This is a genomic window from Xanthomonas sp. WCS2018Noco2-27 (genome assembly GCF_031843525.1).
Lineage (GTDB): Bacteria > Pseudomonadota > Gammaproteobacteria > Xanthomonadales > Xanthomonadaceae > Xanthomonas.
Window position 1 is genome coordinate 1 of the sequence record NZ_JAVTIK010000015.1, and the last position, 57,671, is coordinate 57,671.

Annotated in this window: 41 protein-coding genes, 1 other RNA gene and 1 pseudogene (1 of these 43 running past the window's edge); 24 read left to right on the forward strand and 19 right to left on the reverse strand. The window is 64.2% G+C overall.

Features of this window, described 5'->3' with window-relative positions:
* Positions 1-359 precede the first annotated feature (359 nt).
* The 3 genes from mutM (at position 360) to RQH86_RS19070 (ending at position 4,146) form a co-directional block, all read left to right on the forward strand.
* Entirely contained in the window at positions 360-1,175 is an 816-nt protein-coding gene (gene mutM, locus RQH86_RS19060; RefSeq protein WP_055854745.1) for a bifunctional DNA-formamidopyrimidine glycosylase/DNA-(apurinic or apyrimidinic site) lyase, read from the forward strand.
* Positions 1,176-1,371: 196 nt separating this feature from the next.
* Positions 1,372-2,475: a DUF4380 domain-containing protein gene (locus tag RQH86_RS19065; RefSeq protein ID WP_311239819.1), complete on the forward strand. Its 1,104-nt coding sequence runs from the start codon at positions 1,372-1,374 to the stop codon at positions 2,473-2,475.
* A gap of 69 nt (positions 2,476-2,544) precedes the next feature.
* Positions 2,545-4,146, forward strand: a complete 1,602-nt coding sequence (locus RQH86_RS19070) for a glucan biosynthesis protein D (protein ID WP_055854750.1) — start codon at positions 2,545-2,547, stop codon at positions 4,144-4,146.
* A 662-nt stretch (positions 4,147-4,808) separates the two neighbouring features.
* Here the strand turns inward: RQH86_RS19070 and RQH86_RS19075 are convergent.
* Both RQH86_RS19075 and RQH86_RS19080 read right to left on the reverse strand, forming a co-directional pair.
* Positions 4,809-6,053: a GAF domain-containing protein gene (locus tag RQH86_RS19075; protein ID WP_115514365.1), complete on the reverse strand. Its 1,245-nt coding sequence runs from the start codon at positions 6,051-6,053 to the stop codon at positions 4,809-4,811.
* A gap of 418 nt (positions 6,054-6,471) precedes the next feature.
* Positions 6,472-7,107 carry a thymidine kinase gene (locus tag RQH86_RS19080; RefSeq protein ID WP_055854611.1) on the reverse strand — a complete coding sequence of 212 codons (636 nt, stop codon included), beginning with the start codon at positions 7,105-7,107 and terminating at the stop codon, positions 6,472-6,474.
* A 207-nt stretch (positions 7,108-7,314) separates the two neighbouring features.
* Here RQH86_RS19080 and RQH86_RS19085 point away from each other — a divergent pair, with 207 nt between their 5' ends.
* From RQH86_RS19085 to RQH86_RS19095, 3 genes are all read left to right on the forward strand, one after another.
* Positions 7,315-9,291 carry a UvrD-helicase domain-containing protein gene (locus RQH86_RS19085; protein ID WP_311239820.1) on the forward strand — a complete coding sequence of 659 codons (1,977 nt, stop codon included), beginning with the start codon at positions 7,315-7,317 and terminating at the stop codon, positions 9,289-9,291.
* A gap of 394 nt (positions 9,292-9,685) precedes the next feature.
* Positions 9,686-10,282 (forward strand): GNAT family N-acetyltransferase, encoded by a 597-nt coding sequence (locus tag RQH86_RS19090; RefSeq protein WP_311239849.1) that lies wholly within the window; start codon positions 9,686-9,688, stop codon positions 10,280-10,282.
* 10 nt (positions 10,283-10,292) lie between these two features.
* Positions 10,293-11,327, forward strand: a complete 1,035-nt coding sequence (locus RQH86_RS19095) for a DUF4272 domain-containing protein (protein WP_311239821.1) — start codon at positions 10,293-10,295, stop codon at positions 11,325-11,327.
* A gap of 35 nt (positions 11,328-11,362) precedes the next feature.
* Here RQH86_RS19095 and RQH86_RS19100 read toward each other — a convergent pair.
* The 5 genes from RQH86_RS19100 to RQH86_RS19120 all read right to left on the reverse strand — a co-directional run bounded on the left by RQH86_RS19100 (position 11,363) and on the right by RQH86_RS19120 (position 17,811).
* A non-coding RNA gene (locus tag RQH86_RS19100) (sX9 sRNA) lies at positions 11,363-11,438 on the reverse strand.
* Positions 11,439-11,728: 290 nt separating this feature from the next.
* Positions 11,729-14,446, reverse strand: a complete 2,718-nt coding sequence (locus RQH86_RS19105; RefSeq protein ID WP_311239822.1) for a bpX6 domain-containing protein — start codon at positions 14,444-14,446, stop codon at positions 11,729-11,731.
* On the reverse strand, positions 14,439-16,286 hold the full coding sequence (locus RQH86_RS19110) for a hypothetical protein (protein ID WP_311239823.1): 1,848 nt from the start codon (positions 16,284-16,286) through the stop codon (positions 14,439-14,441). The genes RQH86_RS19105 and RQH86_RS19110 overlap by 8 nt, the downstream gene beginning before the upstream one ends.
* Positions 16,283-16,696 carry a hypothetical protein gene (locus RQH86_RS19115; protein WP_311239824.1) on the reverse strand — a complete coding sequence of 138 codons (414 nt, stop codon included), beginning with the start codon at positions 16,694-16,696 and terminating at the stop codon, positions 16,283-16,285. The genes RQH86_RS19110 and RQH86_RS19115 overlap by 4 nt, the downstream gene beginning before the upstream one ends.
* Positions 16,693-17,811, reverse strand: coding sequence for an AAA family ATPase (locus tag RQH86_RS19120; protein ID WP_311239825.1), 1,119 nt, complete (start codon positions 17,809-17,811; stop codon positions 16,693-16,695). Before RQH86_RS19120 ends, RQH86_RS19115 begins: the two co-directional genes overlap by 4 nt.
* 151 nt (positions 17,812-17,962) lie before the next feature.
* Here RQH86_RS19120 and RQH86_RS19125 point away from each other — a divergent pair, with 151 nt between their 5' ends.
* From RQH86_RS19125 to RQH86_RS19145, 5 genes are read left to right on the forward strand one after another with little or no spacing between them, the layout of a single operon-like run.
* A complete protein-coding gene (locus tag RQH86_RS19125) occupies positions 17,963-18,874 on the forward strand; it encodes an STM4015 family protein (protein ID WP_311239826.1) in 912 nt (303 codons plus the stop codon).
* Between the two features lie 19 nt (positions 18,875-18,893).
* Positions 18,894-20,024, forward strand: coding sequence for an STM4014 family protein (locus RQH86_RS19130; protein WP_311239850.1), 1,131 nt, complete (start codon positions 18,894-18,896; stop codon positions 20,022-20,024).
* A complete protein-coding gene (locus RQH86_RS19135) occupies positions 20,017-20,835 on the forward strand; it encodes an STM4013/SEN3800 family hydrolase (protein ID WP_311239827.1) in 819 nt (272 codons plus the stop codon). Before RQH86_RS19130 ends, RQH86_RS19135 begins: the two co-directional genes overlap by 8 nt.
* Positions 20,832-22,193 carry an STM4012 family radical SAM protein gene (locus RQH86_RS19140; RefSeq protein ID WP_311239828.1) on the forward strand — a complete coding sequence of 454 codons (1,362 nt, stop codon included), beginning with the start codon at positions 20,832-20,834 and terminating at the stop codon, positions 22,191-22,193. The genes RQH86_RS19135 and RQH86_RS19140 overlap by 4 nt, the downstream gene beginning before the upstream one ends.
* A 7-nt stretch (positions 22,194-22,200) precedes the next feature.
* A complete protein-coding gene (locus RQH86_RS19145; protein WP_311239829.1) occupies positions 22,201-23,052 on the forward strand; it encodes an STM4011 family radical SAM protein in 852 nt (283 codons plus the stop codon).
* On the opposite strand, the pseudogene RQH86_RS19150 reads toward RQH86_RS19145, so the two are convergent.
* Both RQH86_RS19150 and RQH86_RS19155 read right to left on the reverse strand, forming a co-directional pair.
* Positions 23,010-23,363 (reverse strand): annotated as a pseudogene (locus tag RQH86_RS19150) (hypothetical protein); the annotation flags it as partial. The gene RQH86_RS19145 and the pseudogene RQH86_RS19150 overlap by 43 nt on opposite strands.
* A 25-nt stretch (positions 23,364-23,388) precedes the next feature.
* Entirely contained in the window at positions 23,389-24,045 is a 657-nt protein-coding gene (locus tag RQH86_RS19155) for a YceH family protein (protein WP_311239831.1), read from the reverse strand.
* Positions 24,046-24,353: 308 nt separating this feature from the next.
* On the opposite strand from RQH86_RS19155, the gene RQH86_RS19160 reads away from it, so the two are divergent.
* The 3 genes from RQH86_RS19160 (at position 24,354) to RQH86_RS19170 (ending at position 27,057) form a co-directional block, all read left to right on the forward strand.
* Complete coding sequence (locus RQH86_RS19160) at positions 24,354-25,319, forward strand: 5'-nucleotidase, lipoprotein e(P4) family (protein ID WP_311239832.1); 966 nt, start codon at positions 24,354-24,356, stop codon at positions 25,317-25,319.
* Positions 25,316-26,047, forward strand: a complete 732-nt coding sequence (gene pyrF, locus RQH86_RS19165) for an orotidine-5'-phosphate decarboxylase (protein WP_311239833.1) — start codon at positions 25,316-25,318, stop codon at positions 26,045-26,047. The genes RQH86_RS19160 and pyrF overlap by 4 nt, the downstream gene beginning before the upstream one ends.
* A gap of 608 nt (positions 26,048-26,655) precedes the next feature.
* Positions 26,656-27,057, forward strand: coding sequence for a hypothetical protein (locus tag RQH86_RS19170; protein WP_311239834.1), 402 nt, complete (start codon positions 26,656-26,658; stop codon positions 27,055-27,057).
* A gap of 289 nt (positions 27,058-27,346) precedes the next feature.
* Here RQH86_RS19170 and RQH86_RS19175 read toward each other — a convergent pair whose 3' ends face one another.
* The 4 genes from RQH86_RS19175 to RQH86_RS19190 all read right to left on the reverse strand — a co-directional run bounded on the left by RQH86_RS19175 (position 27,347) and on the right by RQH86_RS19190 (position 36,573).
* Positions 27,347-28,861, reverse strand: coding sequence for a tryptophan halogenase family protein (locus RQH86_RS19175; protein WP_311239835.1), 1,515 nt, complete (start codon positions 28,859-28,861; stop codon positions 27,347-27,349).
* A 110-nt stretch (positions 28,862-28,971) separates the two neighbouring features.
* Positions 28,972-32,001, reverse strand: coding sequence for a TonB-dependent receptor (locus RQH86_RS19180; protein ID WP_311239836.1), 3,030 nt, complete (start codon positions 31,999-32,001; stop codon positions 28,972-28,974).
* 314 nt (positions 32,002-32,315) lie between these two features.
* Positions 32,316-35,354 carry a TonB-dependent receptor gene (locus tag RQH86_RS19185; RefSeq protein ID WP_311239837.1) on the reverse strand — a complete coding sequence of 1,013 codons (3,039 nt, stop codon included), beginning with the start codon at positions 35,352-35,354 and terminating at the stop codon, positions 32,316-32,318.
* A gap of 166 nt (positions 35,355-35,520) precedes the next feature.
* Positions 35,521-36,573: a LacI family DNA-binding transcriptional regulator gene (locus tag RQH86_RS19190; RefSeq protein ID WP_115529324.1), complete on the reverse strand. Its 1,053-nt coding sequence runs from the start codon at positions 36,571-36,573 to the stop codon at positions 35,521-35,523.
* Between the two features lie 406 nt (positions 36,574-36,979).
* Between RQH86_RS19190 and RQH86_RS19195 the strand changes: the two genes are divergently transcribed.
* The 3 genes from RQH86_RS19195 (at position 36,980) to RQH86_RS19205 (ending at position 42,221) form a co-directional block, all read left to right on the forward strand.
* On the forward strand, positions 36,980-37,954 hold the full coding sequence (locus RQH86_RS19195; protein WP_311239838.1) for a hypothetical protein: 975 nt from the start codon (positions 36,980-36,982) through the stop codon (positions 37,952-37,954).
* The gene (gene plsB, locus RQH86_RS19200; protein ID WP_115554999.1) at positions 37,954-40,626 is read left to right on the forward strand and encodes a glycerol-3-phosphate 1-O-acyltransferase PlsB; all 2,673 of its coding nucleotides are present in this window, start codon (positions 37,954-37,956) and stop codon (positions 40,624-40,626) included. Before RQH86_RS19195 ends, plsB begins: the two co-directional genes overlap by 1 nt.
* Positions 40,627-41,240: 614 nt before the next feature.
* A complete protein-coding gene (locus RQH86_RS19205; protein ID WP_311239839.1) occupies positions 41,241-42,221 on the forward strand; it encodes a zinc-binding dehydrogenase in 981 nt (326 codons plus the stop codon).
* Between the two features lie 600 nt (positions 42,222-42,821).
* Here the strand turns inward: RQH86_RS19205 and RQH86_RS19210 are convergent.
* The gene (locus RQH86_RS19210) at positions 42,822-43,025 is read right to left on the reverse strand and encodes a YdcH family protein (RefSeq protein ID WP_055854679.1); all 204 of its coding nucleotides are present in this window, start codon (positions 43,023-43,025) and stop codon (positions 42,822-42,824) included.
* 155 nt (positions 43,026-43,180) lie between these two features.
* On the opposite strand from RQH86_RS19210, the gene RQH86_RS19215 reads away from it, so the two are divergent.
* From RQH86_RS19215 to RQH86_RS19235, 5 genes are all read left to right on the forward strand, one after another.
* Positions 43,181-43,753: a hypothetical protein gene (locus RQH86_RS19215; RefSeq protein ID WP_311239840.1), complete on the forward strand. Its 573-nt coding sequence runs from the start codon at positions 43,181-43,183 to the stop codon at positions 43,751-43,753.
* Between the two features lie 199 nt (positions 43,754-43,952).
* Positions 43,953-44,318, forward strand: coding sequence for a hypothetical protein (locus tag RQH86_RS19220; RefSeq protein ID WP_311239841.1), 366 nt, complete (start codon positions 43,953-43,955; stop codon positions 44,316-44,318).
* A gap of 513 nt (positions 44,319-44,831) precedes the next feature.
* Positions 44,832-45,215, forward strand: coding sequence for a YbjQ family protein (locus RQH86_RS19225; RefSeq protein WP_311239842.1), 384 nt, complete (start codon positions 44,832-44,834; stop codon positions 45,213-45,215).
* Between the two features lie 43 nt (positions 45,216-45,258).
* Positions 45,259-46,611 carry a hypothetical protein gene (locus RQH86_RS19230; protein WP_311239843.1) on the forward strand — a complete coding sequence of 451 codons (1,353 nt, stop codon included), beginning with the start codon at positions 45,259-45,261 and terminating at the stop codon, positions 46,609-46,611.
* Positions 46,612-46,950: 339 nt separating this feature from the next.
* Positions 46,951-47,304 carry a ribonuclease E inhibitor RraB gene (locus tag RQH86_RS19235; protein ID WP_311239844.1) on the forward strand — a complete coding sequence of 118 codons (354 nt, stop codon included), beginning with the start codon at positions 46,951-46,953 and terminating at the stop codon, positions 47,302-47,304.
* 60 nt (positions 47,305-47,364) lie between these two features.
* Here the strand turns inward: RQH86_RS19235 and RQH86_RS19240 are convergent, their stop codons facing one another.
* The 5 genes from RQH86_RS19240 to RQH86_RS19260 all read right to left on the reverse strand — a co-directional run bounded on the left by RQH86_RS19240 (position 47,365) and on the right by RQH86_RS19260 (position 55,800).
* Complete coding sequence (locus RQH86_RS19240) at positions 47,365-47,898, reverse strand: lipocalin family protein (protein WP_311239845.1); 534 nt, start codon at positions 47,896-47,898, stop codon at positions 47,365-47,367.
* Between the two features lie 452 nt (positions 47,899-48,350).
* Complete coding sequence (locus RQH86_RS19245) at positions 48,351-49,628, reverse strand: ricin-type beta-trefoil lectin domain protein (RefSeq protein WP_311239846.1); 1,278 nt, start codon at positions 49,626-49,628, stop codon at positions 48,351-48,353.
* A gap of 441 nt (positions 49,629-50,069) precedes the next feature.
* Positions 50,070-51,104, reverse strand: a complete 1,035-nt coding sequence (locus RQH86_RS19250) for a glycoside hydrolase family 43 protein (protein WP_311239847.1) — start codon at positions 51,102-51,104, stop codon at positions 50,070-50,072.
* 33 nt (positions 51,105-51,137) lie between these two features.
* Positions 51,138-52,625, reverse strand: a complete 1,488-nt coding sequence (locus RQH86_RS19255; protein WP_311239848.1) for an MFS transporter — start codon at positions 52,623-52,625, stop codon at positions 51,138-51,140.
* Between the two features lie 241 nt (positions 52,626-52,866).
* Positions 52,867-55,800 (reverse strand): TonB-dependent receptor, encoded by a 2,934-nt coding sequence (locus tag RQH86_RS19260; RefSeq protein WP_311240317.1) that lies wholly within the window; start codon positions 55,798-55,800, stop codon positions 52,867-52,869.
* A gap of 457 nt (positions 55,801-56,257) precedes the next feature.
* On the opposite strand from RQH86_RS19260, the gene RQH86_RS19265 reads away from it, so the two are divergent.
* Both RQH86_RS19265 and RQH86_RS19270 read left to right on the forward strand, forming a co-directional pair.
* The gene (locus RQH86_RS19265; protein ID WP_311240318.1) at positions 56,258-57,574 is read left to right on the forward strand and encodes an MFS transporter; all 1,317 of its coding nucleotides are present in this window, start codon (positions 56,258-56,260) and stop codon (positions 57,572-57,574) included.
* Positions 57,575-57,583: 9 nt separating this feature from the next.
* Positions 57,584-57,671 carry the beginning of an endo-1,4-beta-xylanase gene (locus tag RQH86_RS19270; RefSeq protein WP_115514334.1) on the forward strand. 905 nt of this gene lie beyond the right edge of the window, so only the first 88 of its 993 coding nucleotides appear in the window; it begins with the start codon at positions 57,584-57,586; the stop codon falls past the right edge of the window.

Below are 57,671 nucleotides of genomic sequence, written 5' to 3' on the forward strand. Positions count from 1 at the left end.
TAGGACTGAGGGTTTCTTTTTGCCTGGTCGTTAGGAAAAACCCCGCAACCCAGTCAAACCAACGCCGGGCCGCGTGCCTCGTCACAAACGACAGGCGTACGACACGCGTACGCCTGCCCGGCGCGGCGAACCGCTGGAGCCAGCGCGCTACAAGCGCGGTTGATGTAACGGCAGTATTGGTCGCGAAACTGCCGCAGCCAGGCGACGACGCACATCATATGCGTCGCTCACAAACCCTCGCCTGCGCTTCTGGACACCTCTATCTGGTGGCTGGCTGACCGCCGCTTGATTGCTTTTCTGCATGCCGACCTCCATATCGTGCCGTGCCGGTGCGTGACCGGCTGTTGCTGGATGCGCTGATGCCGGAATTGCCTGAAGTCGAAACTACGGTGCGCGGCCTAGCGCCGCATCTGGTCGGGCAGCGCATCCATGGGGTGATCCTGCGTCGGCCAGATCTGCGTTGGCCCATTGCCGAGCAGATCGAGCGCTTGCTCCCTGGAGCTACCATCACGCAAGTCCGTCGACGTGCCAAGTATCTATTGATGGATACCGATGCCGGTGGGAGTGCGTTGCTGCATCTGGGCATGTCCGGGAGCTTGCGTGTATTGCCTGGCGATACGCTGCCGCGCGCACATGATCATGTGGATATCAGCCTGCAGAACGGGCGTGTGCTGCGCTTCAACGACCCGCGTCGGTTTGGTTGCCTGCTGTGGCAATCCGACACGCAGGTGCATGAGCTGCTTGCTGCGCTAGGTCCGGAGCCATTATCGGAGGCATTTACTGGCGATTATCTCTATGCGCTATCGCGCGGTCGTCGCGCTGCAGTCAAAACTTTTCTGATGGATCAAGCGGTGGTTGTCGGCGTGGGAAACATCTATGCCGCTGAGAGCCTGCATCGTGCGGGAATCAGCCCATTGCGCGAGGCTGGAAAGGTGTCGCTTGATCGATACCGGCATCTGGCTACTGCGGTGAAGGATATTCTGGGATACGCCATCCAGCGCGGCGGCACGACGTTGCGCGACTTCATCAGCCCGGACGGGGCGCCTGGCTATTTCGAGCAGGAACTGACGGTCTACGGCCGCGAGGGTGAGCCCTGCAAACAGTGCGGTCGGGCCTTGAAACACGCAACGATTGGACAACGCGCGACGGTGTGGTGCAGCAGTTGCCAGCGTTGAGGTATGGCAGCACCTTTTAAGCAGTTCCTGCTGCCTCCCGGATCAGATCGATCTTCGCGATCGATGTGCAGCCTCAACGCATAACCAGCCGGCCGGGCGATCAATGGCTCCACCTTCGCAGTAACAAGATGCAAACGGCTAGTTTCCACACGTGCACCACGCCACAATCGATACGTCCTGCATTTGGAACTGCGTTATGCCCATGTCACCGCCTCTTTTCATTCCCTTGTTGGCCGGCGGGGCACTGGCGCTATTGCTTCCTGGCAAGGCGCATGCGGATGAGCCCGCGAAAGCTGGCCTCGCGCCAGTAGAACGTATCCAGTTGCACAACGATGCAGTGGAGCTGAGCGTCACGCCGGCATTCGGTGGCCGTGTGCTGTCCTTCAGCCTGCGCGGGCACCCTAGTGTGTTGAAGATCGGAGCAGCAGTGGATCGCCAGCCTGCGCCTACGGTGTCTGCCGGCGCAGGCGATGTTGCGTATCTCGGTCACGATGTGTGGGTGGGGCCGCAGAGTCATTGGTGGTTGCATCAGCAGGTCAACCTTGAGCGCAAGGCCGCCGCCGCGGTGTGGCCGCCGGATCCGTATCTCTCGTTGGCCAGTACGCGGGCCGTGGTACGTGGACCGACCGAGGTGAGCCTGCAGGGCGAGCCCAGCCCGGTGACGGGCGTGCAACTGAGCAAGCGCATTGCCCTGTCTACAGCGCGCGCCGACACGGTTGAGGTGCAAGCCACGGCGCGCAATATCCGCAAGGATGCGATCGCCTGGGATCTGTGGTTCAACACCCGCGTTGCGGCGAATACGCGGGTCTTCGTACCGGTGGCCGATGCTGGCGATATTCGGGTGCAACCGCCGAGCGAGCCAGGGACGGTGCCGCCCGTGTTCGGTCACCATGCGGGAGTTCTGGCGTTGCGTGCCGACGTACGCGATGACGGCATGGTCCAGCGCGGCAAGGTGTTGCTGCAGCCATCGGCGGGCTGGATGGCCGGCTTTGCCGGTGCGCAGGTGCTGGTGATCCGCTTTGTACATCAGCCGTTGGCCGCGATCCATCCGGAACAAGGACAGGTGGAACTGTACCTGGAAGCCCCGCCCCTGCATCCCGACCAGGGCTTGCTGGAAATGGAGGTGCATGCACCGTATCGCCAGCTCGCGCCAGGTGCGCAGATGCAGGCGCAGGAGCAGTGGACGTTGCTGCAGTACAGCGGGCCGGACGATGTGCAGGCGCAGCGGCGCTTCCTGTGCAGCAAGGCGACAGAGCTGGCTTTGGACAATGCGTGCGACGCCGCAGCTGCGGCGCCTTGACGCACGCACGCGCGTCCACGCCGGGCTTGTGGCTATGATGTCGCCCAATTCCCGATCAGATCGATGCGCATGCAACGACGCCACTTCCTGAAGAATGCCGCTGCCGCCTTGGCCGCGCTCGGTTTACCGGCATTGCCGCAGTGGGCGTTGGCTGCCAAGGCCGTGGGGCTGCGTCGGCTCGGGCAGCCGCAACCATTCGACTATGCGTGGCTCAAGGGGCAGGCGCGTGCGCTGGCCAAGGCGCCGTACAAAAGCCACAAGCAGGTGCTGCCGGGGCCGCTGGAAGCGTTGAACTGGGATCAGTATCAGTCGATCCGCTATCGGCAGGACCACGCGTTGTGGGCCGACGGCAATGGCAAGTTTCAGGCGAAGTTCTTCCACCTGGGGCTGTACTTCCACACCCCCGTGCACATCTACGACATCGTCGATGGCAAGGCCCAGCAGCTGGCCTACGACCCGGCTGCGTTCGATTACGGCAGCAGCGGGCTAGGCGGCAAGCAGTTGCCGAAGGATCTGGGCTTTGCCGGCTTCCGGCTCAACACGCGCAAGGACACCGATCGCGACTTCTCGGCGTTTCTGGGCGCGAGCTATTTCCGTGCGGTGGGCAAGGAAGGCCAGTACGGGCAGTCGGCGCGCGGGCTGGCGATCGATACCGGCACCGGTGGACCGGAAGAGTTTCCGGACTTCATCGCCTACTACCTGGAGCAACCGGCCGACGACTCCGACACCGTAGTGGTCTACGGCCTGCTGGATTCGCCCAGTGTCGCCGGCGCCTACCGCTTTGCCATCACCAATGGCGACGTGCTGGTGATGGATATCGACAGCGCGCTATACCCGCGCAAGGCCATCGAACGGCTCGGCATCGGCCCGTGCACCAGCATGTACCAGGTCGGCGAAAACGACAGCCGGATGGATTGGGACTGGCGCCCGGAGATCCACGATACCGATGGTCTGGCGATGTGGACCGGCGGTGGCGAATGGATCTGGCGGCCGCTGTGCAACCCGCCGCATCTGCGCTTCAACATGTTTGTCGATGAAAACCCGCGTGGGTTCGGGCTGCTGCAGCGCGACCGCAATTTCGACCATTACCAGGACGACGGCGTGTTCTACGAGAAGCGCCCGTGCCTGTGGGTGGAGCCCAAGAGCGGCTGGGGCAAGGGTTCGGTGCAGTTGGTCGAGATCCCGACCGTGGACGAGACCTTCGACAACATCGTGGCGTTCTGGAACCCGCAGGCCAAGCCGCAGCCAGGACAGGAGCTGTTGATGGGCTACCGGTTGTATTGGGGCGCCCAACCGCCGGCCAGTTCGCACTTGGCGCATTGCGTGGCCACCCGCACCGGATTGGGCGGCATCGTCGGACAGAAGCGCAGCCATTTTTCATGGCGCTTTGCGGTGGACTTTGCCGGCGGTGACTTGCCTGGGTTGGTGAAGGATGCCAAGACCAAGGTCGAAGCGGTGATCCAGGTGTCGCGCGGCACCACCGAGATTGTCTCGGCGCGGCCGTTGCATGAGCTCAAGGGCTATCGGGCCATGTTCGACCTGGTGCCGCCGGATGACAGCATGCAGCAGATCGATATCCGCCTGTACCTGCGCGCCAACGGCAAGCCGCTGACCGAAACCTGGCTCTATCAATGGACGCCGCCGCCGGTGAGCGAGCGCAAGATCTATTGAGAGTGTGGCGGTGCGCACGCGAGTGCGTATCGCGCGGTTTCGTCTGCAGCGCGACGTCTTTGTAGAGCGATCCCGGGCGATCGAAGCTAGAAGCAAGGATGCTGCAGTGATCTCGGCGCGGTGAGTGGATCGCCGACATGCGTGCGTCTGCCGCGACGGCGACGGACCGTCGCTCTCCCAGCCATGCGTACGTGTTGTGCGGCGCAGGCGAACAATGTCTGCGCCTGCCGCACATCTCGCCGATCAGGCCTGTGCTGACACCAGCGACCGAAATGCGATTTCGGGCATGCCGTGTCTGCCAATGCGCCCATGCACGCCGCGTCCTTACGTGTTGTGCGGCGGAGGCGAACAATGCCTGCGCCTGCCGTACATCTCGCTGATCAGGCCTGGCTGACACCAGCGACCGACATGCGATCTCGGCATCCGGCGGTGCACCGTTGCACAGCGCGCCGATCAGGCTGGGATGACGCCAATGACCGACATGCGATTTCGGACATGCTGCGTCCGCCAACGCACCCATGCACGCCGCGTCCTGGAGTGATCGCCGCACGAGAACGTGCGTGTCGCCAAAAGTGCCTATGCGTGGACGCGCTTCTGGAGCGCAACCGCACTGCTGCAGGACGCGATCGCCGCGGTGGGGCGGTATCGCCGGGTTTAAGCACTCAGGCCGAGGTGGTGCCGCTGACCAGGTGCATGCGCGCACGTGGTCGTGCGCAGGCCAGCTCCACGCGGAAGCAGGTGCCGTTCTTGCCGCTGGTGATGCGCAGCTCGCCCTGATGCGCCTGTGCGATCTGCGCGGCCATGTGCAGGCCCAGATCCACTTCCGGCACGGGGCGGCCGGCGGTGTGTACGTGGGTGGAGGCGTGCAACACATCAAGCCGGCGTGGATCGATGCCATCCAGATTGCAGACCTCGATGCGCAGGCGGCCCTGTTCGGTGACCGCGACCGCCTTGATCAGTGAACTCTGCTGTCCCTGCACCACCGCGTTGATCATCATGCTGCCGAACATCTGCGCCAGACGCACCGCATCGCCATGCACGGGTTCGTCGATGGCCACGTGCGTGGACAGCACCTGGTTGGGATAGGCGGCGCGGGTTTCGTCGACCACCTGCGACAGCGCATCGAGCAGGTCGCTGCCGCTGCCGTAATCCAGCTGCAGCCAGTCGCGCTCGATGCCGCGCGCGAAATCGGAGGCGAAATCGATCAGTTCTTCCATGCGCTGCAGGCTGCGTTGCAGGCAGCGGATGGCGCCGCCCTGGCGCTGGTTGAGCGGGTCGATGGCGAGCATGTCCACCACCGCATGCATGGACTGCAGCGGGTTGCGCAGGTCGTGCCCGAGGATGCCGATGAACTCTTCGCGCAACCGCGCCGAGGCGCCGGCGCGGCCCAGTTCGCTGCGTGCGCGCCGCGATTCCTGCGCGCTCTCTTCGGCGCGCTGTTCGGCCTGGATCTGCGCGGCCAGCAACTGCGCGAGCAGCTCGACCTTCTCCACCAGCTGCTGGTCCATGACCCGCGGTAACGGATCCAGCGCGCACAAGGTGCCGAACACGCTGCCATCGTCGAAACGGATCGGCACCGAGACGTAGCTTTCGAAGCCATACAACCGCGGCGATGGGTGGTCGCGATAGACCGGGTCGTCGGAGGCATGCCCGAACCACACCGCGTTGCCCTTCACCCGCACGCTGTCGCAGAAGGTGGTGGCCAGCGGCAGCTCGTCGCCCGGCATCAGACCGAAGGACAACTCGTCGCGCACCTGGCAGGTGATCCAGCGCGCCTCGGTCACCCGCGCGACGGCGGCAAAGCCCATGCCGGTGAGGCGGGTGAGGATGTTCAGCACATCGGGAACCGACGATAGCCGGCCAACACGCGCGATATCGGCGCGTAACTCGGGAGGAAGCGTACCCATGTGTGCCTCCCGACAAGTGGATGATCGCCAGTTTACAGGACTGCAGTTGGGCCTGGTGACGTGCCAAGCCACTGCAATCGATGCCAACGATACGCCTTGTCGGCCGGTGCCGGCGATGCCGCTGCGAATGCATGCCTGCGTAGGTTTAGCGATGCGTTCGTAGCGTATAGCTGGACGCCAATGCGCGCTGGCGATCAGGGATGCGGCCACGGATGGTGGCGGCGCTACCGCAGCTGCCCAACGGCGCTGTGACTCCGCTGCGCTGACCAAGGCGACGGGTGATTCGTGTGTTCGTGCCCCCCGCCATCTACCGCTTACGGCGACGCCACGCGACGTGTGGCGGAATGAGCGGGCACTACCCGGCGCAGGCCGGACGGACCGACGCTGCGGTGTCGCCAGTCGGCAGGATGCCGGTTACTCAGGCGTCGGCAGACGGCAGCGGCAAGGCGATCTGCAGTGGGTCGATGCGACCTTCGCCGCGCATGATCTTCTTGAACTCGGGGCGGCTGACCGACACGTAGCGCTCGTTGCCGCCGATCTCCACTTGCGGGCCGTCCTGCACCGCATGCCCCTGTGCGTCCACGCGCACGGTCATGGTGGCCTTGCTGCCGCTGTGGCAGATGGTCTTGATCTCCTCCAGCTCGTCGGCCCAGGCCAGCAGGAACTGGCTGCCTTCGAACAGCTCGCCGCGAAAATCCGTCCGCAGGCCATAGCACAGCACCGGGATGCGCAGCCGGTCGACCACCTCGCTCAACTGCCAGACCTGTGCACGGCTGAGGAACTGCGCCTCATCGACCAGCACGCAATGCAGGGCGCCCTGGGTGGCGATGTCGCGTTCGACCAGTTGCTGCAGTTCGGTGTCGCGATCAAACGCGCGCCCGTCTGCGCGCAAGCCAATCCGCGATGCGACCACGCCGCTGCCGGCGCGGTGGTCGAGTTTGGGCGTCAGGATCAGCGTTCGCATGCCGCGTTCGCGGTAGTTGTGCGCCGACTGCAGCAAGGTGGTGGTCTTGCCGGCATTCATCGCCGAATAATAGAAATAGAGCTTGGCCATCGGGCGATTTTACCGGGCCGGGCGGCTGCATGCAGCGCGCGTTATTGGTGAGTACTGCCGCGCGGGCCAGCGCGGGCGGGCGCTGATGCCGTGCCGCCGTACCTGCAGACCTGGTGCGACGGGACCATTCCCCTGCCGACCTGAATCCATCGCGCCGGCCAGCCCGGGGCCGCCCCGGTACAATGGCGCGCTCTGTCGGAAGCCTCTATGCACGGTCTCAATCCCCCGCAAAGCGCCGCGGTGCTGCACTGCGAAGGTCCCTTGTTGGTGCTGGCCGGTGCCGGCAGCGGCAAGACGCGCGTGATCGTGGAAAAGATCGCGCATCTGATCGCGATCGGCCGCTATCCGGCCAAGCGCATCGCCGCGATCACCTTCACCAACAAGTCGGCCAAGGAAATGCGCGAGCGTGTGGCCAAGCGCATCCGCGGCGATGGCGCCGATGGCCTGACCATCTGCACCTTCCATGCGCTAGGGCTTAAATTCCTGCAGATCGAACATGCCGCTGCCGGCTTGAAGCGCGGTTTTTCGATCTTCGATTCCGACGATGCCGCCGCGCAGATCAAGGACCTGATGCATGGCGCCAAGCCCGATGCGATCGAAGATGCCAAGAACCTGATCTCGCGCGCCAAGAATGCCGGCCTGTCGCCGGAACAGGCGATGGCCGCGGCGCGCAGCAACCGCGAGAAGGAAGCCGCCAGCCTGTACGAGCGCTACCAGGCGCGACTGACCACCTTCAATGCGGTGGACTTCGACGATCTGATCCGCCTGCCGGTGCAGATCCTGGAAGCCAACGAAGAGATCGTGATGGGCTGGCGCGAGCGCATCGGCTACCTGCTGGTGGACGAGTGCCAGGACACCAACGATGCGCAATATCGCCTGCTGAAAATGCTGGCCGGGCCGCGCGGCAACTTCACCTGCGTGGGCGACGACGACCAGAGCATCTACGCCTGGCGTGGTGCCAACCCGGAAAACCTGCAGCAGATGGCGCGCGATTACCCGGCGCTGGAAATCATCAAGCTGGAGCAGAATTATCGCTGCTCCAATCGCGTGTTGCGCGCGGCCAATGCGCTGATCGCGCACAACCCGCACGAGCATTTGAAGACGCTGTGGAGCGACCAGGCCGACGGCGAACGTATCCGCGTGTGGGAATGCCGCGACAGCGAGCACGAGGCCGAAAAGGTCGCGGCCGAGATCTCGTTTCTGGGCACCGCCAAGCAGGTGCCGTGGAGCGATTTCTGCATTCTGTTTCGCGGTAATTTCCAGTCGCGTCCGCTGGAAAAAGCCATGCAGCTGCTGCGGGTGCCGTATCACCTCACCGGCGGCACCGCGTTTCTGGAGCGGCAGGAGGTCAAGGACGTGCTGTCGTGGCTGCGCCTGATCGTCAACCCCGAGGATGACGCGGCGTTTTTGCGCGCGGTGCAATCGCCCAAGCGCGAAGTGGGGGCGACCTCGCTGGCGCGGTTGGCCGAGCTGGCCAGTGCGAAGTCGGTGCCGATGTCGCGCGCAGCCGAATCGATGGGCGCATTGCAGCACCTGCCGCCGCGCGCGGCCAATGGCCTGAGTGCCTTTACCGATATTCTGCGCGACATGCGCGAGCACTCGGCGAGCATGCCGGCCGGCGAATTGGTGCGGACGCTGGCCGACAAATCTGGCCTGCTTAACGACCTGCGCAATCAATCCAAGGACGAAACCGGCTTCCAACGCCGCAAGCGCAACCTGGACGAGTTGGCCGAGTGGTTCGAAGGCGGCCCACGTGGCGCGAGCGCCAGCGATCTGGCCGCGCAGCTGGCGCTGTTGTCGCGCAACGACAAGGACGACGGCGGCAACCAGGTGCGCATGATGACCATGCATGCGTCCAAGGGTCTGGAGTTCCGCTATGTGTTCATCGTCGGCTGCGAAGACGGTGTGCTGCCACACGAAGTGAGCCTGGAGGAAGGCAATCTGCAGGAAGAGCGCCGGCTGCTGTATGTGGGCATCACCCGCGCCAAGGAGCAGCTGTGGATGAGTCACAGCAAGCTGACGCGCAAGTTTGGCGAGCATGTGCGGCTCAAGCCGAGCCGGTTCTTCGATGAGATTCCTGCCGAAGAACTGCAGCGCGATGGTGCCGACCCGGTGGCCGATGCCGAGCGCAAAAAAGAGCGCGCCAGTGCCGGGCTGGCAGCGATCCAGGCGTTGTTCGATTAGCCGCGGCTGATCAAGCCACCACGCTTGTCGTCGGGTGGGCGCGGCTGGTGCGTGGTTAGCGTTTGGCACCGCGGTCTGGCACGCGCCAGCGTATTGGCGGTGGTATGCCGACCGTTCCAGGCGTGTCATGCGCTTCAATACGCGTGAGAGTAGCTGCTGTACGGATCCGCACACTGCCGCATTGCTAAGGGCGGCACGGCAGTAACCAGTTGTCGAAAGCCTGGCGTTTGCTGCGCGCGGAATGGATTGTGACCGTCGACATCTACTTCGATGTGCCAGGTTGGCGGCGCGTGCATGCACGGCGCGGATCGTCTGCTGGATGATTGCCGTTCCCACCTGGCTGTAGCGCGCCGAGGCTTGCCAGCGCCACACCCGCACGGCAGTCTGGTTTTCCCTGCTGCAGGAGTGCGCCGTGACTGTCGTGATCGAAACCCCGCGCTTGCGCTTGCGCACGCTCGATCCCGAGCGCGATGCCGATGCGATATTGACGCTGGTCAACGACCCCGGCTTTATCGCCGGCATCAACGACCGCGGCATCCGTACCCGCGAGCAGGCGAGCGCGCATTTGCGCGAGTGGGCGCAGGCGCATCACGACGCGTATGGATTTGCGCATTGGGCGCTGGAGACGCGCGACGGGTCCACCTTCATGGGGACGTTGGGTTTGTTGTGCCGCGACACCTTGCCGGTGCCGCATCTCGGCTTTGCGCTGTTGCCGGCCTATCGCGGCAAGGGCTATGTGCGCGAAGCCGGGCGCGCGGTGCTGGATTACGCGCGCGATGGGCTGGGGCTGACCCAGCTGTGCGCGATCGTGTCGCCGGACAACGCCGCTTCCATTCGCGCGCTGGAAGCGCTGGGGCTGCACCGCGAGGGCCTGCGGGTGTTGAGTCCCGGCACCGACGCGCTGGCGTATTACATGATCGATCTCGCCTCCACCGACATGGACAGCACCCCAGGTGTGCGGCACCCTGCCGGCCTGCCTCCGACTGCATAAGGACACCCGCATGCCGCTGCTGGTCAATGCCTATTCCACGTTGCGCGAACCGCGCTGGCCGGACTTTCTGCCGCACGACGCTGTGCAGCATCGCGACCATGCCGACCCGGAGCTGGCCAACCATCTGCATGGCTTTGTCGGCTACGTGAATCAGGCGGGCGACGGGCAAATGACCCAGTCGCGGTATCACCTGATGCGGCATGTGCAGCGGGTGCGGCAGCACTTCAGCTTCGAGGTCGACGACAGCGCGTTTGGCGATCTGGCGCAGTGGGCCGAGCAGGCCAATGCGGTGTGTTTTCTGGCCGACGGCAGCGTGCGCGACCCGCAGGGGCGGGTGCTGATCAGCCAGGGCGAACCGGCGCTCGATGACCAAGCGCAGGTGCCGTACCCGCCGGACGCGCTCGAGCGGCGAGCGCATCATCTGGCGCAGCTGAGCGCACAGGGCATCCGCGTACCGCCGAGCTTGCCGCCGGTGGCCGGTGTGGGCGAAGCGCGGGTGCGCGAGGCGACGGCGGTGACGCAACGGATGCTGGCGTTGTTTGCGGTGGCCTTGCGTGCGGAGATGCTGGCCGCCGGCGATGCGCCACCGGCGTTGGAGGAGGTGGAGACACGCTTGCCCGGCGTGACGGCTGCGCTGTCGCCGCAGGAGCACGCTTTCTTCGCCGAGGCGCACCCAGAAGCACAGATGCTGGCCAATTTTGGCTGGCGTTATGAAAGCCTGGCCGTGTTGCAGTGGGCGCTGGGCCTGGCCGACAGCTTGCCGCAGCCGACCGCCCTGTGCGACGTGCCGCTGGCCGCGCAGCGCGCGCTGGAGCATGCGCAGGCGCCTGCGCGCACGTTGCTCACGCTGCGGCCGCTGCCCGAACTGCTGGATGCGTTGGACCTGCATCTGCGCCTGCACTGGGCCGTGCGCCAGGCCGGTCACACCCAGCAGGCACCGCCGGCCGGCATCGTGCCCGGCGTGGTGTACGAGCGCCATTACGCGCTCAACTGGCTGCTGCACTTTGAAGATGCGGACTGGGACGAGGTGGATACGCCGACCTGAGCGGAGCGAGCACCGATCACGTCGGGGCTAAGAGCGGCTAACAAAACGTAGCGAGCAGTCGTCAGGTGGGTGTGGACGGCGCGGAGGAACCGGAGTGTACGGGTGGTACATGAGGATTCCGAGCACCGGCCGCGCCCGCCTGGCGGCTGCACAGTAGTTTTGTTAGCTGCTCTAAGCGTCCCTCAAGGGATGCATCCGCATGGCGTTATGGCGTCGCGCCTGCCATGGCGTGTGGTTCTTACGCGCGCCAGGCAAGCGCCGAACAACGCGTCCGTGTGGCTTCGATCAACACCGCTGGCCATCTTCACTACGCGCAAGCGCTTGATGTTCAGCAGGGAAGACCGCCGCGTTTGAGCGACATCCCAGATTCCCCGTCATGCCGCGCGTTGTTCGGACCTTCCCTAGCCGAGGAAGGACATGGCGTGGGTCAGCGAGCGGTCGGTCTGCAGATCCAGCAAGCGGCCGTGCGCGTCATGGAACAGCAGATGGCCGGACTGCTCGCGCACCTTGACCATGCTGCCCGCAGGCCAGTCCAGCGACGCAACGATGCCGCCGTCATGGTGGCGCACCACCAGATAGCGCGAGCCGTGCGGCCAATGCAGGCCAACCAGGAATCCCGCTTCAAGCGCCACCACGTTCGATCCATCCGGCGCGCCGAATGCGGCACTGTGTTCGTTCAATCGGCACTGACGGGCGCTGCCGATGTGCTGGTAGTGCAGGTAACTGTCGCCATTTGGATCGGTGCGCACCTCCGTTTGCTGTGCGCTGCCGAGCCGATGCGCGAGCACCGGCGCTTGCGGGTCCACGCGCAGGGGATCGCGCGCTTTGAGGCGTCGCGCGGGCAGGCTGTAGGTCCAGTCCTCCAGGTGCTCGCCGGCCTGCACCAGATACACCTCGCAATCGCTGAAGAATCCCGCCGCAATCACCGGCCCGGGCAGGTCGCCGACATGCCACAGCACGCTGTGCAGATCCTTGTCGGTATCGACCACCAGCAGCCGGTTGTCGACCACGATGCTCCAGCCGATTCCGCTGTAGCTGGGCGCGGCGTACTGCAGTGCGAGCTGGCCAAGGTCGCGCACCGCATGGGTGATCAAATCCAGGCGGTGGACGGTGGACACGCGCTCGCGGGGTGCGATTGCCAGGGCGACCTGCCCGCTGTCGGCGATGACCACGCCAAAGGCAGGCGCCGGGTAGCGCCGCAGCAGGCGCCCGTGTGCGTCCACCACCGCCGCGCCGGCTTCGCCCAGGGCCAGCAGATAGCGGCGACCCGGGAGTGCCGCCACATCGTGGATGGCCGCCAGGCCGGCCTGCGGTGCCTGCAGTCGTAGCGGGGTGGCGCCGTCCCAGAGCTTGGATTGGCTGGCCGCGACGTGTGGTTTGAAGGTTGGAATATCGGCGCTGAGCAGGGGGTCCTTGGCCAGTTTCAGCAGCGTGGTCAGATCGCCGACGGACAGGCTGTTGCGGGCGAACGCATGATCGGCGGCAATCGCCGGCAGCAGTTGCCGCGCCAGCTGTTGCAGCGAGCGGTTGGGGGCAGCATCCACCAGCAGCGCGGCTGCCATGTCGCTGCGCGGTGCGGGATCGGCGCTGGGGTCTGCAAGCGCGGCGATGCGGTCTGCATAGTGTTCCAGCGTGTCCGGCAACAGCTGCGCGCGTTTGACCAGCGCGCGTGCGTGCAGCGTGCTGCCGGCCTGTTCTGCGGCCAGCAGCCACTGCGCGGCCTGGTGGCGCGCGGTGTGCAACGGCCACACCGCGTCCACGGCGGCCAGCCAGTCGCCGGCCTGCACCAGCGCCTGGCCCCAGTCCAGCCGCAACGCGTCGGCCAGTGCGCGGTCGGTGCCGTGCAGCAGCTGGATTGCGGCGGCAAAGGCGCCATCGCGGCGCGCGACCTGCACCGCACGCGCGCGGTCGCCGGCCAGCATCAGCAGCCGGATGATCATCGCCGCCGACATGTCCCAGCCCAGCGCCAGCTCCGCGGCCTGTTTGTAACGGGCGTGCTTGACCAGATAGTCGAGCGCTTCCTGGCGCGCATTGAGCAATTCGGCCAGCACAAACACCGCACGATCGATCTGGCCTTCGCGGTCCAGGCGCGCGAAGGCGCTGCGATAGGTCGCGCGCAGATGCGCCTGCAGCTCTTCGCCCAGGCCGATGCTGGTGCCGGCGCCACGCGTGCGCGACAGACTCAGGTCGCTGCGCCGCTGTGGCACCCCGAACGCCTGCCCCAAGGATTCGCCCAGGCCATCGAGCGGCAGCGCGTTGCGCAAGGCTTCGTCCAGATTGCCGTTTTCGAACTGGCGCAGCATCCGGCGCATGTAGGCGCCCTGATGACGTCCGACCAGGCTGGCCATCCGTGAGGCAACCAGTGCGCGGGCCAGCCGCGTGCGCCAGGCCGATGCCGATGCAGCGCCCCGGCGTGCCGGCAGGGTGGTGTTCTGCACGGTGGCGTTGGCTGCGCCAGACGCTGCGGATCCGTTCGATGCCGGTGCGTGCTCGCTGCTCAAGCTGCGCTGAGCGCGCGCCAGCAGGCGTTGCCACAGCGTGGTGTTCTGCACCCCGGGGCGCTGCGTCTTCAGCGCGTGCAGGAATGCATCGCGCTCGGCGCTGGCTGGCGGGACGGCATTGCCCAGCAATTGCCGCAGCGGTTTGCCGCGCAGCCGGTCCACCTGCAGCGGTGGCTCGCTCGGGCTGCAGTCGTAGGGCATGTGCAGCGGGTAGCCAGACACGTCGATCGCCTCGGAAGGATCCAGCGCCACCGCGTGTTGCCACTGCAAGGCGATCACCTGGGCGCCATGGACCAGGCCGATATCGGCGGGGGGCAACTGCGCCGCCTCGGCGGCAGTCAACGCGCCCGAGAACAGGCCGCCGTGCACCTGGCACAGCGCCAGGCCGGGCGCCTGCTCGCAGACCAACGCACGCGGCGCGGCGAAGCACAGCACATCGCCGTCGGCAAAGCGCAGTGCCCGGCTACCCGGTTGCCAGGCGCAGACAAGCCTGGCCAGGCGTTGTTCCGGGTTGAGCCACGCTGCCGAGAACCACAACGCCGACACCATCTGGCTGCCGTGCCACAGCGGGTAGCGCACGCTGCTGCCCGCATTGTCCGTGCGCGCGGGGCTAGTCATGGCCGGGTTGCTCGGCCTGGCCTTGCACGACCATCAACGGGGTCAGCCCGCCATCGCCCAAGATCCACGCCTGCCCCTGCAGGGTCACCAGTGCGACCCGCGCGCCATCGCTGGACACTGCCGCGGCGCTGATCTCGCTGGCGGCGCGATGCAGTGTCCGCCGGCCGCTGGCCCCGATGGCGAGCAGCGCGCGACGATCGGCGCGCAGCACCAGCAGCAGGCTGTGCTGCGGCGCATCCGGGTCGCCGATCAGGCCGATCGGTCGGTCGCCGGACGCCACGATCGCCTCGAATTCCTGAAAGCCGTCGGCCGGGCCCCCGTGCAGCACCCGGTAAGCCAGCGAGCGGTCGCCGCCGGCCTGACGGCTTGCCAGTTCGAGGGCGATGGCGCCACGCCATTGGCCCTCCTGGACCAGGTTGCGCAGCAACACGACCGGCGGGCGCGACCCCAGCGCCAGTTGCAGGATGAGGTCCTGCTTGCCGTTGCGATGCAGGCGCAGCACCCGCAGTTCGCCAGCGACATGGGTGGCGTAGACCGCGTGTTCGGCATCGCCTTGCGCCAGCGCCACCACCTGCCCGGCGAGCTCGCTGCCTTGCGCAACCCGCTGCCGCTGGTTGGTATCGCGCGTCCAGGTCATCAGCCGGCCGTGTTGGTCCCACAGCAGGAACCGCTGTGGCTTGCCGCCGCTGTTGAGCCACACGCATGGACGCAGCCGCACCTGGCCGGGCGCGGGGCAGAGGCTCTGCCCGCCGGCTTCGATGGAGCCGTGCATGCCATCGAGATTCCAGAACGCGGCCTGCTCCCCGAAAGCGACGATGCCGCCCACGTGCTTGTTCTGCGCCGTCAGGCACAGCGGCTGACCGCCCTGCGCCCATTGGTGGTAGCGCGGCGTCGCCCGTTTGGGGATGTCGGCGGGCTGCACCTTCACCATCGCGCTGCGGTAGCCGTCTGCCAGCAGCAGCGCCACATGGCTGCCGTCCGGGCTGAACAGCGGCGCGTGGCGCAGCGAAAACTTGCCTTTGACCACGTGGTTTGCGGTGTCGGCTTGGGCGGGACGTTGCGTGTCGGTGAAGTGCCCAAGCAGCAGCTGCCTGGCGGCCATGCTGGCAGGCACCGGCAACAGGCTGCTGCGGGTGCCGTGGCGCGTTTGCAGCACCACCTGCAGATGCGCATCGGCCGCAGGCACGATGCTGACCTGGTGGTGGAACGGCGCCATGCGCACCGGTTGCGCGCCGATCCACCAGCACTCGCTGGTGGTCGGGGTCGCGCTTGCCCACTGCGTGGCCCAGGCCTGCGCGTGCTGCGGGCCGGTCGCCTCGAAGGTGCGGCCCTGCAGCAGCTGTTGCAGCCGGGCAGGGCTGTCGGCGTCGTGCAGGTCGCCGGGCAGATGCGCCAGACCCCAGACAAAGCGCGCATTGGCGGCCTGCGCACGGCGTGCCAGCAGGATCCACAACGCGATCTGTGCCAGACGCGGCGCGCCCCATTGCGCCGGACCGGCATCGAAGATCGCCACCAGACGCGCATCGCGCGCGCGGGTCTGCATGCGGGGCACCAGGAACAGGTGCTCGGCATGCGCGGCGCGGCGCAGGAATTCCTCCGGCAGTGCGTCGGCCAGTGCCCACTCGCTCAGCAGCAGGTGGTCGTAGCTGCCGCGCCGACGCAGGTCGTCGATGCCGTCCGGTTCGCTGTCGCCATCGCGGCGGCGCAGGCTGTCGCGGCCGAGCAAGGGGTCCAGACGCAACAACCAGGTGCCGAGCTGGGAGGCGATTTCCGGGTCGAACCAGTCCAGCCACAGCCGCCAGGCCTGGAGCGGGGCGGGCACCTGCAGCGCGGCGCTCACGCGGCCTCCCAGCGCTGACGGATCTGCGCCACGACCTCGGCACGCGCCGGCAACAACCCATGCAGCGGCAGCACCAGCGCAGGTGATCGCAGCAGCAACAGCGGCTGCGGCCCGTGTTGGCGGCGCAGCGCACGCTCCAGCAGTTCCAGCGGAAGCGCGGGGCGTTCGGCGGTGGGCAACCACAGGCCAGCGGCGTCCGCGCGCGGTGCCACGTACTGCACGCCGTTGGCCCAGGGCAGCTGCGGCGCAGGGCCGGTCAGCAGCAACGCCTGCGCGGTGGCGGTGACCAGCAAACCCGCGCCGTCGGGCAAGCGCGCCCATGCCGCCAGCAACGCGCGTGCGGCCTCGCCCACGCCGATCACTCCTTGCGGGGCGACCGGCAGCGGCTCGTCCTGCCACGACCAGGTCACGCGCCGCTGCCGATCTGCTCGATCAGGCGCGTGCGTTCGTGGGCCAGCTCGGCCGGCAGCGAGGTGGCCGTGAAGTTGGCATCGATCTCGCGCAGCAAGGCTTCGGCCATGGTGCGTAGGGCCGGATTGTGCTGATCCTGCAGGCAAGACTGGGCCGCCTCCACCAGCCGCGCAGTGCGCGAGAGCGGTTGCAGGGCGGCTTGTTCGACGGCCGCGCGCAGGGTGGGATTCGCCGCGGCGGCCAGGGTGCCGCGCAGCAGGTCCTGTGCGCTGGCTTGCTGCGCGCGCGTGGGCAGCACGTAGAACAGCGGCCACAGATCGGCCTCGCTGGCCTGGGTGCGTCCGGCCAGCACGCAGGCGGCGGCGATCAGCCGCTGGGTCTTGACCAGGCGACGGTCCGACAGCTGCACGCCTGCGCCGCGCAATGTCCGGATCGCTGCGGCGAGCGCCGTGCGCGCGCCATCCATGTCCACTGCACGTGCCTGTTCGCACAGCAGGTCCAGATCGGCCAGCCCGGCCACAGGCTGCAGCGGCGCACGCTCGGCCTGCCATCCGCCGGCCAGCAGCGCTTCGAGTTGATGGTCTGCCACCGGGTCGACGAACAGATGCAGCAGGAAGCGGTCGCTGAAGGCTGCCAGCGCGTCGTCTTCCGGCAGCGCGTTGGCCGCGCCCACGCACAGGCGCAACGGGCAATGCAGGTCGGTCTGGCCACGCCGGAAGCGGCGTTCGTTGAGCAGCCCGAGCAAGGTGTTGAGGATGGCGGTGGAACCCAGGAAGACTTCGTCGAGGAAGGCGATGTCCGCTTCGGGCAACATCCCGGTCACATCGATCTGCACGCTGCCCTCGCGCAGTTTGCGCAGGTCCACCGGGCCGAATAATTCAGCCGGTTCGGTGAAGCGGCCGAGTAGATATTCGAAATAGCGGCCGCCCAGTGCGGCGGCGACGCGCCGCACCACTGCGCTCTTGGCGGTGCCCGGCGGGCCGATGATCAGCAGATGTTCCTGCGCCACTGCAGCGAGCACGATCAATTCGGCCAGCTGATCGCGCTCGATCAATCCGGTGGTGGCGGCCTGGACGGTGGCGCGAATGCGCGCGGCGGCGGGATGGGCATGCATGCGATCGGTCCTTCGAACAAAACGTGCGGTGCGGTGCAGGCACCCGTGACCGCCTGTGCAACGGGCAATGGAACGGTGGCGCATGGCATTAACGAGGTTGCCATGACCGTGCGGTTATCCTGTGACCTCACCGAGCCAGGGAGGCAATGCAATGACGATCGGCGAGTATTCGGAATTCTATCGCGGCAAGCGCGTGGTGGACTTCAGTGTGGACCAGCCCGCCAGCGGCGGCGACGTGGTGTACCGGCTGCGGCAGGAGTACGAAAGCGAAGGCAGCCAGGCGGAGCTGCTCGACAGCCTGCTGGCGCAGGTCGACCCGGCCAGCATCCAGGCATTGATCATCGGCCCGTGGCGCGAATCCTACGAGGAAGGCCCCAGCGGCTATCTGCAGCGGCTGATCGAACGCCGCGACGAACTGACCGCGCTACGCGCGCTGTTCGTCGGCGACATGGTCTGCGAGGACTGCGAGGTGTCGTGGATCATCCAGACCGACTACACCCCGCTGCTGGCCGCATTTCCGGCGCTGCAATCGCTGCGCGTGCGCGGGTCGTCCAAATTGGTGCTGACCCCGTTCACGCACATGCAGCTGCAGGAACTGGCGATCGAATGCGGTGGGCTGCCGTCTGCCATCGTGCAGGCGATCGCCGACTCCACGCTGCCGGCGCTGCAGCACCTGGAGCTGTGGCTGGGCGTGGAGGACTACGGTTACGACGGCGATCTGGGCACCTACCAGCGGCTGCTGGCAGCCATCGGCCCGGAGCGTCTGCGCTATCTGGGGCTGCGCAACGCCGCCAACACCGACGAACTGGCCACCTGGCTGGCCACCCAGCCGTGGCTGGGCAGCCTGGACACGCTGGACCTGTCGCTGGGTACCATCGGCGATGTCGGGGCGCGGGCGCTGGTCGAAAGCACGCAGCTGGGCCAGCTGCAGCGGATCGATCTGAGCCACCACTACATTTCTGCCGACTGGCAGGCCCGTCTGGCGACGCTGCCGGCCACGGTGATCCTGGAAGAGCACGAAGAGGAAGACGAAGACGAGCGCTACGTCGCTGTCTCCGAATGACGTGAGTGCGCATTGGGTGTTGGTGGGGCCGCGGGGCAGCCGCAGGGTCGCCGCCCTACAGCAGGCATTGCAGGCGCAGGGGCAGCCCGCGGTGACGGTGTTCGACTATCTGCAGCTGCTGGACACCGCCGCGCCGTTGCAAGACTGGCTGGCGCGGCATCCGGCCGCGCTGGTCAAGCTGGAATCGCCGGGCGAAGCGCCGGCGTTGCATCAAGCGCTGATCGTGCGTGGTTGGCATTGCCTTGGACAGCCAGGGCCGGCACCTGCGTCATTGGCGCATGGCGAACTGGCGCATCAGCACCTGTGGCATGCCGGGTTTGCAGACCTGCTCGCAACCTTGCCGGCGGCGCGCTATCTCAATCCACCGGCGGACCTGCTGGCAATGACCGACAAACTTGGCTGCCAGCAACGCTTGGCCGCGGCAGCGGTCAGCGTGCCGGCCCTGCTGGGCACGGTCGACAGCTACGCCGGCCTGCGCGAACGCCTGCAGGCCAGCGGCTGCACCCAGGCATTTCTTAAGCCGCGCTACGGCTCCTCCGGTGCGGGCGTGCTGGCGTATCGCTGGCATCGCGATGGACGCCAGATCGCCAGCGGTTCGGCCGAGCTGGTGGTGCAGGACGGCCAGGTGCGCGTGTTCAACGCCTTGCGCCAGCGCCGCTATACCCGCACCGACGAGATCGCGCCGCTGGTCGATGCGATCGCCGCGCAGGGCGCTTACCTGGAACAGTGGATTCCCAAACCGCGCGCGCCCGGCCTGCCCGGTTATCACTACGACTTGCGCGTGGTCGCGTTCGACGGCGTGGCGCGGCAGCGCGTGGCGCGTGCCAGCCGCGGCCCGTTGACCAATCTGCACCTGGGCAACCGGCGCCTGCCAGCGCAGGCCTGGCAGAGCGCCGACGTGGATGCGGCGGTAGCCAGCACCGTGGCGCAGGCGGCCAGCGCGTTTGCCGACTCTCGCATGATCGGTTTCGACCTGATCCAGCGCGCCGGGCGCTGCCATGTGCTGGAGGCCAACGGCTTTGGCGATCTGCTGCCGCAGCTGCGCTGGCAGGGGCGTACCACCTACGAAGATCAGGCGGCACTCGGCGCCGTTGCCGCCGCCCCTGGCATGACCGCCGACACGCGCCAGAAGGGTCTGCTGCATGGCTGACATGCTGCCGGACATGCGCGCCATTGTCGGTGCGCACGACATCGTGCTGATCACCTTGGATACGCTGCGCTACGACGCCGCCCAGCGCTGTTTTGCGCGGGGCGAACTGCCGGTGCTGGCGCCGTATCTGCCGGCCGACGGCTGGGAGCGGCGGCACACACCGGGCAGCTTTACGTATGCGGCGCACATGGCGTTTTTCGCCGGCTTTTTGCCGACTCCCGCGTGCCAGGGACCGCATCCGCGCCTGTTCGCGCTGGCCTTCGATGGCAGCGAAACCATCGTTGCGCAGACCCAGGTGTTCGCCGACAGCGGCACTATCGTCGATGGCCTGGCGCGCTGCGGGTACCACACGCTGTGCATCGGCGGCACCGGTTTCTTCAACAAGCGCAACGCGCTGGGCGCACAGTTGCCCGGCCTGTTCCGCGAAAGCCACTGGTCGCCGGAGTTTGGCGTCACCGCCGCCGATTCGACCGAGCGCCAGGTCGCGCTGGCCTGCGCACGCCTGGGCGACCCCGCGCTGCGCGACACCCGCTGTTTTCTGTTCATCAACGTCTCGGCCATGCATCAGCCCAATTGCCATTACCTGCCCGGCGCGGTGCGCGACGACCTCGATAGCCACTGCGCCGCGCTGCGCTATGTGGATGCCGCGCTGGCGCCGTTGTTTGCCGCACTGCGTGCGCGCGGCGGCGCGTTTGCCATCGTCTGTTCCGATCACGGCACTGCCTACGGCGAGGATGGCTACCATGGCCATCGCCTGGCCCACGAGGTGGTGATGACCGTGCCTTATGCCCATTTCCTGGTGACCCCATGAGCCTGCCTTCGTTGGCCGAATTGCTGCGCCAGCCGCCGTATCAGGCCTATTCGTACTCGTATCCGCACAAGACCAGCTACCGGCCGCTGCAGCCGGCCGTGCCGTTGTCGCAGGTCTGGGCCGACGAGCCCCGGCAGGCGCTGTTTCTGTACCTGCATATTCCGTTCTGCTCGTACCGCTGCGGGTTCTGCAATCTGTTCGCATTGGCGCGGCCGGCGCCGGCGCAGGTGGAGGCGTATCTGGCGCAGATGGAGCAGCAACTGCGCGCCACCGTGCAGGCCTTGGGCACGCACCGCTTCGTGCGCTTTGCGATGGGCGGCGGCACGCCGAGCTATCTGGATCCGGCGCAATTGCAGCGCGTGTTCGACATGGTGGACCGCCACGCGACGATTGCGCTGGACACCATTCCGGCCGGCATCGAGGTGTCGCCGGAAACCGTCGATGCCGAGCGGCTGCGGGTCTGCCGGCAGGCCGGCATCGATCGCGTCAGCATGGGCATCCAGAGTTTCAGCGCCGCCGAAGTGAGCGCACTGGTGCGGCCGCAGCAGCGCGACACGGTGGAGCGGGCGATCGCCATCATTCGCGCCCAGGACATTCCAACGCTCAATCTGGATCTGATCTACGGCATCGCCGGGCAGACCGTGGACAGTTTCCTGGCCTCCATCGACAGCGCACTGCAGCATGCGCCCGAAGAACTGTATCTGTATCCGCTGTACGTGCGTCCGATGACCGGCCTGGGCCGGATCGAGGCCAAGAGCGGCGGGCGACGCAGCTTTGTGCTGCAACCCGAGCCGCTGGACGAGCGCCTGGTGCTGTACCGCGCCGGCCGCGACCATCTGCTGGCGGCCGGCTACACGCAGGTGTCGATGCGCATGTTCCGCGCCCCGCATGCGCGCGATAGCGACGCGCCGGTGTACTGCTGCCAGAGCGATGGCATGGTGGGCATCGGCTGCGGCGCGCGCTCGTATACCGCCGGCCTGCATTACTCCAGCGAATACGGGGTCAGCCGGCGCTCGGTGGCGGAGATTCTCGAGCACTATCTGGCGCGCGATCCAGCCAGCTTCGCCTGCGCCGACTACGGCATTGCGCTGGATGCCGACGATGCCATGCGGCGGCATGCGATCCAGTCGCTGCTGGTGTTTCCGGGGCTGGACTGCGATGAGTTCCGTCAGCGCTTTGGCCGCGATTGCCTGGAGGCCTTGCCGCAGCTGCAGGAGTTGCTAACGTTAGGGCTGGCGCAACGGCACGGAGCGCTGCTGGCGCTCACCGCCGCAGGCATGGAGCGGGCCGACACCATCGGCCCGTGGCTGACCTCGGCGCCTATTGTCGAGCGCATGCAGCAGTACCAGGTCGGGTAGGCGGCCGATGCATCTGTCATTGCTCTATCGCGGCCGGCTGAGCAGCTGCAACTACGCCTGCGATTACTGCCCGTTCGCCAAGACCTACGACAGCCCCGCCGCGCTGCGTCGCGACGCGCAGGATCTGGCGCGCTTTGTCGGCTGGGCACAGGCGCAGACGCGGCCGTTGTCGATCCTGTTCACGCCCTGGGGCGAGGGCCTGGTGCGGCGGCATTACCGCGAGGCGATGGTGCAGCTGAGCCAGCTGCCGCAACTGCGCCGCGTGGCGATCCAGACCAACCTGTGCACGGGCATGCGCTGGCTCGACGCGGCCAATCTCGACCGCCTGGCGTTGTGGTGCACCTACCATCCCAGCCAGGTGACGCGCGCGGCCTTCCTGCGGCGCTGCCAGGCGTTGCGCGAACGCGGCGTGCGCCACAGCGTGGGCATGGTCGCCGCGCACGCGCACATGGACGAGATCGAAGCGCTGCGTGCGGCCTTGCCCGACACCACGCCGATGTGGCTCAACGCCTTCGATCCGCGTCCGCCCGACTACTACACGCCCGAGCAGGTGCAGCGCTTGAGCCGGATCGATCCGCATTTCGGCTACAACCTCGCCCCGCCGCCCAGCTTCGGCGCGCCCTGCCTGACCGGCGAATCGGTGTTGTCGGTGGATGGCGACGGCACCGTGCGGCGCTGCCACTTCGTCGATACGCCGCTGGGCAATCTCTATGACGGCAGTTTCGCGACGCAGCTACGTACCCGCAGCTGCCCCAATGCACGATGCGATTGCTTTATCGGCTATGCGCATCGGCCGGACCTGCCGTTCCAGGCAGACTATGCAGGCGGCGTGCTGGAACGGGTGCCGGCGACGGCGTGAGCCGGCCACTGCAGACCGATGACTTGCCCCGGAGCGGTTGATAGCCGCTGACGCGCGTTCTTCGACGGAGTGGATGCGCGAAGGAAGCGGAGTGCGCACGTGACGCCGCCCCGAAGATTGCGGCGTGCGCCCTGGCCTTCGCGCACGAACATGTCGATGGTCTGTTCGATGCGTTCGGCAAAACGGTCTTCGCTCCACGGCAGAAACAGCTCGGCCTGCAGGAACGGGTACACCGTGCGACCCAGCCGGATCAGACCGGCGCGGCTCATGCGGCGGTTGTTCTGGAAGCAGCACGCCACCCACGACGCGGCGGCGCAGTCGCTTCAATCCCTGCGCTTACTCGCCCAAGCGGGTACGCAGCTCGGTCACCTGCTCGCGCAGTTCCTGCAGCTGCTCTTCCAGACTCTGCACCCGCGCTTCCAGAGCGGCGGTGTCGGCGCCGCGTGGCGTGCTTTCGCGCGTTGCGGCGGCGGCCTGCAGCGCGTCGAGATCCAGCTCGCCACTGAGCAGGTGTGCATAGCGCTCTTCGCGCTGGCCGCTGGCGCGCGGCAGTTGTACCGCCAGGCTGCGCTGGATCAGCCGGTCCAGGTGATGGCGCACGTCGTCGGTATCGTTGAAGCGGGCCAGCCGCTCGCTGCGCGCGAACAGCTCGCCCAGGGTCTGCGGGCCGCGTAACAGCAGCAGGCCGATCAGGGCCACTTGCTGGCGCGTCAGATCCAGCACGCTGCCCAGCCGGTGTTCGTAACGTTCTGCACGCGAGGAGAACTGCTGGCGCACCAGTCCCAGCGTTTCCAGCTGGCGCAGCGCGTGATGCACCACGCCGGTCTGCAGGTTCAGCACCGGCTCGCGCGCGGTCTTCTGGTTGGCGGCCACCTGCGCAGCGTTAACGGTGAGCGGATAAGCGTCCGGGGTGGTCGTTTCCTTTTCGATCAGGCAACCAAGCACGCGGGCCTGAGCGGCATCGAGGACGGGCGGTGGCGAGGTCTCTGTCATGGGTGGCTCCAGGGGCGATCAGCCCGCAAGGATATGCCGATCCGGCATCGGCGTTCTTCGGCTCCTGCGATCGTGCAGCGTGGCGCGTCGGTATGGACGCGCCATTGCGGCGCCGGAGCCGCAATGGCGCGCGCGCGGGGACGTAACCAGCGCCGCCATCCGGCCACCGGCCGTCGTCCTGAAAACCCGGATCGACCAGGCCAGCGGCGGTGTGCCTCTGCGGCTCTCGAATGCACCGCCTTCGGCAGCGGCGAGCGGTGCGGCGCGAACCCGCTAAAATCGCGCTCTTCATTACCGCTCCTGTTCTGGTGGATGCCATGCGCCCCTCGCTTTACGCACCGTTGTCCTTGCTCGCCTGCACCGCGCTGGCCTTGAGCGCCTGCAAGCCTGGCCAAGAGGAGATGGGCCAGCGTGCGCAAGCCGCTGCCGTGTCGGCCAACGCGGCAGCCAGTGCCGCTGCGGCGAAACAGGCCTCCGCGCCCACTGCCAACACCGCACCAGCCGGCGACGACAACCTCAACGCGGTGCTGTGGATGCAGCGCTCGGAGGAGTACCGTGCGGTGGCCGAGCAGACCTACCGCGCTGCGGCGGACAAACTCGATACCGCGCTCAAGCAGCCCAATTGGGATGCGCTGGTGCCGGAAGAACGCGGCAATGCCGCTACCGGCCTGAAGCCGGCAGTTGTGCTGGACGTGGACGAGACCGTGCTGGACAACTCGCCCTACCAGGCGCGCCTGCTGCGCGATGGCAAGGAGTACGACGAATTGAGCTGGGACCAGTGGGTGGCCGAGAAGAAGGCCAAGCCGATCCCCGGCGTAGTGGATTTCGCCAAGGCCGCCAATGCGCGCGGCATCACCCTGATCTACATCTCCAACCGCGCCGTGCACCTCAAGGACGCCACGCTGGCCAACCTGCGCAGCGCCGGCCTGCCGGTGGCCGACGACAGCGTGTTTCTCGGCCTGGGCACGGTGGTGCAAGGCTGCGAGCAGAACGGCAGCGAGAAGAACTGCCGCCGCCAATTGGCCGGGCAGACCTACCGCGTGCTGATGCAGTTCGGCGACCAGCTGGGCGACTTCGTACAGGTGACCGCCAACACCAGCCAGGCGCGCGGCGCGTTGCTGCAGCAGTACCACGACTGGTTCGGCGAGCGCTGGTGGATGCTGCCCAATCCCAGCTATGGCGGCTGGGAGCCGGCGCAGTTCAACAACGATTATTCCCAACCCTGGCAGACCCGCCACGACGCCAAGCGCGCCGCACTGGAGCTTGCACGATGAGCCGTCCCCCCTTGCCGCTGGCCGCGCACGAGCGGCTGATCTTCGCGCTGGACGTGCCCAGCCATGACGAGGCGATCGCCTGGGTCGACCGCTTGGGCGACTCTGTGGCGTTCTACAAGATCGGCATGGAGCTGCTGGCGTCGGGCGAGTACTTCCATGTGCTCGATGCCTTGGCCAAGCGCGACAAGCGCGTGTTCGTCGACCTGAAGTTCTTCGACATCCCCGCCACCGTGGCCGGCACCATCCGCCGCCTGTCGCAATGGCCGGTGAGCTATTGCACCGTGCACGGCTGGCACGCCGGCATGCTGCAGGCCGCCGCCGAGGCCAACCAGGGCGACATGCAACTGCTGGCAGTGACCGTGCTGACCTCGATGGGGCGCCCGGACCTGGCCGCCATGGGCATCGACCGCGAACCGGTGGACGTGGTGGTGGAGCGCGCGCTGGCCGCCCAGGCCGCCGGCATCGACGGCGTGATCGCTTCCGGCCAGGAAGCCGGCCCGATCCGCCGCGCCACCGGCCCGGCCTTTTCGATCGTCTGCCCCGGCATCCGTCCCGGCGGCCCGGTCGGCGACGACCAGCAGCGCACCGTGGGCGTGGCGCAGGCCTTCACCGATGGCGCCGATGCGATTGTCGTCGGCCGCCCGATCCGCCTGGCCGCCGACCCGGCAGCGGCCGCCGCCGCTATCCAGGCCGAAATCCGTGTAGCGGTCGGACAGCACCGGAAATGACAACACGCGTGCCGTACGCCAGCGCATGTGGTGCCAACAAAATCAATAAGTTAACCCGGTAGAATTAAAGTGTTGCTTTAACGTTAAAGTCTGGTTAGCATGCCGCGTCCGATGTCAGTCGGAAGCTGTGCCACTCATTGTCCACCGGGCTTGTCCCGGTTTTCGAAGGGATCGGGCCTTGTGCCCGATCCTTTTTTTTGGCTTTCGTTGGTTACCGTAACTACATCGCCGCCTGATTGCGCGTAATTTGCTGTCGCGGGCGTTCTCGGCTTGCTGCCGCTGCAAATCACCCCTGCATGGTCTCTAGACATGTGTGTCGCCCAGCAGGCATTCAGGGCATAGCCGCTCGTGGCATTAGCGGTAGATGATTGTTGGTAGATCGGCTCAACGTCCACGCAGTGGCTTATTGCCGTCGAAGAAATTTGCATCGCAATTGGCTGTCCTAGCCCAGCAGCAAGCAATCGCGTCTTGGATCTTCTTAAGCCTAGAGAATTCACGGAAAATTCTCAAAAAAAACACTGCAAATTTACTTAAATCCCGTTAAACAAACAGTGCCGCTTTTCTTGCGGCTTCGTAAGGAATACTTCTAACCCGTCAAGGAATGCAATATGAAAAGAATTCTCGGCGCCTCACCCGTTTTCTTTCTTATTTTCGTTGCTGGATCTTCATACGCTGCAACTTGCCTCAATTCTGATGGGCTGGTAGTTCCGTGCCCTGCACCGAATACGGTCCAAGCAATATTGCAGCCTGGCACGTTACCGAAATTCGTAGGCGTCCAGGCTGATATTTACATTACCGGCGGCAATACTGTCGACTACGCAAGTAACTTTAAAATTTATGCCAACGACCAATACCTTTGCAACACAAGGGATGAATTTTACAGCGCAACTCCAATAAGGCATTGTAAGGTGACTATTCAGACTCCTGGTACTTATAGAATATCAGCAGTCGCAACATCACCAGGGCAAAACTTCAATCCACCGGCAAGCGTCTATGTGAATGTTGACTAGCCTATGGATTTTTGTAAATTAATTTTTGAATTAAATTGGTTTTATTTAAAATTTTAACTGACAAGAATGGTCTAAAGTTGGAGGGCGCTCGGAGCTGAAGCCGAGCGCCCACTCAGAATGAAGTGTATCTGAGGTTGACTACCAAACCAAATTTGCAACACGCCGGCCACCTGTAATCAGACTGAAATTCCTGAAGAGCAAGTGGTATATCTCATCTTGCCCCCACTCGATGAGATTCGAATTATTGCCAATTTCAGAAACATTATTTAATCTTGGATTAACTGCTCACTTATGAAACCGCCTTGCAATAGCGGTCGATGAACTGCTGGTGGGTCGGCATGACATCCACGCAGTGGCTGATGGTCTGCGCCACGCTGGCCAGGAAGCCTTCGGCGTCGGTGTCCGGTACCTGGTCTACCAGCGGGTGGTAGCCGGTCGGCAGGATGCCTTGGCCCACCATCACCTGCACCCAGCTGATCTCGGCGAACATCTCTTCGGCATTGCGATAGAACCGCCCGCTGTCGCGGAACAGGTCCAGCGTGGCCTGCAGCTCGGGGGTAATCGGCATGCTGCGGCAGTGCCGCCAGAACGCGCTGTCGTCGCGCTCGGTGGCGTGGTAATGCAGCAGCAGGAAATCGCGGATGCGGTCGAACTCGAACGCCAGCCGGTCGTTGTAGCGCTGCACCAGCACCGGGCTGATGCCCTCGCGCGGGAACAGCTCCAGTAACTTGGAAATACCGGACTGGATCAGATGGATGCTGGTCGATTCCAGCGGTTCCAGAAAACCGCTGGCCAGGCCCAGCGCGACCACATTGCGGTTCCAGCACTGCTTGCGCCGGCCGGTGGTGAAGCGCAGCGGGCGCGGGTCGCCCAAGGGCGTGCCATCCAGGTTGGCGAGCAAGCTGGCCGCGGCTTCGTCGTCGCTGATGTGCGCGCTGGAATACACGTAGCCGTTGCCGGTGCGGTGCTGCAGCGGGATACGCCATTGCCAGCCTGCTGCGCGCGCGGTGCAGCGCGTGTACGGCGTGGGCGGGCCGATCTTTTCGCAGGGCACGGCCAGCGCGCGGTCGCACGGCAGCCAGTGGGTGAAGTCGTGGTAGCCGGTGTGCAACGCGTCTTCGATCAACAGGCCGCGAAAGCCCGAGCAATCGATAAACAGATCGCCGGCGATGACCTCGCCGGACGCCAGTTGCAACGACACCACATGGCCCGACTCGGGATGCAGTTGCACCTGCTCCACCATGCCTTCGATGCGGCGCACACCGCGCGCTTCGGCAAACCTGCGCAAGAAGCGCGCGTACAGCGAGGCATCGAAGTGATACGCGTAGGCGATGTTGGCCAGCGGCGAAGTGGCCGGCACATCGCCGGCCGAGGTCATGAACTTGCCGCGCGCCGCGGCCACGGTATTGAGCGTGTACGCGCCCAACGGCTGCGCTTTGCCGCGCAGCTGTTGCCTGATCCAGTATTGATGGAATGGCAGCAGCCCGAGCGAATGGCCGATCTGCGTGCCGAAACCATGGATATACGCGCTGCCCGGGCGTTGCCAGTCGACGAATTCGATCCCCAGTTTGAAGCTGCCCTGGGTCTGGCGCACGAACTCGGCCTCATCGATACCGAGCAGGTTATTGAAGGCCTTGATGTGCGGCACGGTGGCTTCGCCGACACCCACGGTGCCGAGCTGCTCGGACTCGATCAGCTGCACGTTGAAGGTGGTGCCAAGCACGCGCGCGAAGGCGGCGGCCGCCATCCAGCCGGCGGTGCCGCCACCGACGATGACGATGTTGCGAAGTGGAGCGGGGATCATGTTGCGTTCGAGCCTGTACGAAAGTGGAAACCGCCAACAAGCGAACGGGGCCAGTTGGCCCCGTTCGGATCATATGCCAGCACAGCGCAGGCACATGGCGTTGGGCTGCATCAGAACTTTGCGCCAACTTCCAGCACGATACTGCGTGGCACGTAGCTGATTTCGCCGTTGTCGACCACGGTGATATCAGGCTGCAGGCGACCATCGCTGCCGAAGCTGTTGTACTGATACTGGGTGAAGTTTTTGAAGTTGAAGGCGTTGAGCACGTTGATGCGTGCGTTGAGCTTGAAGTCGCCCGCTACCGTGAACTCCTTGTTGGCCTGCAGGTCCACGGTGCGGTAGCCCCAGATCTTGCCACCGAGCAGGAACTTGCCATTGCCTGGCGGGGTAACGCCCACTGCCTGGCAGGTACCACCATCGGGATCGGTGAAGCCGTAGCAGGCGATCGTGTTGATGGGCTCTGGCGTTGCCAGCACGAGTTTGGCACCGAAGGTCACGCCCCACGGGCCATCGATGGAGCCGGATGCGACGAAGCGATGTGCCGACACGGCATCGGACTTCACGAACGGATAATCGCGGATGGTGGCCTTGTCGAATGCGAAGGGCTCGTCGATGGTGCGGTTCTGGCGCGCGCTGGTGTGGGTGTAGGACAGGTTCAAGCCCCAGCCCGATTCCTTGGTGTAAGGCTTCTCGGCCGACAGCAACACCTGGCTGCTGCGTTGCTCAAGACCGTTGTAGCCCAGGATGGTGTTGCGGTAACCCGGTACCGGCTCGCCCCACGGCACGCTGCCATTGGCGTCGAAATACGCACCGTTCGGGTAGCGGTTGACCAGGCTCATCACTAGGCCGTCGTAAGCCAGCACGCGTTGGAAGGTGACATCGGTCAGCCAGTCGCCCACCTGGTTGCTGATACCGATGCTGTACTGATCGCTGTACGGCGTCTTGAGCTTGTTTTTGAACATGAAAAGCTCGGAGCTGTCGCTGGTACCCGGGATCGCGTTGAGTTGATCGATGCCAGTGAGAAACGCTGGATTCCAGGGCGCACAGGCGCGGTCGTCGCGGAAGCAGGGCTGCCCGCTGGCCGCATCACTGAAGTAGACCACCACCGGCGACAACGCTGCCTTGACCGATTCCAGTGCGAGCTGCTCGAACAGGTTACGATCGTACGAGCGACCGGCACCGCCATGCAGTACCGCGCTCTCGTCGCCGAAGAAGTCATACGAGAAGCCGAAGCGCGGCGCCCAGGCGTCCTTGAAGTTCTTGCGGTTGTTGCCGGTGCTGATGTAGTCGGCCACGTTGATGCCGCTGGGCAGCAGGCGGTTGGCCCAGGGCTGACCCGGGTTGGCCGGATCGTCCGAATACAACGCGTCCACAAACGGCTGCGAGGTCACGAAGTCGGTGTACGCAGGTGTGTCTTCGTAGTCGTAACGTACGCCGATGTTGAGCATCAGCTTGTCGTTTACCGCCCAATCGTCCTGCAGGTAGATGCCGTACTGCTTGGACGGCGACTCCACCACCGGCAACTGGCCGGGATTGTCGAACGCGCGGATATAGCGCACCTGGAACGGCACCGGTGCGATGCCATTTTGGCCGACTTCATAGCTGAACTGCGGGTTGAGCGAACTGGACTCGCGCGATGTCAGCTTGATGTCGCGATAGGTCACACCGGTCTTGATGGTGTGCTCGCCATGCCACTGCAGCGCATTGAAGGTCAGATCGTTCTGGAACGACCAGCCTTTCTGGCTACGTAGTTTGAAGTCCTCGCCGCTGGCAGCCCCGGTATTGAGAAACACCCATTGGCGCGGATCTGCCTCGGTACGGTCGATGTAGGTGTAGATGGACCCGTTGCCGGTGCCGCGCGGGGTTGGCACGTTGCGCGAATCCTCGGTGGTGAGGATGGCTTCGTTGAACCAGCTGTCGGCACTATGCTGCCAGCGCAGACTGGTGCGCTTGTCCTTGTTGATCTTGTCCACCGCGCGGTCGGGCGCGTTCTGACCGCCGACGTTACTGACCTGGGTTTCGTCGCGGTATTGCGTTGCTAGCTCGATGCGATCGTTATCGGTCGGTTCGAAGTCGATCTTGCCGAAGTACAGGTCTTCGGTGAACGGCATGTTGGACGCGCCGTACTGATCGCGAAGATTGGACGGCAGCAGGCCGATGAACGGGGATGCCTCCGCACTTGGCTGCACGCTCTTGGGCGCCACGTTGTCCTTACCTTCGTAGGCAAAGAAGAAATGCATGCGGTCCTGGATCAGCGGGCCGCCGATCGCAAAGCCGTATTCCTTAGTCTGCGAATCGACTTTGCCGTTTTCCTCGTCGGGGCGTTTCTCGCGCAGATCTTGGTTGGTGAAGCGATAGAACGCCTCGCCATGGAACTCGTTGGTGCCGGACTTGGTAGCCGCAGTGATGGCTGCGCCACTGATCTGGCCGTATTCGGCTTTGTAGTTGGAGGTGATCACCTTGTACTCGCCGATGGCGAGTTGCGGGAACGGATTGCCCTGCGTCTCGTCCTGACCGGCAATGCCGCCGCCGGAAACGTAGCTCTTCTGGCTCACGCCATCGATATACAGATTGCTGGAACTGGCATTGGACGCGCCGCCGCGCAGTTTGGTATTGCCATCCTGGTCTATGGTGAACACCATGCCTGGCACTGTGTCTGCAAACTCCAGGAAGTTGCGCGTGGCTTGCGGCAACTGCTGAATCTGGCGCAGCGACACCGTGTTCCCCACCTCGGACGTCTTGACATCGCGAATCATCGGCGCGCTGACCGTCACCGTCTCCAGCGTGGTCGCATCGCCGGCCGGTGCAGCCGTCTCGGCGCCCAGGTCGACAGTGGCGCTGGAGGCCACCGACAAGGTCACCGTGCGGCTGACGCCGTTGGACTCGACCTTGTAGGTACCCGGCTGCAACCCGACGATGGTGTAGTTGCCGTTCGCATTGACCGGCGCACGACGCACCGAGCCGGTGGCGATATTGGTGACGACGACTTCGCTGCCGCTCTGCGCGGAGGCGACCTGGCCGCGCAACGTGGCGTTGCTGGACTGGGCCATGGCCGGGGTGGTGGCGAACAACGAGGCGGCCAGGGCGCAGCACAACAGGCTGCGTGCCGGCAGGGTGGAGACGGTGCGGTGCTTCTTCATGACTTTCCCCCTCCCAGGGGTAAAGCGCGAACCAGTGGAGTGACTGGCGCGTCGAGGTTGGTACTTTGATGTGAGTGATACGGGACAACGGGCAACGCAACAAACAACAGCAACTGCAAACAAAAACGGCAAAGGCGCGAACGTTGCGGGGCGCAGCGCGCAGTCAGTGCGCTATACGGCATGCGTCGCGGCATGCGCCGCACCGAACCAGTAAGCGTTACCAGTCCAGAACGGCGCGATCTCCGTGCGCGGAAAACAGAAGCGTGCGACACCTGCGATCTGCACCAGTCGGTGGTGCAGACCGCGGGGCCGGCTTACCAGATGATGCGGGCGCTCATGAACAAGGTACGGGGCGGCGTGGAGATCGCGCCGTACTGGTTAATGCTCACGCGCGGGCTATACACGCCGGCATTGCCCCAGTCGATGGCGTACTGGTCGTAGTTGCGGAAGTTCAGCGCATTGATCAGATCGCCACGCACCTGCACGGTGAGTGCATCGGTGACATGCATGTCCTTGGACAACGACAGATCCAACTGGCGCGTGCCGAAGATGTCGCCGCCGGCCAGGAACTTGCCGCCCGGTGCATCCACCGACACGATGCGGATGTTGTCCGATGTCGGGCCGCCGTACTGGTCGAACGACACCGCCTCGTTGCGCGGCGCCACCGTGGCCAGGGTCAGCTTGGCCGAGGCGCTGATGCCCCAGAACAGATCGTAGATGCCGGTGAGCACCAGCCGGTGGCGCGGCACCGAGTTCAGATCCAGGAACGGGTAGTTGGCGATCGTCGCCGCATCGAAGCCGTACTGATCGTCGTTGCCGCGGTTACCGCGTGCGTGCGAGAACGTGTAGGCGGCGGTCAGGCCCCAGCCGCTTTCCTTGGTGTAGGCCTTGTCGGTGGACAACAGCAGCTGCGCGGTCTTGGTTTCGACACCGTTGTTGCCGATGATCAGGTTGCCGAAGCCCTGCGGCGGCTGGGTCCACGGCTGCGCACCGGCCTGGAAGAAATCGCCATTGGGAAAGCGATTGCCCAAGGTCAAGATCAAACCGTCCTTGCTGTGGATGTACGACACCGTCGCCGAGTTGCTCCACTCGCCCACGCGCGTGCGCAGGCCGAGCGAGTACTGGTCCGAATACGGCGTTTTCAGATCGTTGTTGAGCAGGTCGATCTCGCCGTTGCGCACACGTGCATTGACCAGGCCGCCCAGGCTGTCCGGGTTGCTGACAAAGGATGGATTGAAGTTGGTGCAGGTGCCGGCAGCCGGGGTGCAACCGGAGGATTCGACAAAGCGGACGGTGTACTGCGACAGCGCCGACTTGACCTGCTCCAAACCCATGATGTCGAACAGATTGCGGTCGTAGCTGCGCCCGGCGCCACCGAACAGCACCAGCGATTCGTCGCCACGGAAGTCGTAGGAAAAGCCCAGGCGCGGCGCGAAATTGTTGTTGTCCTGTTTGCGATTACGGCCGTTGCTGATGTAGTCGTTGATGTTCACGCCACCCTTGGCCAGTTGTTCGGCATAGGTGGCGCTGACCGCCGGGTTGGTGCCGGGGCCGTTCAATGCGGCGATCACTTCCGGCGGGGTCACGTTGTCCAGGTAGGACGGAATCTTTTCGCCATCCCAGCGCACACCGATGTTCAACTGCAACTTGTCGTTGACGTCCCAATCGTCCTGCAGGTACAGGCCCAGCTGTTTGCTGGTGGTGGTCACCGACGGCGCGGCGCCGGCAAACGGCAGATTGAAGCGCACCTGGTAGGGAATGGGCGCAGTGCCCGCGCCATCGGTCACCGCGTAGTAGAACGACGGGTTGGCCGCGGAGTTTTCGCTCTGGGTCAACTCCACTTCCTTGTACTTAACGCCCATCTTGATGACGTGGCTGCCGTGCCACTCGATGTTGTTGAAGGTCAGGTCGTTCTGGAAGCTGGGGCCTTTTTGTCCCTTGCGCTGAATCGCCAGGCCGCTGGTGGCATCGTCGTTAAGCAGCACATCGTCTTCGGCGATGCCGCGCGTGTACACGGTCTGGCTGCCGATGGTGTAGGCGGTCGGGTTGAACAGCACGTCTTCATACGACACCCGTGCTTCGTTGACGTAGTTCTCGCCGAAATGCTGCCAGCGCAGGTCGTAGCGTTCTTCGGAATTGAGATTGGTCTTGGCGGCGATGGCGGTGTTCTGGTCGCCCACGCTGTCGCGGCTTTCTTCGTCGCGCACCTTGGCGGTGAGCTCCAGGCGGTCGTTGTCGCCGATGTCCCAATCGATCTTGCCGAAGTACAGGTCTTCGTTGAACGGACGGGTGACCGAGCCCAGCCGGCTCTGCACGCCGGCCGGCAAATCGTCGCGCAGTGCGCTGAAGGCATCCGGCACCGCAACCGGGTTGGCCGAGACTTCAAAGCCCTTGCCTTCGTAGCTGAAGAAGAAGTGCGCCTTGTCCTGGACGATCGGCCCGCTCAGCGCAAAGCCGTATTCGTCCTGGTGCGTCTTGCGCTTTTCACCGTCGGCGTTGGGCGCGCCGGCGCGCTCGTCGGCCTGGCGGGCGCGGAAATCGGTATTGGTGGTGCGCCCGAAGATCTCGCCGTGGAATTCGTTACCGCCGGACTTGGTGGACGCCACGATCGCCGCCGACCCGACCTGGTCGAACTCGGCCTTGTAGTTGGAGGTGATGACCTTGTACTCGCCGATCGCCAACTGCGGGAACGGGTTGCCTGCGCTCTGCTGCTGGCCGGAGACGCCGCCGAACAGATAGCTCTTCTGGCCCACACCATCGATGTACACGTTGACCGCCGAGCTGGCCTGCGCACCGCCGCGGATGCGGCTGTTGCCGTTGGCATCGGTTTCGAACTGCATGCCCGGCACGGTGTCGGCAAATTCCAGGAAGTTGCGCGTCAGCTGCGGCACCGTGTTGATCTGCTTCAACGAGATGTTGGTGCCCACCTCGGAGGTCTTGACCTCCTGCAGCGTGGTGGCGGTGACCTGCACCGCGTCCAGCGTGGTGGCGTCGCCGGCCGGCGCCGTGGCCGTCGCATCGCCGCCGCCGCCCAGGTCCAGGCTGACCGAGGAGGCCACCGACAGGGTCACGGTCTTTTCGGTGCCCGGGCCGGCATCTACTTTGTAGGTGCCCGGCGGCAGGCCGACCAGCGCATAGGTCCCGTCCGTACCGGTGGTCACTCGTCGCACCGCGCCGCTGGCGACATTGGTCGCGGTCACGGTGGTGCCCGCCTGGGACGTGGTCACCTGTCCGCGCAATGTGGCATTGCTGGACTGGGCCATCGCCGGAGCGGCGGACAACAACGAAGCGGCGAGGGCGCAGCACAACAGGCTGCGTGCCGGCAGGGTGGACACGGTGCGGTAGGTCTTCATGACTTTCCCCCTCCCAGGGGTCAGGCGCGTACCGGCAAAGTGGTCGGCGTGGCGCGGGTAGTGCGTTGTTTCAAAGACAGCAGAACGGCAACAAACAAACGACAGGCGTTATAAAAAGCATAAGAAACTGCAAAGAATTCGTGAAGATGCGACGTGGCGCATGGTGTCAGCCGCCAGGCGAGGCGCGCGGCGCGCTGGACGCACGCACGATCAGCTCAGGCACCATTTCCGAAAACGCCGGCGGCGCAGCATCGGCCGGCGGCGCGGGGGCATCCACCAACTGCTGGCCCAGCAGCAGGCGCAGCGCACGCGCGCCCAGCCCGGCGATATCCACCCGCATGGTGGTCAGCGCAGGCAACACGTAACGCGCCATCGGCACATCGTCGAAGCCGGCCAGCGCGATGTCCTGCGGCACTTTCAACCCGGCATGGCCGAGCGCAAACAGGCAGCCCAGCGCCATCATGTCGTTGGCGGCGAACACCGCATCCGGATGCACGTCCTGCGCCAGCGCCTGGCCGGCGCGGTAGCCGGATTCTTCATCGAAGTTGCCCGGCAGCACCCACGGCTGCGCATCCGCATCCAGCGCCAGCTCGTCGCGATAGCCGCGCAGGCGCTCGTGCGCGTCGAAGTTGTCGGCGGGGCCGGCGATGAAGGCAATGCGGCGGTGGCCGCTGTCGCGCAGGTGGCGCGTCATCACCCGCGCGCCGCCGTAGTTGTCGACATTGAGCACCGGGCGCTGGCTGGCGCGGCCGGCGCAGTTGAGCAGCACCGCCGGCAGGCCGCCGGGCAATGCGTCTTCGTGCACGCCCGAATCGCCCAGCGATGGCGACATCACCACCACGCCATCCACGCGCCCGGGCAGGCGTTCGAGGGCGCGCCGCTGCGCTTGCGGGTCGCCGTGCGAACTGGATACCAACAAGTGGTAGCCCTGGTCGCGCGCCACCTGGTCGATGCCACGGATTAATTCGGAAAAGAACTCGCCATGCAGATCCGGCAGCACCACCCCGATGGTGTGGGTGCGACGGCTGCTCAGGCTACGCGCAGCGTGATGGGGGATGTAATTCAGCGCCCGCGCCACCTGCAGCACGCGCTCGCGGACCGACTCGGCCACGTGCTGATGCCCGTTCATGGTGCGCGACACCGTGGCCACCGACACCTGCGCCTCGCGCGCCACATCCTTGATGGTGACGCTGCCGCCTTCCGAACGGGGCCGACTCATGGCGCTTTCTCCAAAACAAGGCGGTGGCGACCGTACGCCAGCACAGGGCGCACGGTCTGCTGGCGCAGAACGTTCGTGTCGCACAGGCTCATGAATGTCATCGGCCCCATCCGATGGCGACCTCGAAGCGAGATGGCGCGCACGCTAGCAGGAACTGCAAGCGCTTACATGATGCGCCGCACCATTGGGTCAAACATAGCTGGGACAAGGGCTGCGACCTGGTGGGTGGACAAAGTTGTCCGAATAAGACAACAGCAGCCAATGTCGGACACCGGCTGACATCGTGCAGGAAACCACGAAAACCTAACATCTTTGGTCCATACCTTTGCGTACGGCAGCGTCGCGCCTTGCCGCCAGTGCATTCAGACAGCAAGATGCGCCGATCGATCAGGGGAACATCGTGCGCATGTCGCCATTTACCGTCCGCGCCGGCCGGTGTCAGTCCATTGCGTGGGTGCTGCTGGCTGCGCTGTGCGTTGGCGGCTGCCAGCGCAACGACACTGCCGCCCCTTTGCCCGGTGCAAATGCCGAGCCGGCCGCCGCGATGCAGTCGATGACCCTGCCGTTGCGCCGCAACGATCTGGTCGCCTATGCGCGGATCCGGGTGACGCCTGCGCAATACACCCAGTTGGAAGCGGCCTGGCGCAGCGGTGCCAGTCGCTGGCCGCTGACCGAGCTGCCGCTGCCCAACGAAGTCGGTGCGCTGCTGGGGTCGTTGTCGGCACCCGATGCCGAGCGCCGCCTGCAGCAGGCGTTCGACGCGCAGCTGGCCGGGCAGTCGCGCGGCATCGCCCAGGCCGCGCAGTCGCTGGGCCAGTTCGGCGTGCAGTACCTGCGCAGCCGTAGCGATTACCAGCCCGAGCAGCGCGCCCATTACGTGCAATTGGTCGACGCGCTGAGCGCCTGGGCGGCCACCGCGCCGCTGGCCGATCGCCCGCGCGCCAAGGCCAGCATCGCCGACCTGGTGGCCGCGGCCCGCGCCACCGGCATCACCTCCGATGCCGATCTGCAACGGCTGGGCATGGAAGAAAGCCTGCGCCGGCTGGGGCCGTTCTGGGCGGCGTGCAAGAAGGTGCTGGAGCGCTACGACCTGTCGATCGACACCAGCCTGGACGCGCTGCGCACCGGCTTGATCAAGCAGGACGGCGATAGCGCCCAGGTACGGCTGCGCTATCCGCTGGCGGCGCACGCGATCGACCTGACCGTGGCGCTGATCAAGCGCGATGGGCACTGGTACCAGCAACAGACCCAGAACGAGATACAGGCGCTGCTCGACGCCATGCCGGCCAAGCCCTTACCCGATGCTGCGGCAGGCCCCGATACGGCGCTGCTAACGCCTGCACCGGCCCCAGACGCCGGGCAACGCCCGGCTGGGCGATAATGACCGCGATGCCAGAACAGAACCCCCTGCCGTTTCCGGACGGCCAGCCTGCCCCGACCACCCCGGTCGCTGCCGACCCCGGCGCGAGCGCGGCCGCCCTGCCGTTGCCCACCGCCGCCCCGGTGCCGCCGGAAGCATCGGCGTCGACAGCGCCGCTGCTGGCCACTGCACGTCAGGCCAAGCGCCCGTGGTGGGCGCGCCTGCTCGGGCGCCTGGCCGACCCGTGGCTGAGCCTGACCATCGAGCCGGAACCACTTGCTCGCTACGACGACGGCACCCAGGTGGTTTACGTGCTGGAGGACTACGGTCTGTCCAGCGCCCTGATCCTGGACAAGGCCTGCCGCGAAGCCGGCCTGCCATCGCCCCTGGTACCACTGCCGGGCGACCCGCTGCAGCGCAAGCGCGCCTATCTGGCGCTGTCGCGGCGTAGCAGCAGCAATTCGTTGATTCCCGAACAGCGCGGCGGCAAGACCCATTCCGACTCGCTGGCCAAGCTGCTGCAGGCGCATCGGGTGCGTGCCGATCTGGACGTGCATCTGGTGCCGGTGTCGATCTTCGTCGGGCGCGCACCGGACAAGCAGAGCGGCTGGTTCGCGGTGCTGTTTTCGGAAAACTGGGCTCTGGTCGGCCGCTTCCGCCGCCTGCTGGCGGTGCTGCTCAATGGCCGCACCACCATCGTGCGCTTCGCCCCGCCGATCTCGCTGCGCCAGACCATGGCCGAAGGTCTGCCGCCCGAGCGCACCTTGCGCAAGTTGCAGCGCGTGTTGCGTACGCATTTCCGCCGGATCCGCGAGGCCGTGATCGGGCCGGATCTGTCCACCCGCCGCCTGCTGGTGGACCAGGTGCTGGCCGCCGACTCGGTACGCGAAGCCATCGCCACCCAGGCCAAGCGCGATAACTCCAAGCCGGTGGATGCCTGGCGCAAGGCGCATGCTTACGCGTGGGAAATCGCCGCCGACTATTCCAGCCCGGTGGTGCGTTCGGCCAGCTTCCTGCTCACCCATGTGTGGAACCGCATCTATGCCGGCGTGCTGGTGCATCACCTGGACAAGCTCAAGCAGGCCGCGCCCGGACACGAAGTGGTGTACGTGCCCAGCCATCGCAGCCACATGGATTACCTGCTGCTGAGCTACCTGCTGTACGAACGCGGCATCGTACCGCCGCACATCGTGGCCGGCATCAACCTCAATCTGCCGGTGGTGGGCACGCTGCTGCGCAAGGGCGGCGCCTTTTTCATCCGCCGCAGCATCCGTGGCAATGCACTGTATTCGGCGGTGCTGAGCGAATACGTCGCGCAGCTGGTGGCCGGCGGCTATTCGATCGAATATTTCGTCGAAGGTGGACGTTCGCGCACCGGGCGTCTGCTGCAGCCCAAGGGCGGCATGATCGCGATGACGCTGCGCGCTTATCTGCGTCAGCCGCGCAAGCCGGTGCTGTTCCAGCCGGTCTACATCGGCTACGAGAAGCTGATGGAAGGCAACAGCTATCTGGACGAGCTCACCGGCCGGCCCAAGGAAAAAGAATCCATCTGGGGCCTGCTGTGGTCGATTCCCAAGGTGCTCAAGCAGAACTACGGCCAGGTGGTGGTGAACTTCGGCGAGCCGATCGCGCTCAACGACGTGCTGGCCAAGCACGCCCCGGACTGGGACGGCCAGCCGCTGCCGGAAGATGCCAAACCCAGCTGGCTGGCGCCGGCGGTGGATACCTTGTCCACGCAGATCCAGACCCGCATCAACTGCGCTGCCGACGTCAACCCGATCAACCTGCTGGCGCTGGCGCTGCTGTCCACGCCCAAGCACGCGATGGGCGAGGCCGATCTGATCGCGCAGATCGAGTTGTGCAAGAAACTGCTGGCGGAGATGCCGTATTCGGACCGCGTCACGGTGACTCCGCATACCCCGGCACGCATCATCACTCACGCCGAAGAGATCAACGTGCTCACGCGCGTGTCGCACCCGCTGGGCGATGTGCTCAGCGTCAGCGGCGATACCGCGGTGCTGCTGAGCTACTTCCGCAACAACGTGCTGCATTTGTTCACCGCATCGTCGTGGGTTGCGTGCTGCTTCCAGAACAACCGCCGCATGAGCCGCGCCGGTCTGATCCGGCTGGGTCGCACGGTGTACCCGTTCCTGCAGGCCGAGCTGTTCCTGCCGTGGAGCGAAGACCGTTTTGCCGAACGCATCGAACAGACCATCGACATGTTCGTGCGCGAAGGCTTGCTGCTCAATGTCACCGAAGACGACGGCGGCATCCTGACCCGCAACACCGGGCAGACCGATGAAGTGTTCCGTCTGCGCGCGATTGGCCACTCGCTGCAACAGGCATTCGAGCGCTATTACATCGCCATCTCGGTGCTGGTGAAAAACGGCCCCGGCGTGCTCGGCGCCGGCGAACTGGAAAGCCTGTGCCAACAGGCAGCGCAGCGTTTGAGCCTGCTGTACGCACCTGCCGCGCCGGAGTTTTTCGACAAGACCCTGTTCCGCAGCTTCATCCAGAAACTGCGCGAACTGCGCCTGGTCTGGCCGGACGAGAACAGCAAGCTGCTGTTCGATGAGCGGCTGGATGCATGGGCCAAGGATGCCAAGTTCATCCTCGGCCGCGAACTGCGTCACACCATCGAGCGGGTGAGCCCGGAGGCAGTGAAACCGGATGTGGTGTTGCCGCCGGAGTGAGGCGGCGGTCTTGGCGGTAAGAGCCGCGCACGTGGCAAAGCGCGCGGCAATGCTTGGCGATGACGGAGTGTTCCCGTTCGGTCGAGTTGGAAATGGTGCGACATCGCGCGCTGCAGTGCGGCCGCAGTAAATCGAACGCGGTGTTGCCGCTGAAGCGGGATAGCGCGCCAGAGACGCAACACGCGCGCGGCATAGACAAAACACCAGCGCGGCATCAAGGCACCCCACCTGCAGCAACGACCCGGTGACTCCTTCTCCCACCGGGAGAAGGTGGCGCATAGCGCCGGATGAGGGTGCGGCTGCAGGTAACCGTGCAGCCATGCAGCCATGCAGCGCATTGCCCCTCATCACACATCGATCCGCAGCATAATTCAACGAACCGATGACTCCTTCTCCCATCGGGAGAAGGTGGCGCGCAGCGCCGGATGAGGGTACGGCTGCAGGCAGTCATGCAGCACATCACCCCTCACCACACATCGATCCGCTGCACTGCAGAATTTCACACAACAGTTGCGTTCGTTTCATCAGCCGCTTGCGCGCATGTCGATAGCATCGAACCACCTTTCACAGTGATCGAGCGCATCGCAATGCGGATGCGCTTGGCAGGAGATTCCATGCGCGCAGCCATCCATACCCAATTCGGCGATCCCGCCAAGGTGCTTGAACTCGGCGAACGGCCCGTGCCGCAGCCCGGCAAGGGGCAGGTGCGCATCGCCATGCGCCGCTCACCCATCCACAACCACGACCTGTGGACCGTGCGCGGCAACTACGGCTACAAGCCGGAACTGCCAGCGATCGGCGGCAGCGAAGGTGCAGGCGTCATCGACGCCCTGGGCGAGGGCGTGGAAGGCCTGCAGACCGGGCAGCGCGTGGTCGCGGCCGGCGTCCACGAAAGCTGGGCGGAGTATTTCCTGGCCGATGCAGCTGGCGTGGTCCCGCTGCCCGACGCACTGGACGACGACCGCGGTTGCCAGTTGATCGCCATGCCCCTGAGCGCCCTGATGCTGATCGAATTCCTGCGCGTGGAAAAAGGCGACTGGATCGTGCAGAACACCGCCAACGGCGCCGTCGGCAAGACCGTGGCCATGCTTGCCGCCGCACGCGGCATCAACGTGATCAACCTGGTCCGTCGCGATGCAGGCGTGGACGAACTCAAGGCGCTGGGTATCGGCAATGCAGTTTCCACTGCGCAGGACGGCTGGCAGGACGCCGTGCGCGCGCTGGCCGGCGATGCGCCGATCATCCGCGCCGTCGATTCGGTCGCCGGCAGTGCTGCCGGAGACTTGATGGGGCTGCTGGCCGAAGGCGGCGAGCTGGTGTCGTTCGGGTCGATGACCGGCGAGCCGCTGCAGATCTCCAGCGGCGATGTGATTTTCAAGCAGGCGACCGTACGCGGCTTCTGGGGCAGCAAGGTGATGCAGGCCACAAAATCAGAGGACAAGCGCCGCATGATCGGCGAGCTGTTGAAGGCCGCCGTCGATGGCAGCCTGGCCTTGCCGGTGGAAGCGGTGTTCGACCTGAAAGATGCGGCCAAGGCAGCGGCTGCAAGCGACGAGCCAGGCCGCCGCGGCAAGATCCTGTTGCGCGCTGGCTGACACGCGCGTGGCTTAGCAAAAAGGGTGTCAGGAGGTTCGGGGCTGGTCGCGATCGGAGCAGTCCGTGTGCGGCCGAAGTTGAGCAACTACGGCCAGATGGAGCAATGCGGCCAGGGTAGGAATCTGTGGCGCCCACGACCGACGCCGCACTCGCTTTTGTACTCCAATCCGAATCCACACCCAACTGCATCTGCACTCAAATCCGGAGCAGGGCAGGAGCAGGGCAGGGCAGCAGAAGGACCGAAATCGGGCCCCATGTCCGTAGGCAAATTCAAACCTGTAAGCCGATTCGAATCGCGCCCGTCCCCTCATCCGCCCCTGCGCGGCACTTTCTCCCGCAGGCGGGAGAAGGCAGTCCGCCGATCGCTGCTGTGAAGCCCCTCTCCCGCCTGCGGGAGAGGGGTTGGGGTGAGGGGACGGCTTGCGAGGCACGGTGTGTCCACCCCGCGTGCTGCTTCAGCACTGCTACAAAACCGATCAGCCTAGGTCACGCCAGACCAGCGCCTGTAAAGGATCGTCGGACACCTGACACCGAAGCGCAGGTCCAAGCGCACCTGCCCTCGCAACGAAGGTCCAGGTCCGGGCAAAGCCCCCAACGCCTCAAGCGGGCTCGTCGGGCACCAGCTCCATTTCCAGCCGGATGATGCAGTCCTTGATCTGCAATTTGCGCTTCTTCAGGCGCTTCATCTGCAGCTCGTCTTCCAGGTTCGCGGGCATGCGCTGGATTTCGTCGTCCAACGCACGGTGCGTGCGTCGCAACTCGGCGATCTGTTCGACGATCTCGGCGGGTGAGAGGGTTTCCACGCCCCGAGCATACACAACCCCGGGCAACCCGCGTCACCCGCGCTTGCCAAGCGGCCGCAGGCTGCGACAATGCGTGCGCGCCGTTGGGGAAACGGCGGCGCGCCTCACCCCATCATTGCCGCGCGGCTACGGCCGTCGAGAAAGGAGTCTTTACGATGCGTTTGCGTTCTTCCCTGCTGGCCCTGAGCCTGCTCACCGCCGCCAACCTGGCCTCGGCCGCCGATGTGGCCAAGTACGACGGCTTTCTGTGCTGCAACCTGCGCACCGACGGCAGCTGGATCAGCGACAGCAACTACGCCGAAGACGGCAAGCGCGTGCTCCCCGTCGGCACCCCGGTCAGCGTCACCGGCTTTGGCCGTAACCGCGTCAACCTCAAGATCGCCGGCGAAAAGCAGTCCATCGGCAACGATTACAGCCGCGACCTGGACAACACCGCCTTCGCCGCCCGCTACGTGGTGACCGCCGACCCCAAGCTCAAGCTCGCCACCTTCCCGCCGAAGATCCGCCAGGCCATCGTGGACGGCAAGCTCACCGGTGGCATGACCCGCGAACAGGTGCTCATGGCGGTCGGCTACCCGATCAGCAGCGAGAACCCGAATCTGGAAGCCTCGTTGTGGCGCTACTGGCGCGACAGCTTCGCCGAGTACCAGGTGCAGTTCGGCCCCAGCGGCAAGCTGGTCAAGGTGACCGCCGATCCGCAGCTGATGAATCTGGTCTGGGTGCCGTAACGACGCCGGCTTGGCGTAGTGCGCTGCATCTGCCAGTGGTCACTGCAGAGACAGCGCACCGTCCAAACTTGCTGAGTCTTGCAGTCGATACATAGGTCAGCAGATGTCGATGCGCGACGGCTGCAACGCAGAGTCCGTGCGTTGGTCATCCTTGTAAAAAAATTTCGCACGAGAATTTTCGAAGGCAATTGGTCCGACGTTGGACATCCTCATAGCATTCCTCTTCGTTGCTGCAATGCTCGGCGTGCATGCGTACTTTCATTCCAGACGGCACCTCCCACCGAGCAAGGTGGAGCGCGGTTTGGCGATGCTGTGGCTGGTGATCCGGCGACTGTTATGCTTTTCGATGGCACTGCTGTTTTGGGGAGGTGCCGCTTACATGGGCTATCTGGTGCTCACCAGAGCTGCCTCGCCATCGCTGTTGTGGTGGTGCGCCGGGCTGCTGCCTTTCGGCTATATCTTCTTGCACCTGGGTTTGTACGGCGCGGGGTATAAACGCTATGACTGGAATGAGGACAAGAGCGTGCATGCAGAGCGCAAGCGTCGGTATGGTTGGCGTTGGTAGCCACTAGTTAGGTGAGCTGATCTGTTGATCGCTGTCAGCATCACGCAGTGCGTCCCAACAAGGCGCGCATCCTTTTTTGGAGTTGATTACCGCAATTTTTTGCCAGTTTTCTATCCTGAAAACGATAGTGAAAACACTTTCTTTAACATTGCTGAGTGATGAGTGGATCTCGCCGAGTCCAGAGAGATCGTTTTCTAGTTGTGCTTCCTAGCAAGGAATTGGCGATGGAATTGGGCATGACCATGCTGAGTTGCGAACAGAAAGCATGTTGTCGGTATTGCGAACAGGCCGAAGCCTTGCTTGCGGATGTCATCGTATATCTGGGCATGGTTCTGATCTGCCAGCGTTGTCTTTGAGAAGGGCCTGGCGTTGTAAGCAAAGCGCTTGGGTTGGATATCACGATGGTTTGAGTTCTCTTAGTAATAAACAGGTATCTTCCGGCTGCAGTCGTTTATCTATCCTCCGATATAAGACGATCGGTGGCTTTCGCCCTCATGAGAAGAGAATAAGTTAATGACAAACCCATACGACTCTTCGCCGATCCACTCAGCGATTTCCTCCCTCAACGACACCATGGTGACCACCGCACTGGAGCTTCCTGGACAGCGAATCATCCGTAATCTGGGCCTGGTGCGCGGTATCACAGTGAGGTCACGCTCGATCGTCGGCAACTTCTTCGGCAGTCTGCAGAGCTTGTTCGGCGGCAACATCACCATCTACACCGAACTGTGCGAACAGGCACGCTCGGAGACCTATCGCGACATGGTGCAGCATGCCAGGCAACTTGGCGCCAACGCCATCATTGCGGTGCGCTACGACGCTACCGAGTTGATGGCCGGCCTGACCGAAGTCCTGTGCTATGGCACCGCAGTCGTCGTCGAGGCGCAGCATGCATAGCGGGTCAAGCATTCACCGAGGGGGCTCCGTGAAACTGCGGTGCGTGGCGGTGGTCGTCTTCGTTATGGCAACTTGGCTGCCGGCGGTGCAGGCGTCGAGCTCGTCCACCTTCATGTCCGAAGTCGGGAAAGTGTCGCCGGTATACGAGCGTCTAGCCAACTCTGCCGAGTCAGAGCGCCTTATCGATGAAGGTAGGAAGAGCGAGGTCAATGCAAGGTTGAAGCGACTGGTGCCGGAGACAAGCAAAAGCGCGTATGACGCGTTTGTCCTGTCCAACATCCTCTACCGGGCCGATGTCGCTGCCAGTGACGCCTACATGAAGCTCGCTGACGAAAAGCTGCCTGGCAATCCATTCATCATATTCGAGCGCGGTATGCGGGAACACCGCGCGGGGCACTGTGATATCGCGCTGCCTCTGTACGAAAAAGCCGCGAAACTGCTGCCAAGGTCGCAAGTGCCGGATCGCCTGTGGGCCTACATCACGCACTGCCGCCTCGTGCTTGAGGATGCACGCGGAGCTGTCGCCGCCTGGACACATGTGGACTTCAAGGAGAAACACACGGCGATCGAGAAATCGATGTATGACATCTTCTCGACAACAGATCCGGACGCCGAAAGAGAGCGCTTGATCACGTCCATCCGTGCAGGGGCAGCAGGTGACGTTTGCACGTTGATCAAACTCGACAAGAATTGGGAAATCGACTGGTGGAATGCGAAAAAGCAGCCCGAGTACCTTGCGTATGACATTGCACTTGTCAGGTCATTGTCCAGGAACGACAAGAAGATTCAGCAAGTTGCGGGGCTGTGTATCGACGCGGTGGACCTCGATGACGATAAATTCAGACGCCTTATCGCCTCGGCGGGTTATTGGAAAGAGGGTGCCCGGTTGCCGGAAGATCCGATAGCGAGCTATACGTTGATCAGTCAGTTGCAGAAACGAAAGATGGCGACGGCGGACGAGATCTTCCAGCGTTACGGCGCGGCGCTGGAGCAGCGCTACAAGCGGATGCCCTCCGATCGTTCGACGCTGGATCTGCTGGCGTTTCTGTACAGCGCGACAGGGCGAAGCAAGCAACTCCAACCGATAGACCTGTACGGCTGGAAGACACTGAAGATCGAGGCCTATGCGCTGAGCTATCTGAAAGGCCTGACCGAGGCAAACGCCGGGTACCCCGCTGCGCTTGCGCAGGCCGCACGCGACTTCCCCAATAGCGCCGAAATTCAGCGGCTCAACCTTGTGCTACATGCTAAGTCCGACGATAAGGTGACGTATTTGATGCGTTATGTTGCAGCGCAGTTTCCGAATGTGCAGGAGCATCTAAGCGGGCGCCATCGGCTCGATGATTTCATGGCGGCGTTGAAGAACGAGCTGAAGGTCTCGGCTCCAAAAAAGTAGCGGCGCAGGATGCTTTATCGTCTGGGCCTGTGCGCCGTCTGGAGCCGCCGGCGCCAGGTATGAATCGCCTCAGATGACTATTGGCGGTCCCTCGTGGTATGGCTGGGATGTGCACGCGTTGCAAGAAAGCGGAGGTGAGCTCACCCCTTCAGAAAGCGGCGCTGTGCATTTTTCAGCAGTGGGCAATACCCGACCAAGACTGCCTTACGCTGAACTCTCAGGGCAGGCTCTGGCTACACGACTTGGCGGGATGCCCGGATGTTAGAAGACACAGATCGCTGACCGCCAAGGCGCTAAGCTTCTGTATCGGCCAACCAGGCGCCACATAGCGAATCAACCATGCAGCGAAATCTGGATCTATATCCCAAAGACGATAACGGCGACACCCTGTGGCACATTGCGCAGCAGGGCGTGGATCTTTCCAAGCCGCGCGAGATTGCGTTTTCAGTGGTGTTCCCGAGCAAAGAGTCGGCACTGGAATTTTCGGTGACGTTGCTGCGCTTCGAGCAGAAGGTGCGTTGTTGCCATTACCCGGAAAACACGGCGTTTCCGATGGATGTCACGGTGTATCCGACCATGGTGCCGACACACAAGGTGATTTGCGCGTTCGAGGAGGAGTTGGCGACAGAGGCCAAGCCCTTGGGTGGGTTGAACGATGGATGGGAATTTTCTGTAGACACCAAAGACGTCTGATGTGCGCGGCAGGTGCGTTGGAGAGCGCGTCGTGCGGGCTCTCCAACAGGTCAGGCCACATCAACGCGATGATTGCGGGACGCGGCGCAGCTGTGACACGTCGTAGCCCATCGCCGCAATGCGCGCGAGCGCCTGCTGATAGTCGGCGTCGGAGACCTGCGGGGTTCGTGCCATGTACCAGACGTAATCGCGCTTGCTGCGCGCCACGATGGTCTGGGTGTAGTCGGCATCGCGCCAGGCGATGACATATTCGGCCTTGAACGGCCAAAGAAATTGCATGCTCCATAGCGCGCCGTTGCCATTCTCTGCGACCTGTCCGATCGGATGCATGGACTTGAGCGGGGCCTGGAAGCTGCCTTTGCGGAAGGTGAAGGTGGTCTGGATACGGCCATCCGGTCGCTGCGCATAACTCTCTACTGCGTCGTAGGCTTTGCGTTCTGGACGGGTTGGAATATGTGCGATGACATACCAGTCGCCCATGAAGCGCGGCACGTCAACGCTGTCTGCGCGGGGCAGTGCGGCGCGCGGCTCGCTGCCGCTTGCATTGCCGTAGACCGCAAGGGTGAGTAAGAACAGCAACGACGCCTGGCGCATGGCAACCTCTCTCAAAAAAGCTCAGTGCAGGGGCATACGTTGCGACGATGCGTGTGGATGCAGCGTGCAATGCACTGCCTATCGAAAGGCATGATGGCCTCTCGGCCGTTGGCGGGCGCTACCGTCGCGACTCTTGGCGGACCACTTGAGGAATGCGATTGCTGTGATGTACACGGGCGGGAGCAGGCGCCTTCGCAGAATCTCGCCTATCGGCGGGACAACCGGCGTACCGGAGTTACGACCAAGCGATTCCGGCGCAGGGTCGGAAGCAGTCTTAGAGCAGCTGAAAAGCCTTAAGTTGGGGCCCAAGTAGCTTGCGATAAGACTCTCGGAAATCTGATCCAGGCACAAAGGGCCGTGGACCAATACTATGTCGGGATTCTGCTCATATTGGCAGAAGAAGAAAGGCTTTAAAGAACAAGGCCCGGATTATCCGGGCCTTGTTCATCTACTTAGTAGGAAGAAAAGTCCCACTTCTGATTTACATCGCCAGTGCAGTCCCAAATGTAGGTGCGCGCACCGTTTGTGGCGCCACGGCCAGGATCGGCCAAGCAACGATTACTACCAACATTGCGGATTTCGCCAAGGAAATGCCAGGCCTGATGAGCGCCGCCGTTGCAGTCCCAAATGCGTACCGCATTTCCGTCTTGCGTGCCGCCGTTCGCTGATTCCAAACATTTCCCGGCATAGCGCAGGCTTCCTCGCTCGCCCACTTCCCAGCGCTGCTGGGCCGCACCACTGCAATCCCAAAGCTGAACCAGGGTTCCGTTTGCTGTGGAGCCACCCTCGACGTCTAGGCATTTACCACCGATGCCCGTAATACGCCCAGAGATTGGATCGTAGTTCCAAGTCTGACCGGCATTCGCCTGTGCCGAAAAAATCTGCAGCTTTGTACCGTTATTGCTTGATTGACCGATTGCATCAAGAACTTTTCCGCCGACGCCAACGATAGAGGCGCCCGTGAACCACCACTGCTGATTTGATGCACCCAGCCCGTTCCAGAGCTGAAGCGTGGTGCCATTGGAAGTCCCGAGGCCCTTGGAGTCGAGCACCAAGCCGCTGGGTACGCTGCGGATATAGCCAGAGCCAGACACAACGCTCCACATTTGTTGCACATTCTCGTTGCAAGAATACTGCTGAATCTCGGTCCCGTTGACCGAGCCGCCGCCTACGGCATCAAGACATTTATCGCCTATTCCCTTAATTAGCCCAAAAGCAGGCAGCGGCTTCAAAGTGATAGGTGCGGAGGATGAAGCCTTAGAAAAGTTTGAGTCTCCAGTAAAAGAGGCTGTAATCGTGACGTTGCTGTACTGGCTAGGGACCGTATAGCGAACAGAAAAATTTGCTTCACGCGCATAGAAAAAGTTATATGTGCAACGCGCATAGTCTCCCCCGGTAGCAAACAGACATCCCTGATCCACCTCGACGACCCGATTTACGACAGGGGTATTCGCACGACCGATACGGAACTGACCGATCGACACACCATTTGCAAAAAAATTGACACGTCCACCAATATCGTCGCCTGCAGCGGGATTGCCAGAGGTCACGCCAAGTGCAGGTGCAGCCACCTTGACATTTATCGTTACCGTCTCACTAGCGGAAGGGAAGAGGTTTGAAGACGTAACTGTGGTGGTTGTTTCATAATTCGAAAACCGCGAGCCAAGTGCCGAGGCTTGAAACGATACCGCAGCAAGTGCTGCACAGGCGATGCTGACTATTCCTTTCATTATTGCTCCACTGGGTTGATTGATTATTTAGGCCCAAATGGGGGCGCACGATGTAAAACGCCCACCACAAAGCAGGCGTGCGCCGCGCCTTGCGTATGAGCGGATCTTCTTGAGGCGTGCCCCCAATTTGGCTCGGCAATCATGCCACTTCTTTCGAGACAAGCAACACCACTTGCAAGCACAACAGCTACGTGGTCGATGGATGTTGTTTTGGACCATGCCACCAAGAGCTATGTGACCAAATAGCTAGTAGTCGCTGACGACGGGACGTATGAGGAGTCGCAATCGCCGTTGACCGCGTGATCTCGGATCACGTGGTACGGCGCTGACTGGATTGGGATGCATACAGTCGCAATCTGCCGAGTGTGATCTGCAACAAGCAATCCACCTTTTCTAGAGGTGTTATGAACTTTGAAGGGTAGGGGCATCATTGCCGCCATCTCACCAAGGCGAGACAGCATCCTTCCCGTACGGATAAATCGTCGCAATCGTTCCATCCGCCAGATGCTCCAGCGGTGCCATCTTGATGTTGCGCAGATGGGTCTGGCCGCCCGATACCACGGCGTCGTGATAGAACAGATACCACTGGCCGTCGAACGCGCAGATGGAGTGGTGGGTGGTCCAGCCGATCACCGGCTGCATCAGCACGCCCTGGTAGTGAAATGGGCCATACGGTGAGTCGCTGGTGGCGTAGCAGATCAGGTGCGTATCGCCGGTGGAATACGACAGGTAATAACGACCGGCATGGCGATGCAGCCAGGGGCCTTCGAAGAAGCGACGGTCGAGGTCGTCGGCGCGTAGCGGGGTGCCGTGTTCGTCGAGGATGACGATCTCGCGTGTGGGTTCGGCCAGTGCGGTCATGCTCTCGTGCAGGCGCGCTACGCGCGGGCCCAGTGCGGGCGCATCGCCCATCGGTTCCTGGTTGGTCTGCGCGTAGACGTTGTCGCGATAGTGCTGCAGCTGACCACCCCAGATGCCGCCGAAGTACAGGTAATGCGCGCCATCGTCGTCGGCGAAGACGGCCGGGTCGATCGAGTAGGTGCCGGCGATCGGTTCGGCTTCGGCGATGAAGGGGCCTTGGGGTTGGTCGCCGACCGCCACGCCGATCTGGAAGATGCCGTCGGCGCGCTTGGCCGGGAAATACAAATAGGTCTTGCCATTGCGTTGCGCTGCATCCGGTGCCCACATCTGGCGCTGTGCCCACGGCACGTCGCGCACGTGCAGCACTTCGCCCAAGTCTTCGACCGGCGCGTTGGGATGCGCCATGCGAAAGACGTGGTAATCCTCCATGCCGAAATGCGAGCCGTCGTCGCTGAAGGCCACGCCGGCATCGATGTCGTGCGAGGGATAGATGTACAGCGCGCCATCGAAGACGTGTGCGGACGGGTCGGCGGTGTAGATGTGGGTGACCAGCGGTGCGGAAATGGCGGTGCGCGCCAGCGCCTGCAGTGTGGCGGCTTGCAGTTCATCGGACATGCGCGGACCTGTGCATGAGGTGGAAGGAAGGGGTTAGGGCGACGCGAGCGGAGCGGCCTGACGGCGCACGCCCAGTTCGCGTTCGATACGGGATTCCAGCGGTTTGTCGATCTCGTAAAACACCAGCAGTGCGGTGCCGAGCAGGAACGGGATGGATGCATACACGCTGATGGCTAATCGAATGCCGTCGGTGACCGCGCCGCTTTGCTGCGGCAGCGCAGCGTCGTAGCCATAGAAGGCGAGCAGGCCGGCGACCAGTGCGCCGCCGACGCTCAGGCCGATTTTCAGGCCGCACAACATCGCCGAAAAAATGATGGCGGTTGCACGGCGGTGGTTCTTCCACTCCGAGTAATCGGCCACGTCGGCAATCATCGCCCACAGCAACGGGATGGTGATGCCGTAGAAGAAGCCGTGCAGCACATAGGAGCCAAATACCCAGACGATGGCAGTTGCCGGATAGACATAGAACGCCAGCAGAAACAGCGTGGAAATCAGCAGCGCCCCACCAAACACATTGCGCTTGCCGTAGCGGTCGGCCAGGCGTTTGGAAAACCCGATACCCACGATCATGGCCAGGATGCCGCCGGCACTGAACACGCTAAACGCCGAGGTTGGCGCGTCTTGCGGCCACTGCAAGGCGCTCATGCCGGCGCCGGTCAGCACGCTGTTGATTGCGGCAATAAACCGGTTGAATCCAGCGGCATCGAGAAAGTGAGTCAGCGCGCCCGCGTCGAGGGTGTATTTGAAGTAGTAGATGTACATCCCGCCCTTCATGGCGAGATTGATGAAGACCAGAATGGTCAGTGCCAGCATCACCAACCAGGGTTTGTTGCGCACCAGGTCGGTGAGGTCCTGTCGGACGCTGCTGCGTTGTTCGGCGATCGGCAGCACGCGCTCGCGGGTGGTGAAAAAGGTGATCAGAAAGCACAGCGTACCGACCGCGGCGAACAACCCCATGGTGTTGCGAAAGCCTTGTGCCTTGTCGCCATTACCCAGGATCAGCACCAGCGGCAACAGCAGGACCTGGATGATGAATTGCGCAAACGTCACCGCCAGAAAGCGATACGCCGACAGGCTGTTGCGCTGCTCCATGCTGCCGGTGAGTACGCCGCTCAGCGCCGAATACGGCAGGTTGTTGGCCACGTAGACCAGCATCAGCAAGGTGTAGGTGGCAAATGCGTAGGTGATCTTGCCGTGCTCGCCCAGCGCAGGTGTGTTGAAGGCCGCTAGCGACAGTGCGCCGAATGGCAGTGCGGTCCACAGGATCCATGGGCGGAATTTGCCCCAGCGGGTGCGGGTGCGATCGGCCAGGATGCCGATGATGGGCGTAAACACGAATGCGCCCAGCAGCCCGACCACGAAGATCAACGTGGCTGCCGCGCTCGCCGGGATGCGGAATACGTCGGTGTAGAAGAACGCCAAAAACGTCACCAGCGTCTGGAAGATTAGATTGGCGGCCAGGTCGCCCAGGCTGTAGCCGATCTTTTCGCGCACGGAGAGCTGCTGTGATCGATCGTTCATGAGGTGAGGCGGGCTCGGAGAGTGCTGCGGAAAACGCCGCGGCGCGCGCTACGCCGCTGGCCGCGATCCCTCTGGATCGCGGTTGCAGGCGCAGTGCCTGAAGTGTCGGGCAAAACATCGTGCGCCGTCGTGCAGGCACGTTGGACGGCGCGCGGCAGACGGACTGCACGCGAATCACGCGTGCAGTCCGAACACCCGCTACACCCGGCAACCAACGGCGAGCGCGTCTCGATGGACACTGTCAAAACGTGCCGCGGATGCCGAGCATGACGGTGCGCCCGGGCTCGTACAGGTCGTAGGTGGCGTTGGGCCACGCATAGGTGGTGCGCAACGGCTCGTCGGTGATGTTGGTGACGTTGAGCGTGAGTTGCGGCTTGGAAGGCAACCAGTCCAGCGCGTAGCTGGCCGACAGATCGAGCTGGCCGCGTGCATCGGCATTCAGGCGTGCGTACGGGATGCCGTTCTGATTGGCGCCGGAGATCACCATGTCGTCGTTCCAGGTGTAGGACAGGCGTACCGAGGCGGCGTTCTTTTCCCAGTACACGGTGCCGTTCCACAGATTGGGCGCCACACCGACGGCCACCGCCGGGATGCCTTCGCCTTCCGAAGATTGGGTGACATGGGTGTAGTTCACGCTGAAGCCCATGCCGTCGACCAGCTTGTCCAACGGCTGCACCCAGATCGCTTCGGTGCCGCGGATGTTGAGCACTCCATCGGCGTTGACCTGGGTCTGCACGTCCACCGTGGCGGCATTGGGGCCACCGCGCTGGTCCAGGCCGGCTTGCTGGATCGGCAGCAGGCTCTCGTAGGGCACACCAAGATCGTTGAAGGGAATGCGCCGCACGCCATTGACGGTGAAGCCGCTGATGCGCTTGTTGAAAAGCGTCAGGCCCACATAGCCTTCGCCGCCGGTGTACCACTCGCCGCCGAAGTCGACATTGGTGGACAGATACGGCGCCAGGTTTGGATTGCCCTGGGTCGCGGTCTGTGCAGACGGGTCGCTGAAATTGGTGTTGGGCAACATCGCGCTCGGGTCCGGGCGCGTGAGCGTGCGCGAGCTGGACAGGCGCAGCACCACGTTGTCGGCCACATCCCAGGCCGCGTTGAACGAGGGCAGGGTTTCGGCGTAATCGGAATCGAGCACCTGCACGCGGCGGATGCCGTTGATGGTGACCGGGCCGGTGATGGTCTGGTCGGTGGTGACGTAACGCACACCGGCGTTGAAGCGCAGCGTGCGGTTCCACACTTCGGTTTCGGCGTTGGTTTCGATATAGAAACCCAGGTTCTTTTCGCGGATGCCGCCGGCCGAGGCACCGGTGTTGGCGGAGTTGGTTTCCGGGGCGGAATCGCGTAGCGCGTAATAGTTGGTGTCGCCCAGGAAACGGTTGAAATCGGCAGTGATGAAGCCGCCCGGGCCGGGCCGCAAGTAACTAGCCAGGGCCGCATTCGGGACTGCGGAGCCGGGGCCGCCGTTGCACACGTTGCCGCCACCGCCGCGGCACACCACCTGCTCCCAGGCAATGCTGTTGTCGAAGCCGCGAATGGTGCGCTCGGCCTGGTCGTAGGCAGCGCCGATCTTGATGTTGCGCTTGTCTTCGCCGAACTGCAGATCGGCACGTCCACCACGGGTCTGGGTGACGCGTTTTTCGTTCTGGATATTGACCCGTCCGCCGCTCCAGCCCCAGCCCAGGTTCGGGTCGTTGAGATCGAGCGGGCTGCTGATCGACGGGCGGTCGCCGCCTTGGTTGCGGTAATCGACCGTGGTGAACGGCGAGGTGACCAGGATGCTGGGCGACTCGCGATCCAGCCAGCTACGCGTGGCATTGGCCTGCACGTTGAGCTTGATGTCCTGCTCGGCACCGAACAGCAGTTCGGCACCGGGATTGACGCTCCAGAACTTGACCTCTTCGCGGTACGGGCGCGCTTCCAGGAAATACTGCGCGTTGGCGAAAGTGGCGCTGGTGACCACGTTGTTCTGATCCAGCTGCATGCCCAGCGGGATCATGTTGCCGTTGCGGCCGATCAGATTCATGCTGATCCGCTCGGTGGTGCGCTTGGCTTCGGAGTACAGCGTGTCCAGGTAGAAATGCATGCTGTCGGAGGGCCGCCATTCCAGCGACATCACCGACGCATCGCGGTCGCGATCGCCATTCATGTACACGCTGCGGCCCAGGCGCGGGATCAACGCATCGCTGATCTGGTCGATGCTCAAGCCCGGGTTGCGTGCCAGCAGCCATGCCGCGTCGATGGTCTCGCCGGTGGTCAAGCCGCTGCCGGCGGTGGCCGGCACGCGGTCGGGAATGCGCCAGTTGCCGCCGCCGTTGACGTTGCAGGCCGCCGGTTGATTGGTCGCCGGCGTGCCTGCAGGCGGGGTGAGCCCGCATTGGGTATAGGTCAGGCCGGGGTTGGTCCAGCCCACGCTTTCGAAGCCGCGCACGCCCAGCTTGCTGCGCACCGAGGCCACGCCGAACAACGCGCCGAGCGTGCCTGCTTCGTTGGTCCAGCTGCCCATGAAGGCACCGCGCGGGGTGGTCTTTTCGCTGGTGCTGTTCCAGTCGGCCTGCGCCTGGTAGGTGAAGTGCACGCCGGGGCGATCGAATGGACGCGCGCTGCGCATGTCCACCACACCGGAGACGCCGCCTTCGAGCATGCTGGCGGTGGGCGTTTTGCTCACGGTGAGCTGGGTGAAGAATTCGGTGGGAAACAGGTTCAGATCGACTTCGCGATTCTGGTTCTGCGCATTCAGACCGATCGAGGCGGTGGCGATGCTGGCGCCGTTGAGCGTGGTCTTGGTGAAGCTGGTGCCCAGGCCGCGGATGGCGATGTTGAGGCCTTCGCCATTGACGTCGCGCGAGAGCTGCACACCCGGGATGCGGTTGAGCGACTCGGCGATATTCATGTCCGGAAATTTGCCGATGTCCTCGGCAAACACGGTGTCGGCAAAGCCGACCGAGTCGCGCTTGGCATCGGTGGAAAACTGGATGCTGCGTCGGTAGCCGGAGACGGTGACGGTGTCGAGCTGGGTCACTGCATCGTTGTTGCCGGCTGTGGCCGGTGGCGTTTGCGCGGCGCTGTCGGCGTCGGTGGACTGTGCCCAGGCGGAAGTGCTGGTCATGCCCAGCAGGATGGACCCCAACGCGCAGGACAACGCGGTTCGTGCGTAGCTGTTCTTCACCGTATTCCCTTCCCTAACAGGTGAGCAGATGTCCCACGCATCGCCCCTGCGTAGGGAGTGCCGCTGCCCGGAATCGGCGCGACGATGATGCGATGGGGGAGACGGGCGATCAGTGGCGCTGGATGTTAGCGCTACCAAATTCAGAACATCACGCTGCAGGGCAGCATAGTTGCTGGGGCATAGCGAAGCGGCGCTGCCATCACGCTGCACCGCAAGCACGCAACGCCGACGGACGGTCGCCGCGTGCTGCAGTGCGCGATGGATTCCTGCGTGCAGCGTGGTAATGGTAGCGCTATCACCCGTGGCGCAAGGCCACCTTCGTGCAGGTGCAGTGGTCGATGAATCGAATCGGACAACGCGCAAGCGACATGCTGCTTGCGCCCTTGCTTGCCGCGATGCGCAGCAGGTATCGCGACAACGCAGGCGACACGGTTGCGCGCTTGCAGGAGCTGTGCCCATGAGCGACGCGCCTGCGGCCGATGCTGCTAGCCCCGGAGCGCGCCTGGGCCGGGTGCGCTGGCGCGTCTGCGCGCTGCTGCTGGCAGCGACCACCATCAACTACGTGGACCGCCAGGTGCTGGGCGTGCTTGCGCCGTTCTTGCAGACGCAGATCGGCTGGAACGAGATCCAGTACGGTTACATCGTCACTGCGTTTCAGGCGGCCTATGCGCTGGGCCTGTTGTGCAGCGGTGCGGTGATCGACCGCTTCGGGACGCGGCTGGGCTATGCGTTGGCGATCGGGGTGTGGAGTCTGGCGGCGATGGGCCACGCGTTGGCGACCAGCGTGGTGGGCTTTGCGATTGCGCGGTTTTTCCTGGGGCTGGGCGAATCCGGCAACTTTCCCGCCGCGCTCAAGACCGTGGCCGAATGGTTCCCGCGACGCGAGCGCGCGCTGGCCACCGGCATCTTCAATTCCGGCTCGAACATCGGTGCCATCGTCGCGCCCTTGCTGGTGCCGGTGATCGCCACTGCCTGGGGCTGGCAGGCGGCATTTTTGTTTACCGGGATACTGAGCGCCACCTGGCTGGTGGTGTGGTGGTGCAGTTACCACGCGCCCGAGCAGCAACCCGGTCTGTCGAGCGCAGAACTTGCGCACATCCGCAGCGATGCGCATGAGCCGGTGCAAGCGCGGTTGTCGTGGCTGCAGGTGCTGCGGCATCGCCAGGCCTGGGCGTTCGTGCTGGGCAAGTTCATCACCGACCCGATCTGGTGGTTCTTCCTGTTCTGGTTGCCGAAATTCCTGCATGCCGAGTACGGCCTGAGTCTGCTGCAGTTGGGTGCGCCATTGATCGTGATCTTTGTGCTGGCCGATATCGGCAGCATCGCCGGTGGCTGGGTTGCCGGGCGCTTCATCGCGCGCGGCTGGAGCGTCAACCGTGCGCGCAAGACCGCGATGCTGATCTGTGCCATCTCGGTGGTGCCGATCGTGTTTGCCGCACGCGCAGACAATCTGTGGCTCGCGGTGGGTCTGATCGGCCTGGCCACCGCTGCACACCAGGGCTGGTCGGCCAATCTGTTTACGCTGCCCTCGGACATGTTTCCGCGGCATGCGGTGGCCACCGTGGTGGGCATCGGCGGATTTGCCGGCGCAGTGGGCGGCATGTTGATCGCCACGTTCATCGGGTTTCTACTGCAGGCGACCGGCAGCTACGTGCCGGTGTTTCTGATGGCCGGTTCGGCCTACCTGCTGGCATTGGCGGTCGTGCATGCTCTGGTGCCGCGGCTGCAGCCGGCGCAGCTGCCTGCGGCCACCGCAACGCCTCCATCTTCCTGAGGAATCACCATGTCCCTGCACACCGCGAGAATCGCACTGTTGCTGGCAGCAAGCATCGCATCGGTGGCGCAAGCCGCGCCCCTGGCAGCGGGCGCGT

Coding starts and splice junctions, on each gene's coding strand:
- mutM (WP_055854745.1), top strand. CDS start 360: ATGCCGGAATTGCCTGAAGTCGAAACTACGGTGCGCGGCCTAGCGCCG.
- RQH86_RS19135 (WP_311239827.1), top strand. CDS start 20,017: ATGGCTGACATGCTGCCGGACATGCGCGCCATTGTCGGTGCGCACGAC.
- RQH86_RS19125 (WP_311239826.1), top strand. CDS start 17,963: ATGACGATCGGCGAGTATTCGGAATTCTATCGCGGCAAGCGCGTGGTG.
- RQH86_RS19225 (WP_311239842.1), top strand. CDS start 44,832: ATGACAAACCCATACGACTCTTCGCCGATCCACTCAGCGATTTCCTCC.
- RQH86_RS19175 (WP_311239835.1), bottom strand. CDS start 28,861: ATGATCCCCGCTCCACTTCGCAACATCGTCATCGTCGGTGGCGGCACC.
- RQH86_RS19245 (WP_311239846.1), bottom strand. CDS start 49,628: ATGAAAGGAATAGTCAGCATCGCCTGTGCAGCACTTGCTGCGGTATCG.
- RQH86_RS19235 (WP_311239844.1), top strand. CDS start 46,951: ATGCAGCGAAATCTGGATCTATATCCCAAAGACGATAACGGCGACACC.
- RQH86_RS19215 (WP_311239840.1), top strand. CDS start 43,181: ATGCGTTTGCGTTCTTCCCTGCTGGCCCTGAGCCTGCTCACCGCCGCC.
- RQH86_RS19085 (WP_311239820.1), top strand. CDS start 7,315: ATGCACGGTCTCAATCCCCCGCAAAGCGCCGCGGTGCTGCACTGCGAA.
- RQH86_RS19195 (WP_311239838.1), top strand. CDS start 36,980: ATGTCGCCATTTACCGTCCGCGCCGGCCGGTGTCAGTCCATTGCGTGG.
- RQH86_RS19155 (WP_311239831.1), bottom strand. CDS start 24,045: ATGACAGAGACCTCGCCACCGCCCGTCCTCGATGCCGCTCAGGCCCGC.
- RQH86_RS19120 (WP_311239825.1), bottom strand. CDS start 17,811: ATGCATGCCCATCCCGCCGCCGCGCGCATTCGCGCCACCGTCCAGGCC.
- RQH86_RS19145 (WP_311239829.1), top strand. CDS start 22,201: ATGCATCTGTCATTGCTCTATCGCGGCCGGCTGAGCAGCTGCAACTAC.
- RQH86_RS19170 (WP_311239834.1), top strand. CDS start 26,656: ATGAAAAGAATTCTCGGCGCCTCACCCGTTTTCTTTCTTATTTTCGTT.
- RQH86_RS19180 (WP_311239836.1), bottom strand. CDS start 32,001: ATGAAGAAGCACCGCACCGTCTCCACCCTGCCGGCACGCAGCCTGTTG.
- RQH86_RS19185 (WP_311239837.1), bottom strand. CDS start 35,354: ATGAAGACCTACCGCACCGTGTCCACCCTGCCGGCACGCAGCCTGTTG.
- RQH86_RS19205 (WP_311239839.1), top strand. CDS start 41,241: ATGCGCGCAGCCATCCATACCCAATTCGGCGATCCCGCCAAGGTGCTT.
- RQH86_RS19265 (WP_311240318.1), top strand. CDS start 56,258: ATGAGCGACGCGCCTGCGGCCGATGCTGCTAGCCCCGGAGCGCGCCTG.
- RQH86_RS19065 (WP_311239819.1), top strand. CDS start 1,372: ATGCCCATGTCACCGCCTCTTTTCATTCCCTTGTTGGCCGGCGGGGCA.
- RQH86_RS19250 (WP_311239847.1), bottom strand. CDS start 51,104: ATGTCCGATGAACTGCAAGCCGCCACACTGCAGGCGCTGGCGCGCACC.
- plsB (WP_115554999.1), top strand. CDS start 37,954: ATGACCGCGATGCCAGAACAGAACCCCCTGCCGTTTCCGGACGGCCAG.
- pyrF (WP_311239833.1), top strand. CDS start 25,316: ATGAGCCGTCCCCCCTTGCCGCTGGCCGCGCACGAGCGGCTGATCTTC.
- RQH86_RS19105 (WP_311239822.1), bottom strand. CDS start 14,446: ATGACTAGCCCCGCGCGCACGGACAATGCGGGCAGCAGCGTGCGCTAC.
- RQH86_RS19190 (WP_115529324.1), bottom strand. CDS start 36,573: ATGAGTCGGCCCCGTTCGGAAGGCGGCAGCGTCACCATCAAGGATGTG.
- RQH86_RS19140 (WP_311239828.1), top strand. CDS start 20,832: ATGAGCCTGCCTTCGTTGGCCGAATTGCTGCGCCAGCCGCCGTATCAG.
- RQH86_RS19080 (WP_055854611.1), bottom strand. CDS start 7,107: ATGGCCAAGCTCTATTTCTATTATTCGGCGATGAATGCCGGCAAGACC.
- RQH86_RS19240 (WP_311239845.1), bottom strand. CDS start 47,898: ATGCGCCAGGCGTCGTTGCTGTTCTTACTCACCCTTGCGGTCTACGGC.
- RQH86_RS19095 (WP_311239821.1), top strand. CDS start 10,293: ATGCCGCTGCTGGTCAATGCCTATTCCACGTTGCGCGAACCGCGCTGG.
- RQH86_RS19255 (WP_311239848.1), bottom strand. CDS start 52,625: ATGAACGATCGATCACAGCAGCTCTCCGTGCGCGAAAAGATCGGCTAC.
- RQH86_RS19070 (WP_055854750.1), top strand. CDS start 2,545: ATGCAACGACGCCACTTCCTGAAGAATGCCGCTGCCGCCTTGGCCGCG.
- RQH86_RS19075 (WP_115514365.1), bottom strand. CDS start 6,053: ATGGGTACGCTTCCTCCCGAGTTACGCGCCGATATCGCGCGTGTTGGC.